The organism is Rhodococcus sp. IEGM 1241 (genome assembly GCF_033142365.1).
GTDB classification, from domain to species: domain Bacteria; phylum Actinomycetota; class Actinomycetes; order Mycobacteriales; family Mycobacteriaceae; genus Rhodococcus_F; species Rhodococcus_F erythropolis.
In genome coordinates this window covers 479,227-535,878 of sequence record NZ_JAWLSE010000003.1, presented here as the reverse complement: position 1 = coordinate 535,878, position 56,652 = coordinate 479,227, and the positions used below count along the sequence as shown (strand labels likewise).

Below are 56,652 nucleotides of genomic sequence, written 5' to 3'. Positions count from 1 at the left end.
CGACGTGGATGACCGTGCTGGTGTCGCTTGCTTTGGCGACTTTGATCGCGTCGGCGAACTCGGCGGCGGTGTTGGCGCGGATGACGTCGACACCGAGGCTGGCGGCGTTCGCGGCCAGATCGACCGGGAGAACACCTCCGTCGAGACGTCCGTCATTCGAGCGGTAGCGGTACTGCGTGCCGAAGCGCTGGGAACCCAGCGACTCGGATAGCGAACCGATGGAGGCAAATCCGTGATTCTGCACCAGGACGACGATGACCTTGAGGCGTTCCTGTACGGCGGTGACCAATTCGGTGGCCATCATCAGATAGGAACCGTCGCCGACCATCACGAACACGTCGCGATCGGGGCACGCCATGCGGACGCCTAGACCGCCGGCAACTTCGTATCCCATGCACGAGTACCCGTATTCGACGTGATACCCCTTGGGATCACGGGTTCGCCACAGCTTGTGGAGGTCACCCGGCATGGACCCGGCAGCGCACACGACGACGTCACGTGGATCGGACAGAGTGTTGACCAGGCCGATCACCTGATTCTGATTCAGTGACCCGTCGGCAGCGGGTTCGGCTGGGTTGTAGACGGATTCGACGATCGCATCCCAATCGCGAGCGAGTTCACCGATCCTGGACGCGTATTCGTCGTCCACCCGGTAGTCGTTCAGTGCGATCGCCAGCGCGTCGAGTGCCTCACGTGCGTCGGCGACAACACTGACTCCGCCCTGCTTCACGGAGTCCAGTGAAGCGACGTTGATGTTGACGAAGCGAACGTCGGGATTGGTGAATGCGGTGCGGGACGCGCTCGTGAAATCGCTGTACCGCGTGCCGATTCCGATGACGACGTCCGCCTCGGTGGCCAGTGCGTTTGCAGCCGTAGTGCCGGTGGACCCCACCGCCCCGACGGATTGTGGATGGTCGTAGACCAATGAACCCTTGCCGGCCTGGCTCTGCCCCACGGGGATTCCGGTCTGCGCGCAGAACGCTGCCAGAGAGTCGGTGGCCTGGCTGTAGATCACGCCGCCGCCGGCGACAATCAGTGGCTTGCGAGCCGAGCGGATGATCGCGGCGGCGCGTTCGATCACCGATCGCTCGGGGAGCGGGCGGGCCACGTGCCACACCCGTTCGGCGAAGAAGGACTCGGGCCAGTCGAAAGCCTCGGCCTGCACGTCCTGCGGGATGGCGATGGTGACTGCGCCGGTCTCGACGGGATCAGTGAGAACGCGCATGCCGGCGAGCAGAGCGCTCGGCAACTGCTCCGGGCGCCATACCCGATCGAAGTATCGTGAGACCGGCTTGAAAGCGTCGTTGACTGTGACGTCGCCGCTCGACGGGAGTTCGAGTTCCTGTAAGACGGGGGCACTGGCGCGGGTCGCGAAAGTGTCTGCGGGAAGGAGTAATACAGGTAGACGGTTGATGGTGGCCAGTGCCGCGCCGGTGATCATATTGGTGGCACCGGGGCCGACGCTGGACGAGACTGCCCACGTCTGCAGGCGGTCCTTCATGCGGGCGTGCGCGACAGCCGAGTGCACCATCGCCTGTTCATTGCGGCCGAGCACGTAGGGGAGTGTCGGCTCACGGCCGGCATCGAGATCCTGGATCTCGGCCTGCAAGAGTGCCTGCCCCAGTCCGGCGACGTTGCCGTGCCCGAAGATTCCGAAGCAGCCGGCGAACAGCTTGGTGCGCTGGCCGTCGCGTTCGGTGTACTGGTTGGCGAGGAAGCGGACGACAGCTTGAGAAACGGTGAGGTGTACGGTCGGCTCGTCGCGAGGTAGACGATTGCCGGTTGCGTTGTTGGTGGGTGCCACAGCTTTCACTTCCGTCAGTTGTGGGACTGCAACGGCAGTCGAGGGTCGATGTCCTGGTGATCCCAGCTTCCACGCAGCCAGGTGTGTTGCGGATCGTCACAGATGTTCCACGCCCGGATCTCGCCCGAACCTGCCATGACATTGAGGTAGTACATGTGGTGGCCCGGCGCTGCGATGGACGGGCCGTGATAGCCGTGCGGCACGAGGACGACGTCGCCGGAGCGGACTTCCTCGAGCACCTCGATAGGTCTCTCGGCGGTTCCGTACACGCGGTGGTAGCCGAACCCTTCGGTCCCGGTGGGGCTTCGGTCGATCTCGAAGTAGTAGATCTCTTCCAGGGCCGATTCGATGTCGCTGTTCTCGTCGTGCTTGTGGCTGGGATACGACGACCAGTTCCCGCCGGGGGTGATGACTTCACACGCGATGATGGAGTCGGCCTCGAAGGTGTCGGCGGTGGCGAAGTTGTGAACCTGTCGGCTGCAGTTACCGGCACCGCGGAGTTCGACGGCAACTCCCGACACCGGGCCGTAGCGATGGGGCAGCTTGGCTCCGGCGCGCGCTCCGCACAGGGCGAAGCGGCCTCCACCTGCGCTGGCCACTGTGTAGTCGGAATCGCGTCCTACGTAGGCGAAGTCGCTCGGTCCGTCGAAGACCGACGCGCGGCCGGTCAGGGCGATCTCCGTCCCCTCGGCAACGATCACGGCCGAACCCGACAGTGGAACGACGACTATCTCGTTCTCGCCGGACTGCAAGCGGACGCTCGCGCCAGGGGCGAGTTCGAGTGTCCACAAGCTGGATTCGGTCCAACCCGCGGACTCCGGCGTGACCACTGTCGTGAAATCACTGTCGGCGGACGATCCGGCGGGGACGTAGTACTTGCTGAACATCTTGCTCCTGCCAGGTCGGTTCTAGTGGACGAGCTTGACTGCGGTGTCGACGGCCGCGGTCACGTCGCCGTCCGGTGGGTAGAGCAGCGCGCGCCCGACGATCAGTCCGCGCACGGACGGCAGCTGAAGGGCAGCGCCCCACTTCGCGTACGTTTCTTCCGGCGCGATCTGCGGATCGCCGCCCAGGAGCAGCGTCGGGAGGGTGGTCGCATCCATGACGCGTTCCATCTCGTCGACGACCGGCAGTTTCATCCACGTATACGCCGAGGTGGAGCCGAGACCTTGGGAGATGTGGATGGACTTGATGACGGCGTCGGGGCTGAGATCGTTGACCACCTTGCCGTTGACGCGACTGGAGAGGAACGGCTCGAGCATCGCGATCAGTCCGGCCGCGGCCAGTTCGTCAACGGCCTCGGCACATGCCGTCATGGTGGGCAGGGTGCCCGCGTCGTCGAGGGCGATGCGCAGCAGCATCTTTCCGCCGTTCATTCCGAACTTCGCGGTGCCCGCCGCGGTATATCCGGTCATGCGGTCGTCGAGTTCGAAGCTCGCGCCCGCCAGGCCGCCGCGGTTCATCGACGAGAAGACGACCTTGTCCTCGAGGGCCCCGAGGAGGAGCAGATCGTCGAGAATGTCCGCGGTACCGAGAACGCCGTCGACTCCGGGATTGTCGAGCGCCGTGCGTAATCTGTCGAGCAGATCGGTACGACTGTTCATCGCTGTCGGCTTGCCGCCGACAGACAATGCCCCACGCGCTGGATGATCGGCAGCGACGATCATCAGTCGTCCGTTGCCTCGAACGGTGGCACGAGGAGTTCGTGCTGCCCAGGCCTTTTCGATGATCTGCGGATCGCTCGCACGCAGTTCCGTCACGTCGGCGTAGGTGGTGGCGAGGGGGCGGGCGGCGAGCTTGTCAGACATTGACTGCCTCCGTGGCTGTGGCTTCGGCGAGATCGTGGACTTCTTCAGCGGTTGGCATCGCAGTGGAGCATTCGAGCCGAGATGCGACTATCGCACCGGCCGCGTTGGCATAGCGCAGTACCTTCTCCAGTGGCCACCCGGCCAACAGTCCGTGGCACAGTGATCCGCCGAAGCTGTCGCCAGCACCCAGCCCGTTGACCACGTCGACGGCATTGGGCGGCACGGTGATCGATTGCTTTCGTGTTTTGCCGAGAACACCCTTCGGGCCCTGCTTCACGATCGCCAGTTCGACTCCGAGGTCGAGAAGCGCGTCAGCGGCCTTGTTCGGATTGGTCTCACCGACCGCGATCTCGCACTCTTCGCGGTTTCCGACGGCTACCGTCACGTGCGCGAGAGCGCGCTGCACCTGAGTGGTCGCTTCTTGGGGTGTCGACCAGAACATCGGGCGGTAGTCCAGATCGAGGACCGTCAGCGGGCGTCGTTCGCGGGCTTCCCAAGCAGCGAAGTGTGCACTGCGACTCGGTTCTTCGGACAGCCCTGTCACAGTCGACCAGTAGAGGGACGCTGTTCGAACGGCGTCGAGGTCGATATCGTCCGGGGTGATCCGAAGATCGGGCGCATGCGGCTTGCGGTAGAAGTACAGCGGGAAGTCGTCAGGGGGGAAGATCTCGCAGAACGTCACCGGTGTCGGGTACTCGGAATTGGTGACGACAAACCTGTTGTCGACGCCCAGACGTGCCAACTCGCGTGTGACGAACTTTCCGAAGGGATCGCTGCCTACGCCGGAGATCAGTGCTGCTCGCCGGCCGAGGCGTGCAGCCGCCACCGAGACGTTTGCTGCGCTGCCGCCGAGAAACTTGCCGAAGGTCTCGACGTCTTCGAGTCCGACACCGGTTTGAAGTGGGTAGATGTCCACCCCCGATCGGCCGATGGCAAGCACGTCGAATGGTGCGTCAGGGATGTGTGACCCGCTCTGGTGAGTGTTGATGCTTGTCAAGACTGACTCCCGAGAGTTCGTGGTGGGCTGCCCGCGCAGGGCACCGTTGTATGACTGAAACTGTGCGCCGCGACACAGCGATTGTCAATAGTTTGTCTGGACATTATGACTTGCGGTCAAGTGAATGTTAGTGTTCGCATACACTGCCGAGAGAAGTAGCGTCGATACGGCGCCTTCCCAAGACAGATCGGAGTTGACCGTGGTCGCAGCACTCGCCGTCGAGTTGGACCGCTCGAGCCCGGTGCCGCTGTATTTTCAGCTGGCCCAGGCAATCGAGGGCGCTATTCTCGGTGGCGAACTTGCCCCAGGTGATCGCTTCGAGAACGAACTGGCGTTGGCCAAACGGCTCAATCTCTCACGTCCGACCACTCGACGTGCGATCCAGGAACTGGTGGACAAGGGCCTACTTGTTCGTAAGCGGGGAGTCGGAACTCAGGTGGTGCAAAGTCCGGTGCACCGCCCGGTCGAGCTCACCAGCCTGTTCGACGACCTTGCGAGGGCCGGCCAGGCGCCGACGACCAAGCTGCTCGAGTTCACGGTGGGAGTTCCCGCCGAGGACGTTGCCGCGGAACTCAACCTCGAACCTGACGCCGAAGTGGCCACCATCAGGCGTCTGCGAAGCACCAACGGCGAACCGCTGGCAGTGATGACCAACTACATTCCGGTGGACATCGCACCCGATCCCGAGGAGTTGGAGACGCAAGGGCTGTACCAAACCTTGCGAACTCGCGGAGTTCACATCCGTGTGGCGCGGCAGCGAATCGGCGCTCGGGCGGCGACTCGCGAAGAAGCAGGATTGCTCGACGAGAAAGTGGGTGCTGCCCTCTTGACCATGAGCCGCACTGCATTTGACGATTCAGGTAGTGCCGTCGAGTACGGCAGCCACTGCTACCGAGCGTCGCGTTACTACTTCGACACCACCGTGGTCGACCGCTAGATCTCGATCCCGGTGACACGAGTACCCGCCTGACCGAGTCAGTGGGGGTGATTTGTGATCCCAGCATTTTGCGATCCTTCGATCATTTGACCCGAACGGAGCCTCATGACAGGCATTTCAGTAGCAGTTGCCGGATTCGGATGGATGGGCCGCGTACACACGCAGGCGTATCTGCGTCTGCGGCAGCACTATCCCCAGCTTCCCGTGATCCGCCTGGCCGCCGTCGCCGACGAGGTGCCGGGCCGAGGGGAGGAAGCGGCGGACCAATTCGGTTTCGAAGCTTTCACCCAGGACTGGCGCGATATCGCAGCCGATCCGGCCATCGACGCGGTGAGCATCACGGCCCCGAACTTCTTGCACCGTGAAATCGGCGTCGCAATGGCAGAAGCCGGCAAACACATCTGGATCGAGAAGCCCGTCGGCTTGTCCACGGAAGACGCCAAAGCTGTTGCCGCAGCGGTCTCGAAGGCCGGTGTGCAGTCGACCGTCGGCTTCAACTACCGAAACGCGCCGGCTGTAGCCCTGGCAAAGAGCCTGATCGACTCAGGGGAGTTGGGCACGATCACGCACTCGAGGTTTCGTTTCCTCAGCGACTATGCGGCCCACCCTGAAGGCGCTTTGAGTTGGCGATACGAGCGTGAGCGCGGCGGCGCCGGCGTCCTGGGCGACTTGGCTTCGCACGGCATCGATCTGATTCGTCATCTTCTCGGTGACGTCGACGCTCTCGTTGCTGATACTGCGATCTTCATCCCGGAGCGTGCGCGTCCGTCCGCCGCTACCAGTGGACATGCCCGAGCCAGCGGCGGGGAGATGGGAGCTGTCGAGAACGAAGACTTCGTCAGCGCACTGCTGCGGCTCGGCTCGGGCGGCCGCTGCACCCTCGAAGCGTGCCGAGTCGCCGTGGGAGAGCAGAACAACTACGGATTCGAGATTCACGGTACGAAGGGTGCCGTGTTCTGGGATTACCGCCGGATGGGTGAACTGGGCACCAGCCTCGGCTCGAAGTATCAGGACCAATCCGTCACGACGGTTTTGGTCGGCCCCGAGTCGGGAGAGTTCGGCCGCTTCCAACCCGGCGCGGCCAACGCCATGGGTTATGACGACCTGAAGGTCATCGAGGCTCGCAATTTCGTCTCCTCGATCGTGGACGGAGCGCCGCAGGGCGCGACCATCGCTGATGCTGTCGCGTCGGCGCAGGCTCTGGACGCGATGGTTGCCTCGGTCTCCTCCGGTGGCTGGATTTCTCTCGGCTGATCGAGAATCGCTCCGAAAGGCTCTGGTGCAGTGACATTTCCCCGCGGACTGGCGTTGCTGGTGGCAGCAGCACTGTTCATGGAGATGCTCGATGCGACGATTCTCGCAACCGCACTGCCGTCGATCGCCCAATCCTTCGGAGTTGACGCCGTCGACGTCAATGTCGCCGTTTCTTCGTATCTCCTGGTGTTGGCCGTCCTGATCCCGGCGAGCGGATGGATGGCCGACAGGTTCGGAACGCGACGTGTCTTCATCTCTGCCATAGCCGTTTTCACGGTGGCGTCGGTGGGATGTGCACTGAGCACGTCCCTCCCGATGCTGGTGGGAATGCGCGCACTACAAGGGGTAGGCGGCGCCATGATGGTGCCGGTAGGGCGGCTCGCAGTATTGCGGGTGACGTCGAAGGCGGAACTCGTACGGGCTATCGCTTACTTGACGTGGCCGGCGCTCACAGCGCCGGTTCTTGCGCCCGCTGTGGGTGGAGCCATCGTGTCGATCGCTTCGTGGCGCTGGATCTTTCTGATCAACGTTCCGATCGGGATCGTCGGGTTTCTGCTGGCATTGCGCATGGTGCCCGACATTCGGCAAACGCAGAAACCGAGCCTTGACTGGCTGGGATTGGTGGTGATCGGAGCAGGCGTCGCAGTGCTTGTCGTGGCGCTCGACAGCGTGCACAGTGCCGGAACCGACTGGCTACGAGTGGGCCTCGGGATCATTGCGGCTCTGATCTTGTTGAGCTTGGCCGTCATTCACCTCGTCCGGTCGGATCATCCGCTCATCGCGCTCGGCGTCCTCCGACTTCGATCGTTTCGGCTCGTCGCGTCGAGCGGCTCGCTGTACCGGCTCGTGATCATGGGCGTGCCGTTTGTGCTGCCGTTGTTGTTCCAAGTGGGATTCGGAATGTCGGCGTTCAAGGCCGGTCTGCTGGTGATGGCTCTGTTCGCGGGGAATATCGCGATCAAACCGCTCACCACTCCGCTCATGCGTAGATTCGGGATCAGACGAGTTCTGGTGGGAAACGGAGTTCTCTCGGTGGTGTGCTTCGGTGCGCTGGTACTGATCTCGTCGACGACACCGGACGTCGTTATCGCTGTTGCACTGTTTGTCAGTGGCGCGTTGCGATCCATCGGGTTCACCGCGTACAACAGCTTGGCGTTCGCCGACGTCGACTCGGGTGAGCTGACCGATGCAAATACTCTGCATGCAACGCTGCAAGAGTTGGCATCCGGTCTGGGTATTGCACTGTCCGCGTTGGTGATCACGCTCTGCACACCGTTGGCGGAGTCGGAGGATCTGAGCGGCGGAGTGCCGTTTTCTCTGACGCTGGGTGTTCTCGGGGCCATGCTGGTGCCGACGGTGATCGAGAGTTGGCGGCTCCCGCGCGATACGGGTGCTGTGGTGTTGGTGCGCCGATGATGAAGCGTCTTCCGCCACCTTCATCATAACGCGGGACCCGGGGCTTGCGGCAAGGCCCCGGTGATGGTGCACACTCGTCTGCTGCGAGCAAGCAAAAGCCTTGCCCGAAGGAGGGGATCGCATGAGTGACGTCATCATTGTCGGTGCTGGACCAACTGGATTGATGCTGGCAGGTGAGCTCCGGCTACAGGGCGTCGATGTCGTCGTCGTGGACAAGGACGAGGAGCCGACTCAGTTCGTCCGTGCCCTCGGCATCCATGTGCGCAGCATCGAAATCATGGAGCAGCGCGGGTTGCTGGACAAGTTCCTCGCGCACGGCCGCAAGTATCCGCTCGGTGGATTCTTCGCGGGGATCAGCAAGCCGGCACCCGCGCACCTTGATACTGCGCACGGGTACGTACTGGGAATACCTCAGCCCGAGATCGACAGGATTCTTGCCGAACATGCCACCGAAGTCGGCGCGGAAATTCAGCGAGGGAAGCGTGTCGCCGCAATCCGTCAAGACGCCGACAACGTCGCAGCGGAATTGTCGGACGGCACAACACTTCACGCGCGGTACCTCGTGGGCTGCGACGGCGGCCGCAGCACTGTTCGGAAGCTGATCGACGTCGGGTTTCCCGGCGAGCCGTCGAGCGCCGACACGTTGATCGGCGAAATGGACGTGACCATGCCGGCTGATGAACTGGCCGCCGTTGTCGCCGAAATCCGGGAAACGCACAAACGATTCGGAGTCGGTCCCGCCGGCAACGGTGCTTTTCGTGTCGTGGTCCCTGCGGCCGAAGTTGCCGACGGTCGCGCAACACCGACCACCCTCGACGACATCAAACAACAGCTACTGGCCATTGCCGGTACCGACTTCGGTGTGCACTCGCCGCGGTGGCTCTCGCGCTTCGGCGACGCCACTCGTCTGGCGGAGCACTACCGGCGCGACCGGGTGTTTCTCGCCGGCGACGCCGCACACATCCACCCACCGATGGGCGGTCAAGGTCTCAATCTCGGTGTGCAGGACGCCTTCAACCTCGGCTGGAAGCTCGCCGCCGAGATCAACGGCTGGGCACCGGAGGGTCTGCTCGACACGTACGAATCGGAACGGCGTCCGGTGGCTGCCGACGTGCTGGACAACACGCGCGCCCAGGCCGAGTTGATCTCCACCGCTGCCGGACCACAAGCGGTGCGGCGCTTGATCTCCGAGCTGATGGAATTCGAAGACGTCAAGCGCTATCTGACCGAGAAGATCACTGCGATCTCGATTCGCTACGATTTCGGCGAAGGCGACGACCTACTCGGTCGGCGGCTGCGGAACATCGCGTTGACGCGCGGCAACCTGTACGACCTGATGCGATCCGGCCGCGGACTTCTGCTCGACCAGGGTGGCCAACTGTCCGTCGACGGTTGGAGCGATCGCGCCGACCATATCGTCGACACAAGCACTGAATTGGAAGCTCCGGCCGTCCTGCTTCGGCCGGACGGTCATGTGGCATGGGTCGGAGATACACAGGCGGAGTTGGATACTCAGATGTCCGCGTGGTTCGGCCGGCCAACGGCGTAGGGCTATCTGGTTCCACCTCTAAGCCGACTGGCCGCTTAACACGCCGGCCAATGGGCTGTGTATTGATCCGATACTTCGACGTGGTCGCGATAGAGCTGTTTGCGTTTGCGCGTTGGAAGTCGGTCGCCGAAGACAATGCCGTTGATGTGGTCGGTCTCGTGTTGGAAGCAGCGCCCGAGGGTGCCACCTGCAGTGATTTCGATCGGGTTGCCGTATTGATCGTTTCCGCGACAGGTCGAGAAGTCGGGTCGCGCGAGGTCTGTGTAGGCACCGGGTAGGGACAGACAGCCTTCGCAGTAGTCGACTAGCTGCCGGTCGACTCCTTCAGGAAGGTCAACGACCGGATTGCAGACGACGCCGGTGCGTTGCGTCCCTACCTCGTCGGTGCAGTCGTAGATGAACACCGCGAGGTCGACGCCGATCTGTTGAGCTGCGAGTCCTGCGCCGTTTGCGGCGGTGTTGGTAGCGAACATGTCTGCCAGCAGATCTTGGAGATCGCTGCCGAATTCAGCCACTGGCCGAGCTGGCGTATGAAGGACAGGGGTGCCCCAGCGAATGATCGGTTGCGCGGTACCTAGGCGGAGAAGTTCGGAGACAGGCATGAGGTTCATGTTCCGCTCTGCTCCTGCCCAACGCAACGAGAGTGTTCGCGTTCGACCGCTACGTTCCTCACCGCCGTGCAGCGCCGGTTTACTCTCCCGCGTCGCGCGGACCGCTGTCTGAACATTGGATCTGGTGCAACTTTCAGTCAGCGTGCTTGGCGGTCCCTTCGCCTCCACGCTGTCGAGCCCTACCGGGATTGATGTGGAGCCGAACACCCTCATAGGTGACTGTGTACGGCACATCGTCATCGTTGTCCGGGTCGCCGGAGTCCGCAGGATCCGGCAGTTCCGCGATCTGTTCGATGACCGTCTGTGCTCGCGCCGCACCAGGATCGAACATTTCCTGAAACGGCCCGACGAAGGAGCCACCGAGTCCGCGACGCTTCGCCCGAACAGCCGCCCACCCGAACACCGCCAACGGGCCGATCATGGCGAACAGCACTAACAAGTCCCACCCCATGCTTCGAGCGTACCGACCGATCGGCATTAAGCGGCCCAAGTCTCTTCAGTGCTGCCGTCCCTCAGCTCATTCGTCTCTCGGACTGTGCCTTCAGTAGATCGGCCAGTCGACCAGGTGAGATCCGCTCGCGAACCGCCTCCGTCACGAGTTCGGCCTGCGTCTGAGGCGCGAGGCCGTCGATCGGTTGGTCTCGGTCCAGATTGGTCGGGAAGGCGTAGCCCTCGGCCGAGGCGGCGACGGCACACCGAACTGCCTCGTCGGATCCCGCCTCGCTGAGAGCGAGCAGTGCCGGATAGATCGCGTTGACGAGTGCCTCCCTGTCGATGGTTCCGAGGGCTCGACCGAAAGCCGACGACACCTGTAGGAGATTTGCCATACGCAGGACGTCGGCGGACTTGTTGTGGCCTGCCGCGTGGAACAGTGCTGGGTTGAAGAAGACGGCATCTCCCTTCTTCAAAGGTAATTGGACGTAGTTGGCTTCGAAGAACTCCTTGAACTCGGGACGCTCGAACGCGAGGTATCCGGCTTCGAATTGCTGCGAGTACGGCAGATACTTCGTCGGCCCCGTCTCGGCCGGCATATCCACGTGGGCGACTGCACCTTGCAAGGTGAGGGCAGGGGTCAAGCGGTGAACATGCGCCCGAAACTTCGCGGCTACGTCGCTCGACATGAAACCGAGGTGGTAGTCGCGATGTGGATTCTGTGCGGCGCCACCGGGATTGACGACGTTGACGTCCGACGTCACCTGATACATGGGGCCGAGCCACGCTTCCGAAGCCAAAGCGACAATGCTGTTTGCGTAGTAGTCGACGTAGGTCTTCGGATCTTCGAGCGCTAACTTCAGTTGTGCGCCCCAGATTCGGTCATTGGCACCAGGTTTGGCGAAGTGATCTCCGGACGCTGCACCGGATTCGTGTTGGCGTGCAATGAGTTCACGGAAGACCGCGCTGGCGCGATCCAGTATCTCCGCGTCGAACGCGCCTTGAAAGACTGTGATGCCGGGGCCGGTGAGTAACGCCCGGGCGATCTCGTCTTGGATCTCGGCCCGGGTTTCAGGATTCGACGATTGCTCTACCAATGCTTCGGAGCGGTACAGAAGAACCCCGTCGGCCACTGAATCGGCGTACGGGTAATCGGCAAGGGCGGTGTCGTGCGCGACCAAAGCGGCGAAGTCGTCGATGTTGCAGTCTTCTCGGTGCAACCTACCTGCGGACGGCACGGTGTGGTCGGTCAGTGATGGAGTCATTCGGGGCCTTTCCTGCGGTGTTCAAGATGCGCTGTACCTCAAAGACTGCCAAGGAGAACCCATCGAAACTACCCCTGAAATCCATCAAAAAGACATCAGAAACTTTCCCCCACGGGCTCGACCGAGACAGTTGCCCCCGCGGAGTGCATCGACTTGATCACGGCAGCTGCCACGAGATTTGCCCGCAGGCCTTCCGCGGCTGTGGCCAACGTCGACGGTCTTCCGGTGCTCAATGCGTCGATCCACTCTTGAAGTTGGCGCCGATACGACTCGGCAAAACGCGGAATCCAATCCGCCGCATAGCCGTACGAGTGGGATCGATCCGCGTCGGTGTGGATGACCACCGGTTCGGCGAGACGAGCGGCGCCGATTTCGCCCACGACCTCGCACCGAGTGTCGTAGCCGTACCGCGCGTTGAGAAAGACCTCGACCGTGGTGAGAACGCCGTCGGCGGTGCGCAGCATGATTATCTGCGGATCCTGGCGATCGGTCACCAGCGAACTCGAGCGCCCGCAGTGCCAGCTGGCTGCGACGACGGGAGAGTTCAAGATCCACGGCACGATGTCGAGTTCGTGAATCGCGGAGTTGGTCACCGTGGATTCCGAGCTGCCACCCGGGTAGGCGCTGACAGTGCGACTCGAGCAGTGCACGATCAGTGGGTCACCGATACGACCGGAATGTGTTTCGGCCTTCAGCGCCACGTATCCCGGATCGAAGCGGCGCATGAATCCGACGCTCACAAGGGGGCTTTCGGGGTTCTCGGCCGCAGCGACGAGTCGGCAGTCCTCTGCTGTCACTGCGAGGGGCTTTTCACACAGAACCGGTTTTCCGGCTTCGACAGCAGCAAGCGTGAGGTCGGCATGCGTTGAATCATGGGAAGCGATGACTACGGCGTCCACACCGGCGTCGTTGATCAGTTTCAACGGATCGGTCACCCACCGTGCGCCGACTGCGGACGCTACGGACTTTGCTCGCTCTTGATCGAGGTCTGCAACCACAGAGACCGTTGCCCCGGAGACCGTGGAGTGGAGATTGCGGACGTGGTCGGCGCCCATGACGCCGGTTCCGATCACACCGACCCGAATCGACATGAGGTTCCTACTTCCAGAGGATTGAAACGGACAACCTAATGTCCTTACATATTTCGAGATTCGACTCTACAGTTCGAGGCATGACTTCTTCTACAGTTCTGGAACTCCCTCGCACCCGGGTCCCCGATCCGGTCGACGCTCCGACTTTGCGCTGGGGGATCCTCGGGCCTGGCTGGATTGCACAACGCTTCGTGGAGTCACTGCAGAGAAATACAGCGCAGGAAGTCACGGCCGTCGCTTCGCGCGGACTCACCCGCGCTCAGGCCTTCGCGGACAATTGGGGGATCGGACGCGCTCACGGTAGCTACGACGCTTTGCTTGCCTCCGAGGATGTGGACGTCGTCTATGTCGCAACACCGCACACTGCCCATTTCGATTGCGCGATGGCGGCATTGGATCACGGCAAGCATGTCGTGATCGAAAAGCCGCTGGCTTTGAACGCAGCGCAGGGACGGGCGATTCAGGAGCGGGCGGCTGCGCTCGGACTGTTTTGCATGGAGGCGATGTGGACGTCGTTTCTGCCCAAGTTCGACGTGATCGACCAGATCCTCGAGGCGGGGCTGCTGGGAACCATACGTACGGTTCTGGCCGATCACGGCGAACGGTTCGAGACCGATCATCGTATCTACGATCCAGCGCTTGCGGGTGGGCCACTTCTCGACCTCGGGACCTATCCGGTCAGTCTCGCGTATCGGGTATTGGGTGTTCCTACTGCGGTTGCTGCCCTGGGCGAGCCGGCGAATGACATGGTGAACGGCCAGATCTCAGCGGTTCTGTCCTGGGCAGGCATTGCTCAGGCCAGTCTGAACACCACGATCCTTGCTGACACGCCCAACACGGCCTCGATCTGCGGCGACAAGGGGATGATCGTTCTGGACTCGACGTTCTACCGGCCCGGGGCCTTCACTGTCCGGCTAGGTGACGGAAGATCTGCGCGCTACGACGATCCGGTCGACGGATACGTCGGAGGTCTCGCGTTCGAGGCGGCCGAGGCGGCGCGGCGGATCACCGCCGGGGATATCGAGTCGCCGGTCCATCCGCTCGACGCGGCCATTGCGACGCTCGACATCCTCGACGAGATCCGCCGTCAGGTGGGGATCACGTTCCCGGGTGAGGGCTAGAGCGTAAAGGCCTTCCGGAAAGCAGTGAGTGCGGTGTCACTGTCGCCGGATGCCCAGCCCTCCAAACCGATCGTGCCGGTGTAACCCTGGTCGGCGAGCACGCGTGCGATGGCGGGGTAGTTGATCTCGCCGGTTCCGGGTTCGCATCGGCCGGGTACGTCGGCCACCTGAATCTCGCCGATGTTGTCACCACAACGCCGCACGAGTTCGATGAGGTTTCCTTCGCCGATCTGTGCGTGGTAGAGGTCGAGCATCATCTTGAGGTTGGGGTGTGAGACGGATTCCACCAGTGCCAGAGTGTCTTTGGCGCGGGCCATCGGTACGCCGGGGTGATCGACGATCGTATTGAGATTCTCGAGGCAGAAGACGACTCCGGCTTCTTCGCCCAGTCTCGCGATCTTCTCGAGCGCGCGTTGGGCGGTCAGCCACATCGCTCCCGTAGTTCGATACTGCGGGCGCGCAGCCTGTCCGTCGATGAGCTCGCCGGTATGGAAGTTCAGCCGGGGAACGCCGAGTTTCGCTGCCGGAGCGAGGCATAGCGCCGCTGTGCGTACCAGTTCGGCGCTGCCGGCTTCGTCGAACAAATCGCCGTGGAGATAGCCGGTCATCGAGGAGAACCGAGCTCCGGTGGCGACCAGAGCATCGAGGTCCTTGTCTTGCCAACTCCAGATCTCAGCTGCGAACCCCGCCTCCGAGATCCGCCGAACACGCTCGACGACAGGGAGTTCGGTGAACGTCATCTCGGCAGAGACCGCCAAATCGAAGGGGCTCACTGCGGCACCGCCAGCAATGATACGGGCAGTCCGGTTTCCACGGATTCCTTTGCGGCCAATGCAATTTCCAGCGCATTGCGGGCATCCAGACCGTCGACCGACGGCGCGCTGCCGGAGCGGATGCAGTCTGCGAAGTGCGCCAGTTGGGCGACATAGGCGTCGTGAAACAGTTCGATGTTCACCCGAGGTGTGTCGGCCAGAACGCCCGGTGAGCTGTAATGACGCATCGCGGTCCGCGTGACCTCGCCTGCACTCACCATTCCACCGGAACCGAAAACTTCGCCGCGCACGTCGTAACCGTAGGTGGCTTGGAAGTTGGCCTCGGCCGACGCGAGGGCGCCGTTGTCGAAGCGCAACTGAACCATCGACGTGTCGAGGTACCCCTGCTCCTTGTACTGCGGATGGATGAGAGCATCGGCCTGCGCGAACACCTCGACGACGCGTGCCCCGGGGTTGAGCCAGAGCAGAGCGTCGAAGTCGTGAATCAGCGTCTCGTTGAAGATGGTCCACGGCTTGACTCGGGAGGCGACGTCGGCGGTGATTCCTGGGTCGCGGGTCAGAGAACGAAGTAGCTGTGGGGTTCCGATCCCGCCGGCTGTGATCACGTCGTGGGTCGCGGTGAAGTCGGCGGCGAAGCGCCGGTTGAAACCGACTTGCAGCGCAACGTTGTTCGCGGCACATGCGCCGATCGCGCGATCGGCGTCCTCGAGTGTCAAGGCCATCGGCTTTTCGCAGAAGACATGTTTGCCGGCCTCCGCGGCGGCCACCACGAGATCGGTGTGAGTTGATGCGGGCGTGCTGATGAGCACCGCTTCGACAGTCGGATCGGCAATCAGCTCAAGGGCGTCGGTGTACGCGCGGGAGTCGGGACTGACACGTTCGATCAACGACGCCGCAGCGCCGGGCGCAGGATCGGCGACGGCGACGAAACGGGTGCCGGGGATACGCAGCGCGACGGACTCGCCGTGGAAGCGGCCGATCCATCCGGCGCCGATGAGACCGACTGCAACAGAGGCAGACATGGGGGCTCCGTTCGGAGTGAGAATGAGGAACTAGATCGTTCTAGTCCATGCCAGTAAAGCGCCGGATGCGGCGCGCGTCAATGCTTCGGTGCTAATTCGCTGGAACGATCTAGTCTGTGGAGGTGAACAGTCGACGCCCCACCTTGCAAGACGTAGCAGACCTGGCCGGTGTGTCACGCGCTCTGGTGTCCATCGTCATTCGTGATGTCCCAGGTGCCAGCGATGCGACGCGGGTACGGGTCAAGGCGGCCGCGGACGAACTCGGCTATCGACCCGACAACGCGGCGCGACTGCTGCGCCAACATCGCAGCCGCCTGATCGGTATCAGTTACGTTGCGGCGCAAACATTTCACGCGGAGCTGCTCGACGAAATCTATGTGGCCGCCGAACGGTCGCGCTACGACGTCGTCCTCAGTGCGGTCTCGGAGCGACGGCCGGATTCTCGTGCAACGCGGACCCTGCTCGACGACCGGTGTGAGGCGATCTTGCTGTTGGGTTCACAGGCGCCGGAAGCAGAGATCGTCGACCTGGCCGACAAGGTTCCCGTTGTCGTAATCGCGCGGAAGATGTCGTCAGTGCACGTGGATGTTGTCCGAACAGATGACGAGGCGGGCGCGGTGATGGCCGTGAATCACCTTGTCGAACTCGGGCACCGCTCGATCGCCCACGTCGACGGCGGGCGAGGCCCGGGCGCCCAGGAACGGTGTCAGGGCTACCGCAAGGCCATGCGAGCGGCAGGTCTGGAGCCGAGAATTCTTCCTGGCGGTCTCACGGAGGAGTTCGGCGCAGCTGCCGCCAGGTCGATGGTCGAGGGTGGGTTACCCGGGGCGGTCTTCGCTTTCAACGATCGCTGCGCGCTCGGAGTTCTCGACGTCTTCCTGCGTGCCGGGATCTCAGTGCCTGGCGACGTTTCCGTGATCGGATTCGACAACAGTGCATTGGCAGGTTTGGCGCACATCGATCTGACCAGTGTCGGGCAGGACACGGCGTTTCTGGGCGGCGCCGCGGTGGAGCGGATCTCCGAACGCCTCGACGGCGGAAGTGGGCCATTGGGCAAGGACATTGTCGCGCAGCCACAACTGGTGGTTCGAGGTTCAACTGGACCCGCAGGGCATTGACCTGCAGTTTCGACTTCAACCAGTTTGTTCGGTCTTTGATAAGCAGTCCTAATGTCAGAACAAACTATTGACATTCGACTGTGACGGGTATTACATCTTTCACATACAACCGAGCACCATCCGTTCGCGGGCCGTTGGTTGATGTCGAGAGGGAGTTCACATGTCGTTTCTCACGGGACGCAAGAGCGTTGCCGTACTGGCCGGAGCCTCAGTCGTGGTCTTGGGTCTGGCCGCCTGTTCAAGCACCGGCGGAAAGCCGGATTCTTCCGGATCCGGAATGGGCGCGGGTACGGCGGACACGCCCCGCGCCACCATTGCGATGATCACTCACGAAGTTCCCGGTGACACGTTCTGGGATCTGGTGCGCAAGGGAGCCGAAACCGCAGCGGCCAAGGACAACATCGAGCTTCGGTACTCCGCCGATCCCGAGGCGCCGAATCAGGCCAACTTGGTTCAGAGTGCGATCGACAGCAAGGTCGACGGGATTGCCGTGACCCTCGCGAAGCCCGACGCCATGGTTGCCGCGGTCCAAAGTGCCACCGCCGCGGGCATTCCGGTGGTCGCCCTCAACTCGGGCCTCGAGACCTGGAAGGACATGGGTGTCAAGGAGTACTTCGGTCAGGACGAGTCGATTGCCGGTGAAGCTGCCGGCGAGCGACTCAACACCGAAGGTGCCACCAAGGTGTTGTGCGTCATTCAGGAGCAGGGCAACGTGAGCCTCGAATCACGTTGTGCCGGAGTGAAGAAGTCGTTCAAGGGAACGACGGAGATTCTCAACGTCAACGGCAAGGACATGCCGTCGGTGGAATCGACCATCACCGCGAAACTTCAACAGGACCCGGCAATCGATCGAGTTCTCGCACTCGGTGCTCCGTTTGCCTTGACGTCCGTGACGTCGGTCGGCAATGCGGGCAGCAAGGCGAAGGTCGTCACTTTCGACACCAACGCGGCGCTCGTCGACGCCATCAAATCCGGTGACGTGCAGTGGGCAGTGGACCAGCAACCCTTCCTGCAGGGCTACCTCGCCATCGATTCGCTGTGGCTTTACCTCAACAACGGCAACGTGATCGGTGGCGGCTTGCCGACCCTGACCGGACCCGCGTTCATCGACAACACCAACATCGACTCGGTCGCCGAGTACGCCAAGAACGGAACTCGCTGATCCGGGCGCACGGAGGGCTGAGAGTCCGCCCTCCGTGCGCCTGTCCAGCACGGAAGGGAAATCATGTCCACTCAGGCAGATCTCGACCTTGCCGCCCACAAAGTCGTGACCGATGAACGGGTGAAGGAGCAAAAGCGCATTCAGCGCCTACTGCTCCGCCCGGAGATGGGTTCACTTGTCGGCGCCATCGCCATCTTCATCTTCTTCTGTATCGTCGCGGCACCGTTCCGTACGCCGGAAGCGCTTGCGACAGTGCTCTACTCCAGCTCCACGATCGGCATCATGGCTTGCGCGGTCGCCCTGCTCATGATCGGCGGCGAGTTCGACCTATCCGCCGGCGTCGCAGTCACCACGTCCTCGCTCGCCGCGTCGATGATCGCCTACAACCTGCACCTCAATCTGTGGGTGGGTGCGATTCTGGCGCTGGTCGTCTCGCTCGCAGTCGGATTCTTCAACGGCTACCTCGTCATGAAGACGAAGATTCCCAGCTTCCTCATCACCCTGAGCTCGTTCCTGATGTTGACCGGAATCAACCTGGCCGTCACCAAGCTCGTGAGTGGTCAGGTTGCCACACCCAGCGTCTCCGACATGGCCGGATTCGATTCCGCGAAAAAGGTATTCGCGTCGTCGTTCTCGGTCTTCGGGGTGTCCGTCAAGATCACGGTCGTGTGGTGGCTGCTGTTCACCGCGATTGCAACATTTGTTTTGTTCAAGACCAAGATCGGCAACTGGATCTTCGCGGTCGGCGGCAATCAGGACAGTGCCCGCGCGATCGGTGTGCCGGTGACCGCAGTCAAGATCGGTTTGTTCATGACCGTCGGCTTTGCTGCCTGGTTCGTGGGCATGCATCTGCTGTTCTCGTTCAATACCGTTCAGTCCGGTCAGGGTGTCGGTAACGAGTTCCTGTACATCATCGCCGCAGTCATCGGCGGTTGTTTGCTCACCGGTGGTTACGGAACCGCGATCGGCGCTGCGATCGGCGCATTCATCTTCGGTATGACCAACCAGGGCATCGTCTACGCAGGCTGGAACCCGGACTGGTTCAAGTTCTTCCTCGGCGCCATGCTGCTGTTCGCGGTCATCGCCAACAACGCATTCCGCAACTACGCTGCGAAAAGGTGACACATGAGTACCACAGCTGAAGTTCCCGCTCTCTCGAACTCGGGCGGCAACGTGCCACTGATCGAGCTCAAGGACGTCGGTAAGCAATACGGAAACATCATCGCGCTCAAGGGAATCAACCTGCGCGTCGGTGCGGGTGAAGTGACCGGTGTGCTCGGTGACAACGGTGCAGGCAAGTCCACGCTGATCAAGATCATCGCCGGTCTGCACCAGCAGAGCGAAGGTGAACTACTCGTCGACGGCGAACCGACAACGTTCCACTCGCCTAAAGAAGCGCTTGGCAAAGGCATCGCCACGGTCTATCAGGACCTCGCCGTTGTTGCGTTGATGCCGGTGTGGCGCAACTTCTTCCTCGGGCAGGAACTGCGCAAGGGTGGTCTGATCAAGTCGCTCGACGCCAACGCCATGCGCGCGACGACTCTTTCGGAACTGTCGAAGATGGGCATCGAACTGCCTGACGTCGACGCACCGATTGGTAGTCTCTCGGGCGGTCAGCGTCAGTGTGTTGCCATCGCCCGCGCCATCTTCTTCGGTGCCCGCGTGCTGATTCTCGACGAGCCGACAGCAGCGCTCGGCGTCAAGCAGTCGGGAATGGTGTTGCGCTACATCACCGCTGCCAAGGAACAGGGATTCGGCGTCATCTTCATCACGCACAATCCGCACCACGCGTACATGGTCGGCGATCACTTCGTGCTCCTCAACCGAGGCAGGCAGAAGCTCGACGCCAAGTACGACGACATCTCACTCGAAGAACTGACCAAGGAGATGGCGGGCGGTGACGAGCTCGAGACACTGACCCACGAGCTTCGCCGTTAGATCAAAACCTCGCGACTACAGCCTCGGTTCGAATCGAACCGAGGCTGTAGTCGTTTCGTCAGAGGATGGTCGTCGGCCGAACCCCGAGGCCGGAATGCATGTACGCCTCGTCGATCATCGTCATGTTGGCTACCGCGTCGCCCGGTCCGATCGGCAGCGCCGAGACCCCGGACAGATGATCGGCGAACGCTTCGAGTTGCCAGGTGTACGACGACTTCGTGCCCAGATGCTCGATACTCGTGCGCCCATCGACAGTGACGGAGACACGGTCGTCGACGTCCGGCTGGAGGAAGTTGTGCACCAGGACGTCTCCGTTGGTTCCGAAGACCCGGAAGGTGAAGTGGTACTGCTCGTCCAACATCGTTGTCACAACGGATGCCCGCGCTCCGCCGGGATACTCGAGTTCGATGTCGAACCACGAATCGACCCCCGGAGCGTATTCCTCGTGGCGGGTCTCGGTCACCACCGGCGCACCACCACAGACGTCACTCAGCATCCGGGAAGCATGTAACCCGTAGCAGCCCAGGTCCATCAGTGACCCGCCTGCCAAGGCGAGCTCCCACCGCGGGTCGTTCTCGGATGGTTTGGGCATCCGCAGTACGGTTTCCACCCGAGTGACCGCGCCGACTGTGCCGCTCCGAACCACATCCAGCAGGCGCCGGTTCACCGGATGAAAGAGGTAGTGGAACCCCTCGAGAAGCGTCACTCCGCTCACGCGTGCTGCTTCGGCTACAGCACGCGCTTCCACCGCGTTGCTCGAAAACGGTTTCTCCGTCAGCACGTGCTTGCCGGCCTGAACGGCGGCGAGATTCCACGGTCCGTGCAGGCTGTTGGGCAGCGCGTTGTAGACGACGTCCACCTCCGGATCCGAGATCAGCTCGGCGTACGAACCGACCACCCGTTCGACCCCATGCTGGGCCGCATAGGCTCTGGCCCGCTCGGGGCTGCGTGCGGCAACGGCCACCAGGCGGTGCCCGGTGGCCGTTGCAGGTTTGATCATCGCGTTCTCGGCGATGCGTGAGGCTCCCAGAATGCCTATCCGCAGCGGGGTAGGTGTCACAGAACCGACCGCAGATACTCGACGCTCGCTCGCACATCACGCACCGGTCCCTCGTCGGACGGAGCCTCGGTCAGAATGGTGTCCTGCTCGAGCACGTACCATCCGTCGAAACCGTGGCGCTGCAATATGGCTGTGACACCGGCGATGTCGACGTCGCCGCCACCGAGCGGACGGTACATTCCCGCCTTCACGCCGTCGGTGTAGGTGAGCTCACCACTGCGAACGCGTGATGCGAGGGCATCGTCGACGTCCTTGAGATGCACGTGGGTGATGCGCTCGGGAGCTTGACGCGCCAGGTCGACCGGATCGGTGCCGCCGATCAACAGGTGGCCGGTGTCCAGGCACAGTGGGATGGCCGAGCCGTCGAGCACTCGCAGGACCTCGTCGCGCTGCTCGATCATCGTTCCGACGTGAGGGTGGACAACTGCCCTGATTCCACGCTCGGCCGCGGCGTCGGTGAGGCGATCGAGATTGTGTAGCAGGGTTTTCCAACTCTGCTCGTCCAGTTCTGGGCGTGAATCGTAGCCGTCGGAACCCGTCGCGGCGGCCAGAACCAAAACCTCGGCACCTGAGGCGACAAAACCGTCGAGGATGGGGGAGATGCCGGGTACCGGATCATGATCGTCATCGTGCAGCAGTACTGGTGCAAACCCGCCGACTGCGCTCAGGTCGTGATCCGCGAGCACCTTGGCCATCTCGGCAGGTGCTGTCGGCAGAAAGCCCTCCGGTCCGATTTCCGTTGCCGCCAGACCGACTTCGCGCATTTCCCGGAGGACTTGTGCAGGGTCGAGTTGGTAGCCCCAGCCCGGGACTTCGCACACGCCCCAGGAGATCGGTGCGCCGGCGATGCGAGGAGTGCTCATGTGTGTGCCTCATTCTTGTCATGAAGGAACAGATCTTTGACTTCGGTGATCGTGACGGGCCGACCCTCGCGCAGAGAGTGCGTTGCAGCTTCGGAGATCCAGGCCGACTCGACCGCATCTGTGGGCGTACACGGTGATTCCCGACGCCCGGCGACAACGCCGAGGAATGCTTCGAGTTCCGCACGGTAGGCGGACGTGAAGCGGTCCATGAAGAACGTGTACGGCTCCTGCGAGGGGAACGATGTTCCGGGGTCGAGCGAGCGGAGTGGCAAGCGGTCGTCCAGCCCGGCAACGACGGAGTCCGCCGAGCCGAGTACCTCGAGTCGGCAGTCGTAGCCGCGGCCGTTGTAGCGGGTATTTGACACGACCGCGATGGTTCCGCCTTCGAAAGTGAGAACCGTTGCGGCGGTGTCGACGTCACCGGCATCGGCGATCCCGCGATCACCCTGATTCGAGCCGGTGGCAAAAACCGTGGTGACTTCGCGGCCGCTGACCCACCTGACGATGTCGAAATCGTGGATCGAGCAGTCGCGGAAGATGCCGCCGGAGTGTTCGATGTACGAGATCGGCGGGGGAGCGGGGTCGAGGGTGGTCGATCGGAGAGTGTGGATCCAACCGAGTTCTCCGGATCGAACTGCGTTGTACGCCGCCACAAATGACGGGTCGAATCGGCGCTGAAATCCGATCTGGACTGGTACCGACGTCTGCTCGGCAGTCGCGAGGACACGAACCGAGGATTCGATCGAGTCGGCTACCGGCTTTTCGCAGAACGTCGGGATGTCTCGGCGGACAGCGGCTTCGATCAGGTCGGCGTGCGAACTCGACGACGCGGCGATCAGAACGCCGTCGATGCCTGACGCTAAAAGCGCGTCGGGATCGGCAGCGGACTCCACGTCGAGTTCGCTTGCCACGTCCGAGGTTCGACGTGCGTCGACGTCGGTGACAACCAGTGCGTCGACGCCGTCCGTCGTCAGCAGGTTTCGGGCGTGGTAGCTGCCGATTCGTCCGAGGCCGATGATTCCGATACGAGCGCCCATCAGTCCAGCCCTCCGAAGACGTTCTGGTCCCAGTCGATGATCGAGCCTGTCACGACTCCGCTGCGATCGGAGAGCAGGAAGACGACGAAGTCGGCGATTTCGTCGACCTGTCCGAGCTTGCCCATGGGGAGGGTGCTGCCCGCACGTTCCTGCCAGTCGTCACCAGCGTCGTGAAAAGCTCTCTGCGTGAGGTCTTCTCCCTCGGTCTGTGTCCACCCGATGTCGAGACCGTTGATCCGGATACGATCCCAGCGATGCGCATGGGCGGCGTTGCGGGTCAGCCCCGCCAGCCCGGCCTTCGCTGCGACGTACGGCGCGAGATACGGTTGCCCGCCGAGTTCGGACGTGGAGATGATGTTGACGATGGACCCGGGGACCGCACGCTCGCGCATGTCCTTGACGGCTGCCTGCATCGTGAAGAACGGACCGCGAAGGTTCACCGCGATGTGCTGGTCGAAGAGTTCCTCGGTGGTGTCGAGCAGCGTGCCGCGCGAGGTGAGTCCGGCAGAATTGACGAGGGCATCCACGCGGCCGAAATGTGAGATCGTCTCGGCCACGCTGGCGAGCGCGGAATTGGTCTGCGCCACATCGGCTTCGATGAAGTGTGTTCCCGGAAGTTCTGCCTCGAGAGCCTTTCCGACGTCCGGGCGTCGGCCGGTGAAAGCCACCTGAGCGCCCTCACGGACTGCGGCGCGTACGACGCCGGCGCCGACGCCTTGCGAGCCGCCACTGACCAGTACGACGGTGTCGGCTAGGAGTGCGGGCCTGGTTACGCCCGGCGGAGAAGTCATGGGTTTAGTCTGGCTGTGCGGAAGACCTCGAGCAACAGCGAAAAACCATCAAATTTCCATCATCGTGAGGTAGTTGTGGCGCATCGATTCAAAGTGCGGGAGATTGCCCAGCAGTCTGGCTTGAGTGAGGCCACCGTCGACCGGGTGCTCAACGACCGTCCTGGAGTTCGGGAGGGCACACGATCGGAGGTTCGCCAAGCGATCACGGACCTGGAACGTCAACGCTCGCAACTGAAACTGGTCGGTCGCACGTTCATCGTCGACGTCGTGTTACAAACCCCCGCAAGGTTTTCCGACGCCGTCCGTGACGCGCTCGAGGCCGAACTGCCGACCCTTGCGCCTGCTGTTGTTCGTTCTCGGTTCCACTTTCGTGAAACCGGTTCGGTCGAAGCGATGACGTCGACGCTCGACAAGATTCGCCGACGCGGATCCCACGGAGTCATCGTCAAGGCTCCCGACACTCCGGAAGTCGTGGCGGCGATCGACCAGTTGGTGGCGGCCAAGATTCCGGTCGTCACGTTGGTGACCGATGTTCCCGGTAGCAGGCGAGCCGCCTACATCGGCATCGACAACCGAGCCGCCGGAGCCACCGCCGCGTACTTGATCGATCAGTGGCTGGGGAATCGGGACGGCAACGTGCTGGTCAGCATGAGTAGCGGCTTCTTCCGTGGGGAGGAAGAACGGGAGATGGGATTTCGCTCCGCTATGCGCGTCTCGGCTCCGCATCGCCGTTTGATCGACATTCCGAACAGTGACGGTCTGGATCAGACGAGTAGGAAATTGGTGCGAGCGGCACTCGAATCCGATCCGCAGATCCGTGCCGTGTATTCGATCGGTGGTGGCAACCTGGCCACGGTCGACGCGTTCGAAGAACTGAACCGGGAGTGCAGTGTCTTCATCGCTCACGATCTCGACGGTGACAATCGAAAGTTGCTGGGGGAGAGGCGAATATCAGCGGTGCTCCACCACGATCTGCGGGCGGATGTTCGCACTGCTTGTCAGGTGGTCATGAAAGAACACGGCGCCATGGGCGCTCACTTCGGCTTTACGACGTCACCGGTTCAAGTCGTGACACCGCTCAACATGCCCCCGACATAGCTGTGCGCGGTTAAGGAGTCCGGAGACTCCCTAACCGCGCACAGGGCCGAAGGCCTGACTATCGAGCGAAGAGCAGCGCTCGCTTGACTTCCTGAATTGCCTTTGTCACCTGGATGCCGCGGGGGCATGCGTCGGTGCAGTTGAACGTGGTGCGGCAACGCCACACGCCGTCCTTGTCGTTCAGGATGTCGAGACGCTCGGAAGCGGCCTCGTCACGGCTGTCGAAGATGAACCGGTGTGCGTTGACGATGGCAGCGGGACCGAAGTAGCTGCCGTCGCTCCAGTACACGGGGCACGACGTGGTGCAGCATGCGCAGAGAATGCACTTGGTGGTGTCGTCGAAACGAGCACGGTCGTGCTGGCTCTGGATGCGCTCACGAGTGGGCTCGTTGCCACTGGTGATGAGGAACGGCTTCACGGCGCGGAATGCGTCGAAGAAGGGTTCCATGTCGACAACCAGGTCCTTCTCGACGGGCAGGCCCTTGATGGGCTCGACCGTGATGGTGACCGGCTTGCCGTCCTTGGGCAGCATGTCCTTCATCAGCAGCTTGCAGGCCAGACGGTTCACACCGTTGATCCGCATGGCGTCCGATCCACAGACACCGTGTGCGCAGCTGCGACGGAACGTGAGGGTGCCGTCGAGGTAACCCTTCACGTACAGCAGCAGGTTGAGCAGACGGTCGGTGGGCAGTGCCGGGACCTGGAAACTGTCCCAGTGCTGGCCCTCGCCCGATTCGGGGTTCATCCGCGCGATCTTGAGAGTGACCATGACGGCCCCCTCGGGAACAGCGGGGAGTTTGGGTGCATCTACAGCAGGCGCAGACATCAGTACTTACGCTCCATCGGCTCGTAGCGGGTCTGGATCACCGGCTTGTAGTCCAGACGGATGTCGGAGAGCAGGCCGTCACCCTCCTTGTACGCCATCGTGTGCTTCATGTACTCGGCGTCGTTGCGATCCGGGAAGTCCTCACGAGCGTGGCCGCCGCGCGATTCCTTGCGGTTGAGGGCGCCGACGACGGTGACCTCTGCCATTTCGAGGAGGAAGCCCAGCTCGATGGCCTCGAGCAGGTCGCTGTTGTAGCGCTTGCCCTTGTCCTGGACCGTGATGTGGTTGTAGCGCTCCTTGAGAGCACGCACATCCTTGAGTGCCTGGGTGAGGCGCTCTTCGGTGCGGAAGACGGAGGCGTTGTTGTCCATCGACTGCTGCAGCTCGGTGCGGATGTCCGCAACGCGCTCGTGGCCGTGATCGGACAGGATGACGCCGACCCAGTCTTCGACCATCGCAGCCGGGGTTTCCGGCAGGTCGACGAACTCGGTGGAGTTCGCGTACTCGGCGGCAGCGATGCCGGCGCGGCGGCCGAACACGTTGATGTCGAGGAGCGAGTTGGTGCCGAGGCGGTTTGCACCGTGCACGGAAACGCAGGCACATTCGCCGGCGGCGTACAGGCCCTTGACGACCTCGTCGTTGTTGCGCAGAACCTCACCGTTGATCTTGGTGGGGATACCGCCCATGACGTAGTGGCACGTCGGGTAGACGGGCACGGGCTCCTTGACGGGGTCCACGCCGAGGTAGGTGCGCGAGAACTCCATGATGTCGGGGAGCTTCTCGTCGAGAACTTCCTCGGGGATGTGCGTCACGTCGATGTAGACGTAGTCCTTGTTCGGGCCGGCGCCGCGGCCTTCCAGAACCTCGAGGACCATCGAACGGGCCACGATGTCACGCGGAGCGAGGTCCTTGATGGTGGGGGCGTAGCGCTCCATGAAGCGCTCGCCGTCGGCATTACGGAGAATGCCACCTTCACCACGGACGGCTTCCGAGATCAGGATGCCGAGACCGGCGAGTCCTGTCGGGTGGAACTGGTGGAACTCCATGTCCTCGAGGGGCAGGCCCTTGCGGAAGATGATGCCCATGCCGTCACCGGTGAGGGTGTGCGCGTTGGACGTCGTCTTGTACATACGTCCCGAGCCGCCGGTCGCGAAGATGATCGACTTGGCGTGGAAGATGTGCAGCTCGCCGGTCGAGAGCTCGTAGCAGATGACACCGGTGGCAACCGGGCCGTCCTCGGTCTCGGTGATGGCGATGTCGAGCGCGTAGAACTCGTTGAAGAACTCGACGTCGTGCTTGACGCAGTTCTGGTACAGCGTCTGCAGGATCATGTGACCGGTGCGGTCGGCTGCGTAACACGCACGGCGGACGGGTGCCTTGCCGTGGTCACGCGTGTGGCCACCGAATCGACGCTGGTCGATCTTGCCTTCGGGCGTGCGGTTGAACGGCAGACCCATCTTCTCGAGGTCGAGCACCGCGTCGATGGCCTCTTTGGCCATGATCTCGACGGCGTCCTGGTCGGCGAGGTAGTCGCCGCCCTTGACGGTGTCGAAGGTGTGCCACTCCCAGTTGTCTTCCTCCACGTTCGCCAGTGCGGCACACATGCCGCCCTGGGCCGCGCCGGTGTGGCTGCGGGTGGGGTAGAGCTTGGTCAGTACGGCCGTGCGGGCACGGGGGCCAGCTTCGATTGCCGCACGCATGCCTGCGCCGCCGGCGCCGACGATGACCACGTCATAACGATGTTCCTGCATGAAGTCTGTGCTCCCCTAGCTCGCCGAGATATTGGGGTCGAAGGTGAAGATGACGTACGTGCCCAGGCCCATGATCAGGATCATCGAGAGAACGAGGATCGTGGTCAGCCAGAAGCGCGTGGAGTCCTTGCGGGAGTAGTCCGCGATGACCGTGCGCAAGCCGTTACCGCCGTGCAGCTGTGCCAGCCACAACATCGTCAGATCCCAGAACTGCCAGAACGGGCTGGACCAGCGACCTGCGACGAATGCGAAGTTCAGACGGTGAACGCCACCGTCGAGCATCAGCATGATGAACATGTGGCCCAGGACCAGAACGATCAGGGCGACGCCGGAGAAGCGCATGAACAGCCATGCGTACAACTCGAAGTTGTTCCGAGCCTTCGCGCGCGGGGACCGCGGGTTGTCCAGGCTTGCGGGACGGTCGTATGAGGTGCCCAGGCTCTTGGCTTCGGGTCCGTGAGTAGTCGCCATGTCAGTGCTCCGCAAACATGTTGATGAGGATGCGTCCGGCGCCTGGGATCATCACCAGGAACCAGATCGTCAGAATGGTCCAGAGCATGACGCGCTGGTACTTCGGGCCCTTCGACCAGAAGTCCACCAACATCACGCGCACGCCGTTGAGGGCGTGGTAGAGGACTACGCCGACGAGGCCGATCTCCATGAGGCCGACGAGGGGGTTCTTGTACGTGTCGATGACGGCGTCGTACGTATCGGGATTGACCCGAACGAGTGCCGTATCGAGAACGTGTACGAATAGGAAGAAGAAAGTAGCGACGCCTGTGATCCGGTGTAGAACCCAGGACCACATTCCGGGGTCGCCCCGGTAAAGCGACCTCGTGCGCTCCTTCTGAGGAGCGGCTTCAGTCGTAGTACTCATCGAGTGCTGTGCCTCCAACGTCATTGGTGGACGCGTCGAGCCTGCAGAGAGCTTCGATGTACCTCAGCCCGGGCTCGACGGGATCCTGAACCGACTTGACTCAGACTCTAAACCTATGTGAAACCGGGAACTAATCAGATGCGGGATTCGTACGCGTACCAAACTCTTTGTAAGGTTTGCCTTTCCAATCTCACCTAGCCGGTTTCGGCGTGGTTTCTGCATCCATTCAGTCGGCGTGATTGGATAACGAACCATGGGTGACATCGACTGGAAGTTGTTGCGGCACAACGCGCAAGTGGTCATGCGGCAGGCTTATGCACCGTACTCGGGCTATGCAGTGGGTGCAGCTGCCCTGGTAGACGATGGTCGGATCGTCTCAGGATGCAATGTGGAAAATGTCTCATACGGTTTGAGCCTGTGTGCCGAATGCGGACTCGTCGGTAACTTAGCCGCCACCGGGGGCGGGCGGCTGGTTGCCTTCACATGCTGCGACGCGAAGGGCTCGATTTTGATGCCATGCGGCAGGTGCAGACAGCTTCTTCTCGAGCACGGCGGGGGTGAGATGCTTGTCGACACGAGCAGTGGGTTCAAGCCGCTGAGCGAGCTGTTGCCTGATGCTTTCGGGCCGGAACAAGCAGAGGGGCTCCGCCATGTTTGACGCAGTTTCCATCATCGGCGCCAAGCGTGACGGCCGCGAGTTGTCGGGAACCGAGATCGACTGGATAGTTCAGGCGTTCACTGAGGGGGTCGTCGGTGACGAGCAGATGTCGGCGCTCGCGATGGCGATCTATTTCCGAGGAATGTCACGAGCAGAGACCGGCCGATGGACCGAGGCAATGATCGAATCCGGCGGGAGGATGGACTTTTCGGACTTGCCGCTGCCCACCGTCGACAAGCATTCCACCGGTGGCGTGGGGGACAAGATCACCCTTCCGCTCGCGCCCCTCGTCGCGGCATGTGGTCTTGCAGTCCCGCAGTTGTCGGGACGCGGACTCGGCCACACCGGTGGAACTCTCGACAAGCTCGAGGCCATTCCAGGTTGGCGAGCCGAGCTCACGGCGACGGAGATGGTCGACATTCTCGCGGACCCGAAAATCGGCGCGGTGATCTGCGCTGCCGGAGCGAACCTGGCCCCCGCCGACAAGAAGCTCTACGCGCTGCGCGACGTGACGGGAACGGTGGAATCCATTCCGCTGATCGCAAGTTCGATCATGAGCAAGAAGATTGCCGAGGGAACCGGCGCCCTGGTGCTCGACGTCAAAGTCGGTTCCGGAGCGTTCATGAAGGACCTCGGCGACGCGCGAGAGTTGGCACGCACGATGGTCGAGTTGGGCAACGACGCCGGCGTGCGTACAAGTGCTCTCATCACCGGGATGGACACCCCGCTGGGATTGACGGCTGGCAACGCTCTCGAGGTGCGTGAATCCGTCGAGGTACTGGCAGGCGGCGGGCCGTCCGACGTCGTCGAGCTGACCCTGGTCCTGGCTCGGGAGATGCTGTCCGCGGCTGGGATCGACGGTATCGACCCCGCAGACAAACTGGCCGACGGCACAGCCCTGGACCGGTGGCGCGCGATGATCGCCGCACAAGGTGGGGACCCACACGCGACGCTGCCGGTGGCCCGGCACAGCGACGTCGTCACCGCGGACCGAGACGGCGTACTGACCCGACTCGACGCCATGGCGGTGGGCGTCGCGGCCTGGAAGCTCGGAGCCGGACGCGAACGACAGGGCGAAGCCGTTCAGGCCGGTGCCGGCATCGAGATGCACGCGAAGCCCGGCGACGTGGTCCGCGCCGGACAGAAGCTGATGACACTGCACACCGACACTCCCGAGAGATTTGATGCCGCGCGGCGGAGCCTCGGCGGAGGCTGGTCGATCGGGGCCGATTCCGACACCATTTCGCGACCGTTGCTCATCGAGCGAATTGTGGGTGATTCGCGTTAGCGTTGGCGAATGAACGCACCGGAGTTGACCACGATCCGCAGCGCACCCAAAGTTCTTCTCCACGATCATCTCGACGGAGGACTCAGGCCCGAGACCGTCCTCGACCTCGCCGAGCAGTGTGGCTACACCGAGCTGCCGGCGAATACGGCATCCGAACTGGCGCAATGGTTCCGAACTGCCGCTGACAGTGGATCGCTCGAGCTCTACCTTGAAACGTTCGCGCACACGGTCGCCGTGATGCAGACTCCCGAAGGGCTCGCGCGGGTCGCGCGCGAGTGCGCCGAGGATCTGGCCGACGACAACGTCGTCTATGCCGAAATCCGTTTTGCGCCCGAGCAGCACCTGGAACAAGGCCTGACTTTGGACGAGGTCGTCGAGCACGTTCTCGAAGGTTTCCGGGCCGGCGAATCCGCTGCCAGGGTCGCGGGACGGGAGATCCGAATCGGGTGTCTTCTCACGGCGATGAGGCATGCCGCCCGGTCACGGGAGATCGCCGAGCTGGCTGTGCGATTCCGGGACCGCGGCGTCGTCGGTTTCGACATCGCCGGTGCCGAGGCCGGTAACCCGCCGAGCCGGCACCTCGACGCCTTCGAATACATGCGTGATGCGAACGCCCACTTCACGATTCACGCGGGTGAGGCGTTCGGGTTGCCGTCGATCCACGAAGCCATCGCCTTCTGCGGAGCGGATCGGTTGGGCCACGGCGTGCGGATCGTGGACGACATCGACGTAGCCGGCCAAGGTGGGGCAGAGCTGGGTCGACTCGCGAACTACGTCCGTGACATGCGCATTCCCCTGGAACTGTGCCCGAGTTCGAACGTGCAGACCGGAGCCGTAGCGGCCCTGGCGGACCATCCGTTCGGACTGTTGGCGGACTTGCGCTTCCGCGTGACCGTCAACACTGACAACAGACTGATGAGCGACACCAGCATGAGCCGGGAAATGGCCGCGTTGGTCGAGACCTTCGGTTACGGCTGGACCGATCTGGAACGCTTCACCATCAACGCGATGAAGTCGGCCTTCATCCCGTTCGACGAGCGCCTCGCGTTGATCGACGACGTCATCAAGCCGGGTTACGCCGTGCTCATCGGCTAGCTGACGTGCACCCGACTACTCAGATCGCAGCCGGGCCTCGAACTCACGCTCGAGTTCGCGCCAGGCCTCGGATTCCTTGGTGAACGGCGCACTCGGAGCCATCCGCGACGGATCGGGGTTGAGGAGGTACGAGACGTACCAACCCAGCTCGTTCGACGCGGACAGAGCCTCCTCGGTGGAGTCGTCGTCGGCGAAATCCGCTGCATCGGTGAACAATTCGACGGCAAGTTCCAGTTGCTCGGCGTCGACGACGTCCGGGCCCTGGGCGAGGTCGTCGGCGATGCCGGGCAGAACGTAGACGTTCTCGTCCGTGACCTCGATTTCGAGTGAACCGTCGACGGCAGCATTCTGAATTTCGCCGTACGTGCTGACCTGCGAGAGATCGTGTTCGTGGTTGTCGGCGAGGTAGCGAGCGAGTGCGCGCTCGCTACGGAAAACGGTGATCAGTCCGTCCTTGCCGAGGAAGATCGCCTGATCGCCCATGTAGCAACGCAGAGTGTAGAACGTCTCGGCTGAGGTGATGATGCGGATCGGGTCGACACCGACCTCGCCCCAGAAGGTCTCGACTTCGTCTTCCTCCTCGTCGAGGTCGTCTTCGTCGAATTCCTCGTCCTCGCCCTCCTCAGCGACATCGTCGGCGTCGACGGTGTTCTCGGCGGCAGCGAGCAGTTCAGCTTCGGCGACCGCGACGGCAGCTGCATCGACCTTCGGGGAGGTGACCACCTTGTCGATGGCGTCGAGAACGGCGTCCCAGTCCTTGACGATCGCAGCGCCGACCTGGTCCCACAGCTCCAGGCCTTCGCGACCTTCGAAGGTGCCGGCGCCGGTCGCAAGCGCGCCGAGTACCGGATGGCCGCTGAAGAAGCGGATGACCGCGTCCAGTTCGCACACCTCGCCGATGTTGCGAGCCATGTTCAAGGTGTCTTCGAGTTCCGAGACCGCCAGTGCCTCAGGGTCACCTGCGGCCAGTTCCGGCACGCCGACGAAGTCGAAGGTGAAGTTCTCTTCCGGTTCGAGCTCGGCTGCCGACAGTCCGGAGACGACGGCCCACGCCGGATGCTCGACCAGGTCGTTGTCGGAGTCCGTTCGGATGAAGGCCGCGAGTTCTGCGACGGAGGAGAACCCGTACAGGTCTTCCTCATGGCCGAGGAACGCTTCCCACTCGTCGTCGCCTTCGCGCCAGCGGGGTGCCCACAAAGTGACGAGGTCTCCGTCGGTGAGTCCGATTTCGATAGGGACGATGTCTCCAGCCATGGGCGGAAGCCTATCCACCGCAGAGCGAAAGGCATAGCGGGGGTTCGTCACGTTTGTTTCAGTGCCACTCGGAGCTCACTGACCAGTCGCTCTCGTTCGTCGTTGGACTGTCGAACTGCCTGGTGAATTGTTGCCACCGTCAATGCGGCCACAGTGCGAGAATTCATCGTGGTGATTGCGTCGGTAATCCGTAGATCGACCAGAGCGCCCAGCCCGTCGACAGTCGCCGTGACTATCCCACCCTCGCTCGAGACGACTGCCCGCAGAGCGCCGACCCCGTCGACGGCGTCCTGCAAGAGTCCGGTCCGGTGTTTCGCCAGCTCCATGATTCGATCAATCTCGCTCATATCGAACGCATCCAGCTCGACGGAAGGATCTGGCCCTCGGCGGCGTCGACATCGGCCAGTTCGTCTCGGGTCGCGAGACCGAGCCGATCGAGGATCGCTGCCGGGACTCCGGTCTCCTCGAGCTCCACACGATGGCGGGCGCCGGCCTCGATCGCTGCTTTCGAGCACAGTGTGAGTATCTGTTGCGCCAACCGTTCCCCGCCGTACCGCAGTTCCTCCTGGCTGATCCGCAGGTCCACGGGAATGGCGTGTTCCGTGGCGCGGACCGCGATGGTTTCGGCGCGGTTGACGGCGACGGCTGTGATGATCGGCGGTGATTCCCGCATGTTCTCGTTCATGTTTCCTGTCATTCTGTCGGACGGTAGAAACCGTGAAAGCCCATGCCGCTGTTCGTGGTTCGGATGGCACTGATTTCGACAGGGTCGCCGGCTTCGACCATCTGACCGTTACCGATCACCATGGCGACGTGTCCGTCCCAGACCGCGAGGTCACCCGGCATCAGGTTGTTCTGATCGACCTTGTTCCCGATTCCCTGTTCCTGAGCCAACCTCGGAATATCGACTCCGGCCTGGCCGTATGCCCATTGCGTCAGACCACTGCAGTCCAGACCGACTCCGGGTGTCGTGCCTCCCCAGGCGTACGGGACACCCTGTTGAGAAAGCGCGTTGCGTACGGCAGCAGCGGCCTCGGCGTTCGGTGCGGTGGCTGTGGAGCCGTCGGGAAGTTCGACCTCTACTCCACCGACGGAACCAGAACCACCGACGGAACCGGAACCACCGACGGAACCGGAACCACCCACCGAACCGGAGACTCCAGGTGCGGGATCGGGTATCGGGACGGACGGGACGAGTGCGGACATCTTGTCGGTCGACCCCGCCAGCTCACCGCGTACCCGCTCGATAACCGATACCGCGCGTCCGAGGTGCTCCAACGCGGCCGACAACAACATCAATTGGCCCGTCGGTGTCATGAGCGTCGGCCCGGCCTTGATCGCGAGTGTCAGAAACGACTGGAGAATCTCACCGAGTTCGGTCATTCCCGCGTACACGGACGTTGTTGCTTCGTCCACGACGCCGGCGATGTCGTTTCCACGATCGGCGAGGTTTCGCGTCGACGTCTGCGTCTGCTCGGTTTTGGTCACCGCAGCGGTGAGTGCCGTGGACGAGCTCTGAGAGGACGCCAGTTCGCTCAGAGCAGCGCTTCCCAATTGGTATGCGATCTCGAGGGCGTCCGTAGCGATTCGGATGCCGACGTCGGGTCCACTTGCGCTGGGGACGCCAGTCCCGACAATGTCGACCAGATCGATGATCGGTCGTGCGAGTGCGTCGACGTCGATCATGAGCGTGCGGCTTCAGCGAGAGTCGTTCGTACCGATTCCTCGGAGTCGAGATAGACGGCGTGAGCGTCGCGGGTGGCTGACTGGACGCTGGAGATCACAGCGGACAGTCGATCGATGTCGTCGATGTGCGCTTGCTGTGCTCGGCTCGCGACATCGACGAAGTCGCCGCCGATCAGCCCCAGCACAGTGGACAGAGCCAAGTGATCGCCACCCGCCGCGTCCTGTCGCGCTTGCGCGACGTTGTCGGCAACAGTGCCCAACCGCGCGGCGAACTCCGCGATGCTTTCAGTGTCCAGATCCAGATTTGTCAACTTGTCTTCCCCCCGTTGCGCTTACTCCTTCTTGGACGCCGCGCGGGGTGCTCCGGTTCCCGAGGAACTATTCTGATGGTCATGCAGACGCACGTAGTCGACCATCCGCTCGCGGCGGCCCTCTTGACGACAATGCGTGATGCACGCAGTGAGAACGCAACTTTTCGTTCCGCACTTCGCAGGCTCACGCACATGCTGGTCTACGAGGCCATGCGTGACGCGGAGGTCGAGGAGTTTCCGGTCGACACCCCGGTAGCAGCGACGACGGGCATCCGGCTCGCGAAGCCGCCGTTGTTGGTACCCGTGCTGCGGGCCGGTCTGGGCATGGTCGAACAGGCGAGTGCGCTGATTCCGTCGGCCGGCGTCGGCTTTGTCGGAATGGCACGTGACGAAGAGACTCATCAGCCGGTTCCGTACCTCGAATCCCTGCCTGCGGATCTGTCCGGTATCCCGGTGTTCGTGCTCGATCCGATGCTCGCCACCGGTGGCTCGATGGTGCACACCATCGACTTGCTGGTTGCGCGTGGCGCGACGGATGTCACGGCAGTGTGCGTCGTGGCCGCTCCGGCCGGCGTCGACGCGCTGGCAGCGTCCGGCCACCCGGTTCGTCTGGTCATCGCGAGCATCGACGACGGACTCGACGAGAACGCTTTCATCGTCCCCGGTCTCGGTGACGCCGGCGATCGGCAGTTCGGACCCCGCTAGAGCGAAAGGGCGAAGGTTCGGAGTTCGGCCAGCCGGGCCTTCGCCTGCTCTAGTGCCTTCGCGAGGTCGTCGCGGTTCGCCACCGGGACGACAACTTCGAGATAACACTTGAGCTTGGGCTCGGTTCCGGACGGCCGGACAACCACGCGGATCGACGGCCCGTCGAATATCACTGCGTCGGTGCGCATACCGCCGCGAACCAGGGACAAGTCCTCGGTCGTGACCGGCTCACCCGCGAGTTGGCCAGGCGGATCGGCGCGTAGCCGTTTCATCATTTCCGCGATGTCGCTCGAATTTTCGACGCGGCGGGACACTTGGTCCCCACGATGCAGTCCGAATTCGACGGCATAGTCGCCTAGAACGTCCAACAGGGTTCTGTTGCTGCCCGCGAGGGTGGCAGCCAAGTCGGCCACCAGGACGGCAGCTGAGATTCCGTCCTTGTCCCGCACCACATCCGGATCGACGCAGTGCCCGATCGCTTCCTCGTAGGCGTAGACGAGTCCGTCGCCGGCGCGCGTGAGCCACTTGAATCCGGTGAGTGTCTGCGCAAACCTGGCTCCGCGAGCTTTCGCCAACTTCGAGAGCAGAGTCGAGGAGACGATCGTCGTCGCCACCAACGAATCTTCGGGCGCCGAGTGCAGTACGTGGTCGGCCAAGAGCACCCCGGTTTCGTCGCCGCGCAACATGCGCCACTGATCACCGTCGCGAACTCCGACGGCGCAGCGGTCGGCATCCGGGTCGAGTGCGATCGCCAGGTCAGCGTCGACACTTCGGGCAAGGGCGAGCAGGCGGTCTGCGGCGCCAGGCTCTTCGGGATTGGGGAACTCGACGGTCGGAAACGTGGGGTCGGGATCGAACTGCTCCGCCACGACGTGCACGTCCTCGAATCCTGCTGCTCGCAGAGCCGCGGTCGCAGTCTCCCCGCCGACGCCGTGCATTGCCGTGAGCGCAATCCGGATCGAGCGGGCGTCGCCGTGCGGGAGGGTCGCGATGCGGGCGATGTACTCCTCGACCAGAGAATCGTCGGCCGGAATCACCGATGCTCGCGCGACGTCGGCGGCACTACCGATGCGGGCGATCTCGCTCTCGATTTCACGATCGGCGGGGGAGACGAGTTGCGCTCCGCCCGAGAGATACACCTTGTAACCGTTGTCGGCGGCAGGATTGTGGGAGGCGGTGATCTGGATACCTGCCGCTGCCCCGAGCCTGCGCACCGCGAACGCCACCAGCGGTGTCGGCAGTGGGCGGGGGAGCAGGGTCACCTCGAACCCGGCCGCTGCCATGACCTCGGCGGCGGCGAGAGCAAATGCCTCTGAACCGAGCCGGGCGTCGCGGCCGACCACAACGCGGGACCCGCCCTGGCAGCGAGCTGTCAGCCAGGCCGCCAGACCGGCCGTGGTCCGGATGACGACCGCGAGGTTCATGCCGTTGGGTCCGCCGCGCACCGGCCCGCGAAGCCCAGCAGTGCCGAACGTCAGTGGTGCGGAAAAGCGTTCGGCCAGTTCATGTTCGGAAAGGGCGGCTAATTCTGTGCGGGTAACTGGGTCCGGATCGGCGTCGATCCACTCGGTGACGTTCAGTGGTGTCACAGCTGCTCGACCAGTTGACGCAGCAGCACTCCCATCCGGGCGGCCGATGCTTTGCCTGCCGCCAGCACTTCCTGATGGTCGAGCGGGGCGCCCGTGATTCCGGCGGCCAGATTGGTGACCATGGAGATGCCGAGAACGCGGGCGCCGAGCGCGCGGGCCGCGATGGTCTCGTGAACCGTCGACATGCCGACCAGATCGGCGCCGAGTGTACGAAGCATTCGAATCTCGGCCGGAGTCTCGTAGTGCGGACCGGGAAGCCCGGCGTAAACACCCTCGGCAAGGTCTGGGTCGATCGAGCGAGCCAGCGCACGCAGTTCCGGCGAATAGGCGTCGACCAGGTCGACGAACTCTGCGCCGACGAGGGGAGAGCGGGCCGTCAGGTTCAGGTGGTCACTGATCAGCACCGGTTGACCGACTGTGTAGTTTTCGCGGATACCGCCGGCCGCATTGGTGAGGATGACCGTGTCGGCGCCGGCAGCAATGGCTGTCCGGACCGGGTGGACGACGGTACCGAGATCGTGGCCCTCGTATGCGTGCGCACGCCCGAGCAGCAGCAGGACTTCGGTGTTTCCGACGCGCACCGAACGAATGGTGCCCGCGTGACCGAGCGCGGACGGTGGGGCGAAGCCAGGAAGATCCGCCATCGAGACTTCGGCTGTCACGTCCGCACCGGCGTCGCCGAACACGTCTGCGGCATCGGTCCACCCCGACCCGAGCACGATGGCGACTGACGGTGACGAAGAGCCAGTCATGGCGGACAGAGCAGCGGCGGCGGCCTCGGCGATCGTTCCCATGTGAGCAACCCTACTGAGGAGTCGGGTCGGTTCGCCGGGTGAGTTGGCGGGCGTTACTCTCCCATCCATGCCTTATCTCGAACGCGACGGCGACGTATTCATCCTGTACCTCGGCAACGAGGGCGAAACGGACAACGAGAACCGCTTCGGCCCTGAGTGGATCGACGCTGTTCACAGCAAGTTGGACGAAGTCGAAGCGCACGAGGGACCCGCAGCCCTGGTGACGACGGCGACGGGCAAGTTCTACACGAACGGCCTGGACACGACGTGGATCTTCGGCAATCTCGACGGTCTGCCCGGCTACCTGGACAAGGTCCACACCATCTACAGCCGTTTGTTGACCTTCCCGATGGCCACGGTCGCGGCCGTGCAGGGGCACGCGTTCGGCGCCGGCGCCATGCTCGCGTCCTCACACGATTTCCAGATCATGCGCGCGGACCGCGGCTTCTACTGCCTCCCCGAGGTCGGACTGAACATGCCGTTCACTGTCGGCATGTCAGCACTGTTGAACAGTCGTCTGCCCAAGCAGACGGCAGTCGACGCGATGACGACGGGGCGTCGATTCGGCGGCGCCGACGCGCTTGCTGCCGGCATCGTGCAGGAAACGGTCGACGGCGACGGAGTACTCGCCGCAGCAGTGACCAAGGCGTCGGCACTGACGTCGACTCACGGCAAGAACTTGGCGGGAATCAAGGCAGGCATCCACCGCGATGCTCTTGCGGACCTCGCTCAGGTGACTGACAAGAGCAACTTCTCCTTCGGGTGAGACAATGATCGCGTGAACCAGAATGTCGACAGCGCAGTCAGGTCCGTAGAGGCCGATCTGATTGCGCTGTCGCATTCGATTCACAGCGATCCGGAACTTGCCTTCGAGGAGTTCCGCAGCGCTGCCAAAGTGTCGGACCTGCTGGCGCAGCACGGTTTCGCGGTCACTCACGGGATCGTCGATCTGCCGACGGCCTTCGATGCCACCTACGGCAGTGGAGAGTTGGTCATCGCGATCTGCGCCGAGTACGACGCGCTGCCCGAGATCGGTCATGCCTGTGGGCACAACATCATTGCCGCCGCCGCGGTCGGGGCCGGCATCGCGTTGGCTACCGTGGCCGACGAACTGGGGATCACAGTCCGAGTGATCGGTACTCCCGCGGAGGAAACCGGTGGCGGCAAAGTTCTGATGCTCGAGCGTGGTGCATTCGACGGCGTCGGCGCGGCCATGATGGTTCATCCAGGACCGATCGACATCATCGGTGCCACCTCGCTGGCCCTGGCGGACATCGCCGTCAGCTATCACGGTCGCGAAGCGCACGCCTCTGCTGCGCCGGAATTCGGTCGCAATGCCGCTGATGCAGCGACGCTCGCGCAGGTGGCGGTCGGATTGTTGCGCCAGCACCTCCAGCCAGGGCAACAGATTCACGGAATCGTCAGTGATGGCGGCACTGCTCCCAACATCGTTCCGGCTCGGTCCGAACTGCTGTACTACCTGCGTGCCGAGACGGCCGCATCGTTGGCCAATCTGTCCGAGCGTGCCGACGCCTGCTTCGCCTCGGGCGCACTCGGCACCGGATGCACCCACGAAATCCGCACGGTATCGCCCACTTACACCGAGTTGACCCCCGATCCGTGGCTGGCGGCGGCGTACCGTGAACAGATCGTCGACCTCGGGCGGGTGCCACTGGCAGCGGAATGGGAGCGCTCCCGTCCACTGGGTAGTACGGATATGGGTAATGTGACCAATGTGATTCCGGGAATTCACCCGGTCGTAGGCTTGGATTCATCGGGGGCAGTGACACATCAGCCGGAGTTCGCGGCCGCGTGTATCACCACCTCCGCAGATCGAGCGGTAGTCGACGGTGCAATTGCGTTGGCCCGCACTGCTGTCCGGGTAGCGTCCGATCCAGAACAACGCACCCGTCTGTTGGAAGGGGTAGATCGCCGGTGAACGCGGCAATCGACACGTGGATTCACGCGCACACCGACGACCTCGTCGCGTGGCGTCGACACATCCATGCCAACCCGGAGTTGGCTCGCCGCGAATACGCGACCACCGAATTCGTCGCGACCCGCCTCACCGCCGCTGGGCTGTCGCCGAAGATCCTTCCCGGTGGCACCGGGCTCACGTGCGACATCGGACCTGAGGGGCCGCGAATCGCACTTCGCGCCGACATGGACGCTTTGCCGATGCAGGAGGCGACCGGGGCGACGTATTCGTCCACGGTCCCCGGTGTGTCTCATGCATGCGGGCACGACGCCCACACCACCATCCTGCTCGGCGCCGGATTGGCTCTGGCCACGCTGCCCGAACTTCCCGTCGGGGTTCGGCTGATCTTCCAGCCCGCCGAGGAAGTCATGCCTGGTGGTGCACTCGACGTCATCGCTGCCGGCGCGCTCGACGGCGTGTCCAGAATCTTTGCTCTGCACTGCGATCCGCGACTCGAGGCGGGCCAGGTCGGAATGCGTCTTGGCGCGATCACCTCTGCTGCAGACACGATCGAGGTCGTTCTCGACTCTCCGGGTGGGCACACGTCGAGGCCGCACCTGACCACGGACCTCATCTACGCACTCGGCACAGTCGTGACCGGGCTGCCGGGAATGCTCAGCCGTCGTATCGATCCGCGTACCGGCACCGTGATGGTGTGGGGTGCGGTCAGTGCAGGTCAGGCGCCCAACGCGATTCCGCAGACCGGCATGATGACGGGCACGGTACGTACCGGCGATCACGACACGTGGGAGTTGCTCGAACCGCTCGTGGAAGAAATCGTCCACGGACTGCTCGCGCCCACCGGAGTTCGCTACCAACTCAACTATCGTCGCGGAGTGCCACCGGTCGTCAACGACGAGGTGTCCACTCGGATGTTCGAGGACGCCATCGCGACCGTCGGACAAGATGCTTTGGCGGACACCCCGCAATCCGGTGGTGGCGAAGACTTTTCGTGGTACCTCGAAACCGTGCCGGGTGCCATGGCGCGGCTCGGCGTGTGGTCGGGTGAAGGCGATCAGCTCGACATCCACCAACCCACTTTCGATCTCGACGAGCGTGCACTCGGCGTCGGTGTGAAGGTTCTGACGAGCCTGGTTCTGGGATAGTTCCGGTTCCCGTCGGGGGTACCGTTTTTCGTGTCGTTCGAGTGAAGGTACGGGCATGTCCATAGGTGTGGGAGTGCGAATCGGCACATTGGTGTCGACGGCTGTAGTTGCGTCCAACGATCCGGGTTCGGCCGATCCGGTGGTGTTGGTCAGGGACACGATTCTCAATCAACGCAAGGACGGAACGACCGTGCTCGGCGGTACCGAGCAATTGGGCGCCGGCCGTGAATTCTCGGAATCATGGTCAGGTTTTGTCGGCCGTGTGGGGGACCCGAGTGGCGTCTCCGGAACGGCCGATACCCGTTACCGCGCCGAGGATTTGGTGGCGACGTCGATTCGCTGCCTATTGCAGGAATGCGAGCCGCTGCCCGATCGTGGTGGTCGAAGTGGGGGAGCGCCCGACATCGTCGCGACTTACCCGTCGCGCTGGGACTCGTCCACAGCGGCCCTCATGCAGGATTCTCTGGTCTATGCAGGCCTCGAGCGGGTCACTCTCGTCTCGGACGCCGAGGCGGTCTCGGCGTGGTTCGAGTCGGAAATCGCGGCACTCGCCGGCACGCTCATCGGCATCTATCACGTCGACGACACCGGGGCCGCGGTCACGCTGGTGCGTTCGGGCGTCGCCGCCGGCCGCGCATTCGGCTTCGCCGGCGACGGGAGTTCACCGAGTTCACGCCTCGCGACGGCCCTGGGTGCGTTCGGTTGGATGCCGGAGAACCTGGACGCCGTAGTCGTCACCGGTGACGGAGAACCGGCGACAGACAAAGCAGCCATGATGTCCATAGCGGCCGGAATCGCCGAAAAGCTCGGTGTCAGATGTGAACTCGGGCCCGGACCGGAGCAGTCGGCCGCGTTGGGAGCCGCAATTCTGGCTGCCGGTTTCACCTCGACGTCGCACACGATCGTTCCGATCGGTTTGCCGCCTTCACACGACGTGACGGAGGTGTTCGACACTCTCGGACGTGAGAAGGTGGCGGCTGAAACTGCAACCGGGGTGGCAACAGTCGAGCCGGAAACTGCAGTTGCCGCAGGCGAATCGGAGTCACGCGGTTCCAAGCGTGTGCTCATCGGCCTGACGATTGTGGTGGTACTCGCAGCACTTGCAGTGCTCGCGTATTTCCTGCTGCTTTGAGCAGGACAGCTATCTAATCGGTAACACCGTTACCGGGACCCACGTTGCGGCTGTTTCTCGTCCGCAACTCTCGCACGTACTCGGCCGGCGCTCCGGCAATCTCGGCGGCGTCGGCCATCACGCCGATGTAGCGGGCCGACGGCAGTCCGCCTTCGTACGCATCCATGACGTAGAGCCAAGCGAGCACCGCATCGCCTGCGGTGTCGACCCGCACGCGGATCTTGCGGTGCAGACCAAGTTCGGCACCTTCCCAGCGGTCCAGACTCACTTCGTCCTCTTCCGGGACGTCGTAGAGGACCACGAAAACACTGGAATCGGGGTCTTCGACCACGGTGGCGAGAGCCCCCTCCCAGCCGAGGTCCTCGCCGCTGAAGGTCAGGCGCCAGCCTCGCAGCCACCCTGTCCCGGACATGGGCGAGTGTGGGCAGCGCAACAACATCTGCTCGGGATGCATGTTGGAACCGTAGGCGGCATAAATCGACACGGGCGCAAGCCTAAACCGTGGTCCGAGGGTGTGGCGAAGCGGACCACCGGACGCAAGTAATCTGGTACAAGCACTGCGCGACACGTGGTGCTCGAATAGCGTGACACTGGTCGACGGGAGACCCCTGCCGGCCACGCGAGGACTTGGAGGACACATGACCCGGATCGTGATCATCGGTGGCGGACCCGCCGGCTACGAGGCGGCACTGGTAGCCGCGCAGCACGGGGCCACGGTCACCCTGGTCGATTCGGACGGCGTCGGCGGCGCGTGTGTGCTGTTCGACTGTGTCCCGTCGAAGACGTTCATCGCGTCCACCGGAATCCGCACCGACATGCGTCGTGCATCCGACCTCGGCATCACTCTGGATCCGGAGCAGGCTTCGGTGTCACTGCCGAAGATCCACTCCCGAGTCAAGAGTCTCGCGTTGTCCCAGTCTTCGGACATTCGCGCACGGTTGCAGACGGTTGGCGTCGAGGTTCTCTCCGGCACCGCCGAACTGACCGATCCGCTCCTCGGTATGGCAGCACACCAGGTTCGCGCGACGCTCGGAAGCGGCGAGCAGAAGACCATCGACGCAGACGTCGTGTTGATCGCCACCGGCGCCAGCCCCCGCATCATCCCGGGAGCCGAGCCCGACGGTGAGCGAATCATGACGTGGCGTCAGCTCTACGACTTGGACGAGCTGCCCGAGCACCTGGTCGTGGTCGGTTCCGGTGTCACCGGTGCCGAGTTCGTCTCCGCGTACACCGAGATGGGCGTCAAGGTCACACTCGTGTCCAGTCGTGACCGTGTTCTGCCCGGCGAGGATGCCGATGCGGCGCTCGTGCTCGAGGACGCCCTCGCCGAGCGCGGTGTCACCCTCGTCAAGCACGCCCGCGCAGACGCCGTCGAGCGCACCGAGAAGGGCATCATCGTCAAGCTCTCCGACGGCCGCACGGTCGAAGGAAGTCACGCTTTGATGACCGTCGGTTCCGTCCCCAACACCAACGGTCTCGGCCTGGAGCGCGTCGGCATCGAGTTGGACAAGGGTGGATACCTGCGTGTCGACCGGGTCTCGCGCACCACGGTTTCCGGTATCTACGCCGCCGGTGACTGCACCGGACTGCTCCCGCTCGCGTCGGTGGCTGCGATGCAGGGACGTATCGCGATGTACCACGCACTCGGTGAAGGCGTCAGCCCGATCAAGTTGAAGACCGTCGCATCGGCCGTCTTCACACGCCCCGAAATTGCAACGGTGGGTGTTTCGCAGGCCGCGATCGACAACGGAGAGGTGCCTGCTCGCACCGTCATGTTGCCGCTCAACACCAACCCGCGCGCCAAGATGTCCGGTTTGCGCCGCGGCTTCGTGAAAATCTTCTGCCGCCCGGCTACCGGCGTGGTCATCGGCGGTGTTGTGGTCGCGCCCACCGCTTCGGAACTCATCCTGCCGATTGCGATCGCCGTGCAGAACAACCTGACGGTCAACGACCTGGCTCAGACGTTCTCGGTGTACCCGTCGCTGACCGGATCGATCACCGAGGCAGCTCGTCAGCTCATGCGTCACGACGACCTGGACTGAGAACGGACCAGAGTCTTCTTACAATGTGAGAAGTCTGTTTCACATACTGAAGTATTGGTGAGATAGTCGAGATACCGACCGAATCAAGGGTCGGTATCTCGGCGCTCTCCCGCCCCGTTGACCCAGGACGGCTCAGGGTGTTTTCCTCTGACCTTCATTCTGCGTGCCTGGGAGCTTCACATGACACACGCCGCGCTGTCCGCTCGTATGGACGGACTCCGTAGTTCTGCAATTCGCGATCTGCTCACCTTGACTGCCCGACCCGACGTCATCAGCTTGGCCGGCGGACTACCCGATCCTGATTTCATTCCGCGGGAACGAATCTCGAAGGCAGCCCACGACGCACTCGGTGACCCCTCGTCCGTTCAATACGGCGAGACGTCAGGCCTGCGGCGCCTCCGTGAGGTGATTGCCGAGCGCGAATCCTCCAAGATCGGGCGGGCACTCGACGTGTCCGAAGTTGTGATCACACACGGTTCTCAGCAAGGTTTGAGCCTGCTCGCGCAGGTCCTCCTCGACGCCGGTGACGTTGTGGTCGTGGAGGAACCGGCATATACCGGTGCGCTGCAGGTCTTTCGGACGGCGCAGGCTCGTCTCGTTCCCGTCCAGTTGGACGAGGACGGAATGGACACCGACGCGCTCGAGGCGAAACTCGCCGCCGGTCTTCGGCCCAAAGTTGTGCACACCGTGAGCAATTTCCACAACCCGCGGGGCGCGGTGCTTTCGGCGCAGCGGCGAGCGCACTTGGCGGCGCTGGCGGACCGATACGGGTTCTGGGTTCTCGAGGACGACCCGTACGGCGAACTGTACTTCGGCGAGAAACCGCCCGCACCGCTGGCGGCGTTGTCGGACAGGGTGATTCGGCTGTCCAGTGCTTCCAAAGTGTTGGCACCGGCGCTGCGCGTCGGCTGGCTGCACGGCGACCGAAAGGTCTGCGAGGCGGTCGAACTGATCAAGCAAGGCGCTGACCTGTGCGGGTCTTCGCTCACCCAGCAGATCGCCGCAGACCTCTTCTCCGACGTCGAATGGTTCGAAACGCACCTCGACAAGCTCCGGGAGGGTTACGGCGCCAGAGCGAAGGCGTTGGTCACGGCCGCCGAGACGGAATTGAGTGGGCGTGCACGCTTTTCCGAGGTCCGCGGCGGGATGTTCTGTTGGATGGATTTCGTGGACGACGTCGACACCACCGAACTCCTGGGTGCCGCGCTCGAGCATGGCGTGGCATTTGTCCCAGGTTCGGCCTTCGCGGTCGAAGCTGACCTCGGTCGAAGCGCTCGATTGTGTTTCGCGACGTATCCCGAAGCCGTGCTGGTCGATGCCGTCGGCAGGCTCCGGAAGAGTGTTACCGCAGGTACAGCCTGACCTTGTCGATAGTGTTGCGGAGCAGATCGATCTCCGTGCTCGATGGTGGGGTGGTGATGGTGACGTGCTCGGCGACGGCGAGGTCCCATCCCGTCGACTCTCGGACTTGATCGACGGAGATTCCCTCGTGGACGCTGGTCAACTCCAATTCGCCGCCGGGGCCCTGGTGTGTCAGGACGCCGAGGTTGGTGAATACCTTTGTCACTCCTGCACCTGCCGGCATGATGCCCTTACCGCTGGCGTGGGCGCGGGCGGGGCTGGGTGAGGTGCAGAAGTCGAGCTCGGCCGGAAAGGAACTGAGATCGTGGCGACGCATCACGACGAAGATCTCGGCGGCGTTCGCGATGATCTCGACGGCCCCGCCCGCTCCGGGCAGTCTGACCGTCGGGTTCTTCCAGTCACCGATGAAACTTGTGTTCAGACTGCCCGTTCGATCGATTTGGGCGGCCCCGAGAAATCCGACGTCGACGTTGCCACCTTGCAGGACGTAACCGAAGAGCGCGGCCATGCTCAGCACGGATTCGGCACCGGAGACAACCACGGAGTCCGCGATACCCTCGGCCATTGCCGACGGATGTGCACCGCACACTCCGGATTCGTAGATCAGCTCGACGTCCGGATTCGACGTGTGCCGCGCGAGATCGACTGCGAGCGTGGGTAGTCCAACTCCGGCGAAGACCCGGCGCTTACCCGCCAATTCGCGTGCCGCGACGGCGACGATCGTTTCGGTGGAGGTGGTGCTACCGGTGTCGATCGTGGTGGTCATAGTCTGCTCCCGTAGTCGACTGGTGTGGAGAGGTTTGGTCCGACCTCGAGATCCGACCAGTAGTCGGCTCCGAGTTTGGCGAGATACTCGCCGTGACTGTCGAGTGCGTACACCCATTCGTCGAGCCAATTTCTCAGCCGTGAAGGGTCTTTGGAGATTTCAGTCCAGCGTCGGTAGAAGCCGCAATCGCGGTCGTAGTATCCCTGCGCGTACGACGGGTGTGCGCCGCGCGGGCAGACGACAACCGCGTCGACTGCATGCGAGGGAATCAGAGTTCGGCTCGGGTCTGACCTGATGACCTCGTCGTCGACCAGTTCTTCGACAACGACGATTGCCTTCTTCGCGGCGTACACGGCCTCTTGCTGCACCCCGGCGATGCCCCAGATCTGCGCGTTCCCGGACGTGTCCGCTCGCTGTGCGCCGATGATCGTGACATCCGGATTCAATGGCGGCACAACGTAGACGCTCCCGCCGCCGTACGGGTCCTCGACGAGTCTCAGTTGTGGGTTGAGTGCGGGTAGATCACTACCGGCGTACGACCGTAGCGGGAAGAAGGGAAGCCTGGCGGCTCCCGCCTGATACCGGCACACCATGCCGTAATGGCTGTATTCCTCGACTTCGAGGGGGAGCGGGTCCTGGTTCTCGATGCGTCTGCGTAACTCGTACAGAGAACCTGCGGAGCCGCTGGCGAAGAACGAAGCGACCAGCTTTCGGACGCAGCCGGCGGCGACGAGTTGATCGGAAACGATGTCCGGCGTCATCCGGCACAGCGTGAGGTCCTTCCTGCCCTGCCGGATGATCTCGTGTGCCGCGGCAAATGGAATGAGATGCGAAAAGCCCTCCAACGCAACAGTCATTCCGTCGCCGACGTATCGACCGATAGCCTCTTTCATCGAGAGCGTCTTGTCCACGTGTGTACCTCTTCTTACGTTCTCGCGCACTTGGTCGGTTTCGGAAACTTGACATGGTCGGCCGGTGTGGCGCAACAATGTCGGGTGGAAATTCATCAGATCAACGCATTTCTCGCGGTGGCTGAGGAGCTACATTTCGGCCGTGCGGCTCAGCGCCTTCGGATTGCGCAACCGCCGCTGAGTCGAACGATCAGGCAATTCGAGAAACAGCTCGGTTCGCCGTTGTTCGATCGAAGTACTCGAACTGTGCGGTTGACTGCTGCCGGTGAAGCACTGCTGCTTCCGGCGCGCGAAATTCTGGACGCGTGCCGGATGGCCGAGATCGCGGTATCCGCGGCAGGCCAGGGAACGACAGGTCGCGTTCGCCTGGGCTTCGCGGGAACCTCGTCGCACCTGCTCGTCGGGCGGTGGGCGAAATTGGTGAGAAAGACGAACCCCGGTATCGAATTTGTACTCGACAGTTCCGCTTTCGCGAACGAGGCGTTGTTGATGTTGCTCGATCGACGCCTCGACATCGGGATGGTCCGGTGGACCGTCCCGCCGCTCGGGATCACGTCGAGATTGATCGCCGAGGAGAACTTTCTGGTTGCCATGTCGAAAGACCATCCGATGGCGTCGAGGGAATCGGTTCGGTTGATCGAATTGGAGTCCGAGAATTGGGTGACGCTTCCGGCGGAGCCGGGTTCGATTCTGCGGGAGTCTCTGCTCACTGCGTCGAAGAACGCAGGGTTCCTGGCTCGAATCGTGCAGACGGCACCGGATTCGATGTCGTTGATCGCGCTGGTGTCCGCGGAAATCGGATGCTCGTTGACTATTTCGTCGGTGGCGCAAAGCATCGTGAACCCTGATGTTGTCTTTGTTCCCGTCATGGATCCACCTCCTCCCCTTCAACTGCGTATCGCCTGGCGAGATGGAGACGACAGACCTGCTCTTCTCGAAGTGTTGAAATTGTCCGAGCAGGCGCTGCCGTCCCTGGCTTAGACGGTTGCCCGACCGGTAGGAATTTCACCCGCTTCGGACTTCGGCGAGTTTGCAGTATCGGCAAGAGCGTTCTCGAGTTCGAGCTCGTCGTAATCCGCTTGCTCGGCCGTCGAGAGTTCGCTTGCGTTGTAGCCGGTACGTCGGAGCAGGAGAAGGGTGCAGATCAGCGAGACAAGTGCGTACAGTCCGGACACGATCGCGACCCCGACGATGTTGCCTGACGTGTTGAGCATCCACTGCGCCAGTACCGGAGTTCCGCCGCCGACGACAAGGGAACACAGTTGATACGCCGTCGACAGACCCGTGTAACGGATGTTCGCAGGGAAGGCGCGAGCGAGAACGCCGGCGATGGCGCCGTAGAACATCGAGTGCGGGATCGTGGCGAGACACATCGCAACGACTGCGATGGTGAAGTTCCCGGTTCTGATGGCAAAGAACATCGCGGGCATGAGAACGAACTCCGGTATCACCATCAGGCACATGGCCTTCCGCATGTCTATCTTGGAAACCAGAACGGCCCCGAACGGTTGGACGATGAACTGCACGACAAGTGCGATCGCGATAGCGGCGAGGAATGTGCCGCGGTCGTATCCGAGTTCTTTTGTAGCCCAGGACAATGCGAAGGTGTTCTTGAAATAGGTGACCTGGGCGAGGGGGAGTGCGCCGGCGCCGAGGAGAACCAGCACCCAATGCTTGCGCAATACTTCGGCGAGCGGAAGTTTGACGACCTTCTTGCGGGCGAGAACGGCCTTCATCTCGTCGGACTCTTCGAGTTTCAGGCGAATGATCATGCCGAGGATGACCAGGCCTGCCGAAACGAGAAAAGGGATTCGCCAGCCGTAGAGAAGGAATGACGGCGTCGGCATCGAGGACAGCAGGAAGAATGCGATGGTTGCCAACAGATTTCCCGCGGGGGAGCCCTGCTGAGCGAACGCGGAGTAGAGGATGCTCTTGCCCTTCGGCGCGTTCTCGCTGGCGATGAGTACCGCGCCACCCCACTCACCACCGACCGCAATTCCTTGGATCACGCGAAGGGTGACCAGACCGATCGGGGCCCACATGCCGACCTGCGCGTAGGTGGGGAGGAGTCCGATCCCGACAGTGGCGACGCCCATCATCATCAAGGTGATGACCAGAGTGTTCTTGCGCCCGATCCGGTCTCCGAGATGACCGAAGATGATCCCGCCGATCGGCCTGGCGAGGAACCCTGCCCACAGGGTGATGAAGGCGAGGAGCGTGCCGACTCCGTTCGGCAGTGTGTCGGAGAAGAAGATCTCGCCGAATACCAGGGCAGCCGCGGTGCCGTAGATATAGAAGTCGTACCACTCGATGGTGGTTCCGATGAATGAAGCGATACCGGCTCTTCGTGCCTTGGCGTTGATCTCCTCGGAACTGCGAGTGGGTGAACTCATGCGTGGCGACCTTTCTCTGCAACATTCGCGGCGCCGAAACGTGGCGCGCCTGAATGAGATTCGCAGAGTGGTGTAGGTCACGTCCAATACCAACTTGGTCGCCTATTGATACCTCAGGAGTATCAATAGGCGACCATGATCAGCTCTTCCGGTATGGAAGGATCGGGGTGATTACTCGGACCAGTTGTACGTCCGCTCGACGGCCTTGTTCCACTCCGCGTACAGCCGTGACCTTTCGGACTCGTCCATCGCCGGTTCCCAGGTTTGGCCGACGGCCCAGTTGTTGCGGATGTCTTCGGTGTCGGCCCAATAACCGATGGCGAGGCCCGCTGCATACGCAGCGCCGAGTGCTGTCGTTTCGTTGACCACCGGACGGATGACGGGAACTCCGAGGATGTCCGACTGGAACTGCATCAGGGTTTCGTTGACCACCATGCCGCCGTCGACCTTCAGCGCGGACAGTTCGACTCCCGAATCCGCACGCATGGCGTCGATGACCTCACGGGTTTGGTATGCCGTCGCCTCGAGCGCCGCGCGAGCCAGGTGTCCCTTGTTGACGAACCGCGTCAGGCCGACGATCACGCCGCGTGCATCCGGTCGCCACCGGGGTGCGAACAGTCCGGAGAACGCGGGTACGAAGTAGGCGCCGCCGTTGTCGTCGACACTTGCGGCGAGTGGCTCGATGTCCTTGGCGTTCTGAATGATTCCGAGATTGTCCCGAAGCCACTGTACCAAGGAGCCGGTCACCGCGACGGAACCTTCGAGTGCGTATACGGCAGGGGCTTCGCCGAGTTTGTAGCAGACGGTCGTCAGCAGTCCGTGCTTGCTGTGCACCGGCTTCGTTCCGGTGTTGAGAAGCATGAAATTGCCGGTGCCGTAGGTGTTCTTGGCTTCACCCTCGGAGAGGCAGGCCTGGCCGAATGTGGCTGCCTGCTGGTCACCGAGGATTCCGGCGACCGGCACACCGGCGAGATTGCCGCGAGGACGGCCGGTGCCGTAGACCTCGGACGAACTCCGGATTTCCGGGAGCATCGACATCGGGATTCCGAAGTCCGCGCAGATCGATTCGTCCCACTGAAGGGTCTCGAGATCCATCAGCATCGTGCGTGACGCATTGGTGACATCTGTCACGTGAACACCGTCGGTCAGGTTCCATACGATCCACGTGTCGACGGTGCCGAAGCACAATTCTCCGGCCTCCGCTTTGGCTCTCGCGCCGTCCACGTTGTCGAGAATCCACCGGATCTTCGGCCCGGCGAAGTAGGTCGAGAGCGGCAGTCCGGTCTTGTCTCGGTACTTGTCCGGACCCTCGTCGCCGCCCAGTTCGACACACAGTTGATCCGTGCGCGTGTCCTGCCACACGATCGCGTTGTAGATCGGCTTGCCCGTCGAACGCTCCCAAACGACGGTCGTCTCACGCTGATTCGTGATTCCGACGGCCGCGATGTCGGCCCGCGTGAGGTCGACCTTCGCGAGAGCGCCGGCCACCACCTCCCGGGTGTTGATCCACAGCGCAACCGGGTCGTGCTCGACCCAACCGGCACGCGGGAAAATCTGCTCGTGTTCTTTCTGCGCAACGCTCACCACGGCGCCGTCGTGATCGAAGATCATGCAGCGGCTCGACGTCGTGCCTTGGTCGATGGCGGCGATGTATTGATTCACTGTGCTCCTATGTTCGGGCGCGTTCGCAGTTATCCGTGCGCTGTCGCAGTATGTGGATCAAGCTACTAGCCTGTAAACGGATTCGTCGTCGACTTACAGGAGACCGGGTTGAGTAAGCAGCAAGGTGCGCAGTTTCTCGGCCCGCAGCAGCGTGAAGCTGCTTGGGAACAGCTTCAGACCGAGCAATTCGACGTCGTCGTTGTCGGCGGCGGTGTTGTCGGTGTCGGGGCTGCGCTCGATGCGGCCACCCGCGGACTCAAGGTTGCGTTGGTCGAGGCCCGTGACTACGCATCCGGCACGTCCAGTCGCTCGTCGAAGATGTTCCACGGCGGTCTCCGCTATCTAGAGCAACTCGAATTCGGCCTCGTTCGTGAAGCATTGCGTGAGCGCGAACTCTCGCTGACCACGCTCGCTCCGCACCTGGTCAAGCCGCTGAAGTTCCTGTTCCCTCTGGCTCACCGAGTGTGGGAGCGCCCGTACATGGCGGCGGGAATCTTCCTCTACGACCGAATGGGCGGCGCAAAGTCGGTCCCCTCCCAGAAGCACTTGACGCGGGCGGGCGCACTACGCATGTCGCCGAGCCTCAAGCGCAGTTCGCTGACCGGTGGCATCCAGTACTACGACACCGTCGTCGACGACGCTCGGCACACCATGACCGTCGCACGGACCGCTGCACACTACGGCGCGGTCGTCCGAACGTCGACGCAGGTCGTCGGCTTTCTGCGGGAAGCGGATCGGGTCTCGGGAGTTCGTGTTCGGGACTGCGAAGACGGCCGTACCGCCGAGGTCAAGGGTCACGTCGTCATCAATGCGACCGGTGTCTGGACGGACGAGATCCAAGCGCTCTCACGTCAGCGCGGACGGTTCCGGGTGCGAGCGTCGAAGGGCGTACACATCGTCGTCCCGCGCGATCGCATCGTCAGTGAAGCCGCCATCATCCTGCGTACCGAGAAGTCGGTGCTGTTCGTCATTCCGTGGGGCAGTCACTGGATCATCGGCACCACTGATACCGACTGGAACCTGGATCTCGCACATCCGGCGGCAACCAAAGCAGATATCGACTACATCCTCGGCCACGTGAACTCCGTCCTGGTCACGCCGTTGACGCACGCCGACATCGACGGTGTGTACGCCGGTCTGCGTCCGCTGCTTGCCGGTGAAAGCGACGAGACGTCGAAGCTCTCGCGCGAGCACGCCGTTGCCCGTGTGGCTCCAGGTCTGGTCGCCATCGCCGGCGGAAAGTACACGACGTATCGGGTCATGGCGGAAGACGCCGTCGACGTCGCAGCAGAAGACATTCCGGCGCGGGTTGCGTCGTCGATCACGGAGAAGGTACCGCTCGTCGGCGCCGACGGATACTTCGCGTTGATCAACCAGACCGTGCAACTGGGCGAGCAGTACGGCTTGCATCCGTATCGCGTCAAGCACCTGCTCGACCGCTACGGTTCGCTCATCACCGAGGTCCTCGAACTCGGCCGGCAGACACCGGAGTTGTTGCAGCCCATCACGGACGCGCCCGATTACCTTCAGGTCGAAGCTGTGTACGCCGCCGCGGCCGAGGGGGCACTGCACCTCGACGACATTCTGGCCCGCCGTACGCGTATCGCAATCGAATATCCGCATCGTGGTGTCAACTGCGCACAGCAGGTCGCCGGATTGGTTGCCCCGATTCTCGGTTGGGATGCCGCCACCGTCGAACGCGAAGTCGACACGTACCGAGCGCGTGTCGAAGCCGAAATCGAGTCTCAGACCCAGCCGGACGACGAGTCGGCGGACGCATTGCGCGCCGCAGCGCCGGAGTCGCGGGCCGAGATCCTCGAGCCCGTCGTCGTGGTGCCGGATCGGGTCTGAGTCGCCTGTCGTTTGTTCTCGGTCTGTCGCGGGTAGGCGGATGGCGAATCACCACCCGTGTCAGCACAGACCGGTCGAGCGTCACCCAGGAGGATCTCAATGTTCGGTAATCGGTCGCGATCTGCTGAGGAACACATAGCTACCGGCTATCTGGTCACTCACCTGTGCGGGGCGATGGTGGGGCTGCAACTCTCGCGGTCACTCGCGGACTCGTACGGCGTCTGGGCCGACGGTGAGCTGGACTCGTTGCCGGGTGAGCTCGAGTACGAGATCGAGCAGCTGCTGCAACTGATCGAGGACACCCAGGGCATATCTCTGCCGCGGTACTCCAAGATCGACGCGACGGTCAATCGGATCAGACGCCTCGTTCACGTCGACGCAATCTGGCGCAACCGTCTCGTGAAGTTGGCAACTCTCGAGATCATGCGGACCGCTCTGTGCGGCAAGAGTGCGATGTGGGAGGTCCTGCGAGACATTCCGGCCGGGGAGACCGAGGAGCAGTACCGCGAACTCAACGACCTGGTGTCCAAGCAGATCACCACGGTCACGGCGCTGCATCACCGCGCAGCTACGGAGGCTTTCCAGGGGACGGACGGGCGGGAATCGGCGAGCGGCGGCGACCCCATCAGGTCGAGTAAGTAAGGTTTGTACCGTTCGATGAAGAATTCGATGAACGGTAGACCCCGAGGTGTATGGAGATGGCTGAGCGCGACCAAGCACTGACAGAACCCAAGGCAGTGTTCGCGGCGTTGGCGGAGATCCTCTACTCCGCGGCAGACAGCGCCGAGGTGTACTCCGCGATCTGTTCGGCGGCTGTCGAGTTGATTCCCGGTTGCGACCACGCAAGTCTGATGCTGCGACGTGGAAACACCAACGTCACCGTAGCGGCGAGCGACGAGATCGCCGATTATGCAGACGATCTCGAGCGTGCCACCGGTGAGGGGCCGTGCATCGACGCCCTCGATACGGAGGCGCCGCAACTCGAGTCGGACCTTCGCACCCCGAATCAGTGGCCCGAGTTCGCTCGGAAAGTAGTGGCAGAGACACCCATTCGCGGATCGATGGGGTTCCGGCTGATGGTAGATCGTCAGAAGTTCGGTGCCCTCAACCTCTTCTCGGACACTCCGGGGGCTTTCACCGAAACCGTTGCCGACCACGCGATCATGTTGGCGTCATTTGCATCCGTGGCTGTCACTGCGCTGACGCGAGGTGAGGACGCCGACTCGTTGCGACGTGGTCTGGCAAGCAGCCGCGAAATCGGTCAGGCCGTCGGTCTGCTGATGGCACTGCATCGTGTGTCCGACGACGAGGCCTTCGACATTCTGGTGCGAACCTCACAAAACATGAACGTCAAGATCGCCGAATTGGCGCGCAAGGTCATCGTCCAGCATCGTTCGACTCTGGACTGAGCGCTTCGTTCGTTCCGGGAGAACCGAGGAGTTGAGATCGCTTGCGATCCACCGTCTCTCGAAGAGCTGTCACCACCGCTGCGACCTCCGGGCGTCGCAAGGATTCCGAACGGGCCACCAACCAATAGGAAAGTCTCACCTCGATGTGAGCCGGTAGAACGCGAATCAAATCGTCGTGCTGCTCGGCCATGAAACAGGGGAGAAGGCCGATGCCGGCACCCGCGCGCGTTGCCTCGATGTGTACGAACACGTTGGTGGACGTGACGGCCTCGCGCATGGAAACCGTGAGCTTGCGAGCCAGATCGAGTTCGTCGACCTGCAGCATCGAGTCGATGAAGTACACGAGCGAGTGATCGGCCAGATCTGCGGCACTCTCGGGAACAGCATTCTGACGTAGATAGTCTCGGGACGCGTACAAACCCAGCGCGTAGTCGGCCAGATGGACTGCTTCGGCGCGGTGAACGTGAGGCTTGCCGACCACAACCTCGATGTCGAGACCCGAGCGTATCTGCGACGCCTTTCTGGTTGCGACAACAATCTCGACGCTGACGCGGGGATGGCGTCTGCGAACCGCGGCGCCGGCGGGCGCCGCGATGTATGCGCTGAATCCGTCGGTCGCCGAGACTCGCACGACGCCGTCGAGTTGCTGCTGACCGGTGGAGTCGAGCGCCAGTTCGTTCACCGCGGCCTCGATGCGCTCGGCCGCGCTGAGGGCTTGTCTGCCCAGGTCGGTCAGCTCCCAGCCGCCGGACGAGCGGACCAGGACACGGCCGCCGAGACACTTCTCGAGCGAGGAAATGCGGCGCGAGATGGTGGTGTGATTGAGGCCGAGGTCGTCGGCGGCGGTGTTGAAGCGACCGGTGCGACCGACCGCGAGAAGCACCAGTAGGTCGTCCGGGCTCAGTCCGAGAGTCATATCTGCATTTTTGCACCTATATGGTGCGAGATTTGTCATTGTCGTGCCATCAATCTGCACTGATACTCATCGAGTCACAAAAAATGTGCGAGCGGTCACATTCCTGATCGTGAAGAGCAGGCGAATCGCGAACTGAAGACGAGGGAGTCCACGATGAGCGTCGACAACATGCCGAAACCTGAGAGCCAAGCCCCACCATCGGGGCTGAAGAAGGTGGTCGGCGCCTCGATGGCGGGCACCGTGGTCGAGTGGTACGAGTTCTTTCTGTACGGCACGGCGGCCACGCTGGTCTTCAGCAAGGTCTTCTTCCCCGGCGGCGGCAACGAGCTGGATGCGATCATCGCGGCTTTCATCACCTACGCCGTCGGATTCGCCGCCCGGCCACTCGGCGGAATCGTCTTCGGATACTTCGGAGACAAATTCGGCCGAAAGCAGTTGCTGCAGTTCAGTTTGCTGTTGGTCGGCGCCGCAACGTTCTTGATGGGCTGCCTGCCTACCTACGGTCAGATCGGCTACTGGGCGCCGGCAATGCTGGTCACGCTGCGCTTCATCCAAGGATTCGCGGTCGGCGGCGAATGGGGTGGGGCGGTACTCCTGGTCGCCGAGCACAGCCCGAATCGATCGCGCGGATTCTGGTCGTCGTGGCCTCAGGCCGGCGTGCCGATGGGCAACCTGGTGGCGACGGTCGTGCTGTTGATCCTGACGTCGACGCTCTCGGACGAATCCTTCATGAGTTGGGGCTGGCGCGTTGCCTTCTGGCTCTCCGCGGTGATCGTTCTGGTCGGGTACTACGTTCGGACCAAGGTCACCGATGCTCCCATTTTCATTGCGGCGCAGAAGGAAGCAGAACTGGTCAAGGCAACCTCGTACAGCGTTTTCGAGGTCGTCAAGCGTTACCCGCGCGGAGTGTTGACCGCGATGGGGCTGCGTTTCGCCGAAAACGTCATGTACTACCTCGTGGTGACCTTCTCGATCACTTACCTCAAGGTCGTCGTTCATGCGGACACGGCGCACATCCTCTGGTGGATGCTGATGGCACATGCCGTGCACTTCGCAGTGATTCCGTTGGTAGGCAAACTGTCCGACACGATCGGTCGACGCCCGGTGTACATGATCGGCGCCGTCACCGCCGGAACGTGGGGA

General features: G+C 62.8%; 56 protein-coding genes (2 of these 56 cut by a window edge). 25 read left to right on the top strand and 31 right to left on the bottom strand.

All coding sequences use genetic code 11. The features are described from left to right. The 4 genes in view from iolD to iolC are tightly spaced (at most 21 nt apart) and all read right to left on the bottom strand, a layout consistent with a single transcriptional unit that may run on beyond the window. Positions 1-1,804: the 5' portion of a 3D-(3,5/4)-trihydroxycyclohexane-1,2-dione acylhydrolase (decyclizing) gene (gene iolD, locus R4P70_RS17500; RefSeq protein ID WP_317831037.1), read on the bottom strand. It extends 152 nt beyond the left edge of the window; 1,804 of the gene's 1,956 nt are visible here — the first part of the coding sequence; its start codon is at positions 1,802-1,804; its stop codon lies off the left edge, out of view. A gap of 14 nt (positions 1,805-1,818) precedes the next feature. Next, the gene (gene iolB, locus R4P70_RS17495; RefSeq protein WP_317831036.1) at positions 1,819-2,691 is read right to left on the bottom strand and encodes a 5-deoxy-glucuronate isomerase; all 873 of its coding nucleotides are present in this window, start codon (positions 2,689-2,691) and stop codon (positions 1,819-1,821) included. A 21-nt stretch (positions 2,692-2,712) separates the two neighbouring features. Further along, positions 2,713-3,612: a hypothetical protein gene (locus R4P70_RS17490; RefSeq protein WP_020907000.1), complete on the bottom strand. Its 900-nt coding sequence runs from the start codon at positions 3,610-3,612 to the stop codon at positions 2,713-2,715. After that, positions 3,605-4,609: a 5-dehydro-2-deoxygluconokinase gene (iolC, locus tag R4P70_RS17485; protein ID WP_174531769.1), complete on the bottom strand. Its 1,005-nt coding sequence runs from the start codon at positions 4,607-4,609 to the stop codon at positions 3,605-3,607. Before iolC ends, R4P70_RS17490 begins: the two co-directional genes overlap by 8 nt. A 199-nt stretch (positions 4,610-4,808) precedes the next feature. On the opposite strand from iolC, the gene R4P70_RS17480 reads away from it, so the two are divergent. The 4 genes from R4P70_RS17480 to iri all read left to right on the top strand — a co-directional run bounded on the left by R4P70_RS17480 (position 4,809) and on the right by iri (position 9,765). Next, a complete protein-coding gene (locus tag R4P70_RS17480) occupies positions 4,809-5,546 on the top strand; it encodes a GntR family transcriptional regulator (RefSeq protein WP_003941006.1) in 738 nt (245 codons plus the stop codon). Between the two features lie 105 nt (positions 5,547-5,651). Next, positions 5,652-6,800: a Gfo/Idh/MocA family protein gene (locus R4P70_RS17475; RefSeq protein WP_046378299.1), complete on the top strand. Its 1,149-nt coding sequence runs from the start codon at positions 5,652-5,654 to the stop codon at positions 6,798-6,800. Between the two features lie 30 nt (positions 6,801-6,830). Further along, positions 6,831-8,216: an MFS transporter gene (locus R4P70_RS17470; protein ID WP_019747677.1), complete on the top strand. Its 1,386-nt coding sequence runs from the start codon at positions 6,831-6,833 to the stop codon at positions 8,214-8,216. A gap of 121 nt (positions 8,217-8,337) precedes the next feature. Further along, positions 8,338-9,765 carry a rifampin monooxygenase Iri gene (iri, locus tag R4P70_RS17465; protein ID WP_317831035.1) on the top strand — a complete coding sequence of 476 codons (1,428 nt, stop codon included), beginning with the start codon at positions 8,338-8,340 and terminating at the stop codon, positions 9,763-9,765. A 35-nt stretch (positions 9,766-9,800) separates the two neighbouring features. Here the strand turns inward: iri and def are convergent, their stop codons facing one another. The 4 genes from def to R4P70_RS17445 all read right to left on the bottom strand — a co-directional run bounded on the left by def (position 9,801) and on the right by R4P70_RS17445 (position 13,164). After that, positions 9,801-10,376, bottom strand: coding sequence for a peptide deformylase (gene def, locus R4P70_RS17460; RefSeq protein WP_242459941.1), 576 nt, complete (start codon positions 10,374-10,376; stop codon positions 9,801-9,803). A gap of 133 nt (positions 10,377-10,509) precedes the next feature. Next, positions 10,510-10,827, bottom strand: a complete 318-nt coding sequence (locus R4P70_RS17455; protein ID WP_229756809.1) for a hypothetical protein — start codon at positions 10,825-10,827, stop codon at positions 10,510-10,512. Between the two features lie 61 nt (positions 10,828-10,888). Continuing rightward, positions 10,889-12,073, bottom strand: a complete 1,185-nt coding sequence (locus R4P70_RS17450; protein WP_021332512.1) for a phytanoyl-CoA dioxygenase family protein — start codon at positions 12,071-12,073, stop codon at positions 10,889-10,891. Between the two features lie 95 nt (positions 12,074-12,168). Continuing rightward, positions 12,169-13,164 (bottom strand): Gfo/Idh/MocA family oxidoreductase, encoded by a 996-nt coding sequence (locus tag R4P70_RS17445; protein WP_317831034.1) that lies wholly within the window; start codon positions 13,162-13,164, stop codon positions 12,169-12,171. An 80-nt stretch (positions 13,165-13,244) separates the two neighbouring features. Between R4P70_RS17445 and R4P70_RS17440 the strand changes: the two genes are divergently transcribed. Continuing rightward, entirely contained in the window at positions 13,245-14,285 is a 1,041-nt protein-coding gene (locus R4P70_RS17440; RefSeq protein WP_070796150.1) for a Gfo/Idh/MocA family protein, read from the top strand. On the opposite strand, the gene R4P70_RS17435 is transcribed toward R4P70_RS17440, so the two are convergent. Together R4P70_RS17435 and R4P70_RS17430 are read right to left on the bottom strand one after the other, a co-directional pair. Next, positions 14,282-15,058 (bottom strand): TIM barrel protein, encoded by a 777-nt coding sequence (locus R4P70_RS17435; RefSeq protein ID WP_081098366.1) that lies wholly within the window; start codon positions 15,056-15,058, stop codon positions 14,282-14,284. The two genes, R4P70_RS17440 and R4P70_RS17435, sit on opposite strands and share 4 nt — an antisense overlap. Next, complete coding sequence (locus tag R4P70_RS17430; RefSeq protein WP_317831033.1) at positions 15,055-16,080, bottom strand: Gfo/Idh/MocA family oxidoreductase; 1,026 nt, start codon at positions 16,078-16,080, stop codon at positions 15,055-15,057. Before R4P70_RS17430 ends, R4P70_RS17435 begins: the two co-directional genes overlap by 4 nt. Positions 16,081-16,196: 116 nt before the next feature. Here R4P70_RS17430 and R4P70_RS17425 point away from each other — a divergent pair, with 116 nt between their 5' ends. From R4P70_RS17425 to R4P70_RS17410, 4 genes are all read left to right on the top strand, one after another. Next, on the top strand, positions 16,197-17,198 hold the full coding sequence (locus R4P70_RS17425) for a LacI family DNA-binding transcriptional regulator (RefSeq protein ID WP_317831032.1): 1,002 nt from the start codon (positions 16,197-16,199) through the stop codon (positions 17,196-17,198). A 160-nt stretch (positions 17,199-17,358) separates the two neighbouring features. Continuing rightward, on the top strand, positions 17,359-18,360 hold the full coding sequence (locus tag R4P70_RS17420; protein ID WP_007727338.1) for a substrate-binding domain-containing protein: 1,002 nt from the start codon (positions 17,359-17,361) through the stop codon (positions 18,358-18,360). A 63-nt stretch (positions 18,361-18,423) separates the two neighbouring features. Further along, positions 18,424-19,482 (top strand): ABC transporter permease, encoded by a 1,059-nt coding sequence (locus R4P70_RS17415; protein WP_003940759.1) that lies wholly within the window; start codon positions 18,424-18,426, stop codon positions 19,480-19,482. A gap of 3 nt (positions 19,483-19,485) precedes the next feature. Next, on the top strand, positions 19,486-20,298 hold the full coding sequence (locus R4P70_RS17410) for an ATP-binding cassette domain-containing protein (RefSeq protein ID WP_007727336.1): 813 nt from the start codon (positions 19,486-19,488) through the stop codon (positions 20,296-20,298). A gap of 58 nt (positions 20,299-20,356) precedes the next feature. On the opposite strand, the gene R4P70_RS17405 is transcribed toward R4P70_RS17410, so the two are convergent. The 4 genes from R4P70_RS17405 to R4P70_RS17390 are packed head-to-tail and all read right to left on the bottom strand — an operon-like array spanning position 20,357 to position 24,049. Further along, positions 20,357-21,358, bottom strand: coding sequence for a Gfo/Idh/MocA family protein (locus tag R4P70_RS17405; protein ID WP_081341509.1), 1,002 nt, complete (start codon positions 21,356-21,358; stop codon positions 20,357-20,359). Further along, positions 21,355-22,221 carry a TIM barrel protein gene (locus tag R4P70_RS17400; RefSeq protein ID WP_029254998.1) on the bottom strand — a complete coding sequence of 289 codons (867 nt, stop codon included), beginning with the start codon at positions 22,219-22,221 and terminating at the stop codon, positions 21,355-21,357. Before R4P70_RS17400 ends, R4P70_RS17405 begins: the two co-directional genes overlap by 4 nt. After that, positions 22,218-23,258, bottom strand: a complete 1,041-nt coding sequence (locus R4P70_RS17395; protein ID WP_279163734.1) for a Gfo/Idh/MocA family oxidoreductase — start codon at positions 23,256-23,258, stop codon at positions 22,218-22,220. Before R4P70_RS17395 ends, R4P70_RS17400 begins: the two co-directional genes overlap by 4 nt. Beyond that, a complete protein-coding gene (locus R4P70_RS17390; RefSeq protein WP_020969153.1) occupies positions 23,258-24,049 on the bottom strand; it encodes an SDR family oxidoreductase in 792 nt (263 codons plus the stop codon). The genes R4P70_RS17395 and R4P70_RS17390 overlap by 1 nt, the downstream gene beginning before the upstream one ends. A 75-nt stretch (positions 24,050-24,124) precedes the next feature. Between R4P70_RS17390 and R4P70_RS17385 the strand changes: the two genes are divergently transcribed. After that, the gene (locus R4P70_RS17385; RefSeq protein ID WP_317831030.1) at positions 24,125-25,147 is read left to right on the top strand and encodes a LacI family DNA-binding transcriptional regulator; all 1,023 of its coding nucleotides are present in this window, start codon (positions 24,125-24,127) and stop codon (positions 25,145-25,147) included. Positions 25,148-25,205: 58 nt separating this feature from the next. Here the strand turns inward: R4P70_RS17385 and R4P70_RS17380 are convergent, their stop codons facing one another. Genes R4P70_RS17380 through sdhC form a run of 4 tightly spaced genes read right to left on the bottom strand, consistent with a single transcriptional unit; the run spans position 25,206 to position 28,601 of the window. Further along, on the bottom strand, positions 25,206-25,973 hold the full coding sequence (locus R4P70_RS17380) for a succinate dehydrogenase iron-sulfur subunit (protein ID WP_003940925.1): 768 nt from the start codon (positions 25,971-25,973) through the stop codon (positions 25,206-25,208). Then, the gene (sdhA, locus tag R4P70_RS17375) at positions 25,973-27,724 is read right to left on the bottom strand and encodes a succinate dehydrogenase flavoprotein subunit (protein WP_019747692.1); all 1,752 of its coding nucleotides are present in this window, start codon (positions 27,722-27,724) and stop codon (positions 25,973-25,975) included. Before sdhA ends, R4P70_RS17380 begins: the two co-directional genes overlap by 1 nt. 15 nt (positions 27,725-27,739) lie before the next feature. Further along, complete coding sequence (locus R4P70_RS17370) at positions 27,740-28,195, bottom strand: succinate dehydrogenase hydrophobic membrane anchor subunit (protein ID WP_003940699.1); 456 nt, start codon at positions 28,193-28,195, stop codon at positions 27,740-27,742. Position 28,196: 1 nt separating this feature from the next. Then, a complete protein-coding gene (sdhC, locus tag R4P70_RS17365; RefSeq protein ID WP_020969155.1) occupies positions 28,197-28,601 on the bottom strand; it encodes a succinate dehydrogenase, cytochrome b556 subunit in 405 nt (134 codons plus the stop codon). Positions 28,602-28,854: 253 nt separating this feature from the next. Between sdhC and R4P70_RS17360 the strand changes: the two genes are divergently transcribed. From R4P70_RS17360 to R4P70_RS17350, 3 genes are read left to right on the top strand one after another with little or no spacing between them, the layout of a single operon-like run. Then, complete coding sequence (locus R4P70_RS17360) at positions 28,855-29,259, top strand: cytidine deaminase (RefSeq protein WP_019747693.1); 405 nt, start codon at positions 28,855-28,857, stop codon at positions 29,257-29,259. Beyond that, on the top strand, positions 29,252-30,547 hold the full coding sequence (locus R4P70_RS17355) for a thymidine phosphorylase (protein WP_317831029.1): 1,296 nt from the start codon (positions 29,252-29,254) through the stop codon (positions 30,545-30,547). Before R4P70_RS17360 ends, R4P70_RS17355 begins: the two co-directional genes overlap by 8 nt. A gap of 9 nt (positions 30,548-30,556) precedes the next feature. Then, the gene (locus tag R4P70_RS17350; RefSeq protein ID WP_113683033.1) at positions 30,557-31,642 is read left to right on the top strand and encodes an adenosine deaminase; all 1,086 of its coding nucleotides are present in this window, start codon (positions 30,557-30,559) and stop codon (positions 31,640-31,642) included. A gap of 15 nt (positions 31,643-31,657) precedes the next feature. Here the strand turns inward: R4P70_RS17350 and R4P70_RS17345 are convergent, their stop codons facing one another. Genes R4P70_RS17345 through R4P70_RS17325 form a run of 5 tightly spaced genes read right to left on the bottom strand, consistent with a single transcriptional unit; the run spans position 31,658 to position 34,893 of the window. After that, complete coding sequence (locus tag R4P70_RS17345; protein WP_020969158.1) at positions 31,658-32,896, bottom strand: hypothetical protein; 1,239 nt, start codon at positions 32,894-32,896, stop codon at positions 31,658-31,660. 47 nt (positions 32,897-32,943) lie between these two features. Further along, on the bottom strand, positions 32,944-33,243 hold the full coding sequence (locus R4P70_RS17340; protein ID WP_021332523.1) for a YbaB/EbfC family nucleoid-associated protein: 300 nt from the start codon (positions 33,241-33,243) through the stop codon (positions 32,944-32,946). Then, positions 33,240-33,581, bottom strand: coding sequence for a hypothetical protein (locus R4P70_RS17335; protein ID WP_069146066.1), 342 nt, complete (start codon positions 33,579-33,581; stop codon positions 33,240-33,242). The genes R4P70_RS17340 and R4P70_RS17335 overlap by 4 nt, the downstream gene beginning before the upstream one ends. An 8-nt stretch (positions 33,582-33,589) precedes the next feature. Then, positions 33,590-34,582, bottom strand: coding sequence for a C40 family peptidase (locus R4P70_RS17330; RefSeq protein WP_317831028.1), 993 nt, complete (start codon positions 34,580-34,582; stop codon positions 33,590-33,592). Then, positions 34,579-34,893 (bottom strand): type VII secretion target, encoded by a 315-nt coding sequence (locus R4P70_RS17325; RefSeq protein ID WP_195791101.1) that lies wholly within the window; start codon positions 34,891-34,893, stop codon positions 34,579-34,581. Before R4P70_RS17325 ends, R4P70_RS17330 begins: the two co-directional genes overlap by 4 nt. An 81-nt stretch (positions 34,894-34,974) precedes the next feature. Here R4P70_RS17325 and upp point away from each other — a divergent pair, with 81 nt between their 5' ends. Then, complete coding sequence (gene upp / locus R4P70_RS17320; protein WP_007727319.1) at positions 34,975-35,598, top strand: uracil phosphoribosyltransferase; 624 nt, start codon at positions 34,975-34,977, stop codon at positions 35,596-35,598. On the opposite strand, the gene R4P70_RS17315 is transcribed toward upp, so the two are convergent. Continuing rightward, a complete protein-coding gene (locus tag R4P70_RS17315; protein ID WP_317831027.1) occupies positions 35,595-37,187 on the bottom strand; it encodes a phospho-sugar mutase in 1,593 nt (530 codons plus the stop codon). The two genes, upp and R4P70_RS17315, sit on opposite strands and share 4 nt — an antisense overlap. After that, the gene (locus tag R4P70_RS17310; protein ID WP_020907041.1) at positions 37,184-37,981 is read right to left on the bottom strand and encodes a purine-nucleoside phosphorylase; all 798 of its coding nucleotides are present in this window, start codon (positions 37,979-37,981) and stop codon (positions 37,184-37,186) included. The genes R4P70_RS17315 and R4P70_RS17310 overlap by 4 nt, the downstream gene beginning before the upstream one ends. Positions 37,982-38,048: 67 nt before the next feature. Here R4P70_RS17310 and R4P70_RS17305 point away from each other — a divergent pair, with 67 nt between their 5' ends. Genes R4P70_RS17305 through R4P70_RS17290 form a run of 4 tightly spaced genes read left to right on the top strand, consistent with a single transcriptional unit; the run spans position 38,049 to position 42,197 of the window. Further along, positions 38,049-38,747, top strand: coding sequence for an enoyl-CoA hydratase-related protein (locus R4P70_RS17305; protein ID WP_019747702.1), 699 nt, complete (start codon positions 38,049-38,051; stop codon positions 38,745-38,747). A 12-nt stretch (positions 38,748-38,759) separates the two neighbouring features. Next, positions 38,760-39,920 (top strand): M20 family metallopeptidase, encoded by a 1,161-nt coding sequence (locus R4P70_RS17300; RefSeq protein WP_317831026.1) that lies wholly within the window; start codon positions 38,760-38,762, stop codon positions 39,918-39,920. Next, on the top strand, positions 39,917-41,065 hold the full coding sequence (locus tag R4P70_RS17295) for a M20 family metallopeptidase (RefSeq protein WP_003940741.1): 1,149 nt from the start codon (positions 39,917-39,919) through the stop codon (positions 41,063-41,065). Before R4P70_RS17300 ends, R4P70_RS17295 begins: the two co-directional genes overlap by 4 nt. Before the next feature lie 55 nt (positions 41,066-41,120). Further along, entirely contained in the window at positions 41,121-42,197 is a 1,077-nt protein-coding gene (locus tag R4P70_RS17290) for a hypothetical protein (RefSeq protein ID WP_020907043.1), read from the top strand. A gap of 13 nt (positions 42,198-42,210) precedes the next feature. Here R4P70_RS17290 and R4P70_RS17285 read toward each other — a convergent pair whose 3' ends face one another. After that, entirely contained in the window at positions 42,211-42,681 is a 471-nt protein-coding gene (locus R4P70_RS17285; RefSeq protein WP_003940753.1) for a gamma-glutamylcyclotransferase, read from the bottom strand. A gap of 154 nt (positions 42,682-42,835) precedes the next feature. Between R4P70_RS17285 and R4P70_RS17280 the strand changes: the two genes are divergently transcribed. Beyond that, the gene (locus R4P70_RS17280; RefSeq protein ID WP_020969166.1) at positions 42,836-44,239 is read left to right on the top strand and encodes an NAD(P)H-quinone dehydrogenase; all 1,404 of its coding nucleotides are present in this window, start codon (positions 42,836-42,838) and stop codon (positions 44,237-44,239) included. Positions 44,240-44,419: 180 nt separating this feature from the next. Then, complete coding sequence (locus R4P70_RS17275; RefSeq protein WP_019747706.1) at positions 44,420-45,601, top strand: PLP-dependent aminotransferase family protein; 1,182 nt, start codon at positions 44,420-44,422, stop codon at positions 45,599-45,601. On the opposite strand, the gene R4P70_RS17270 is transcribed toward R4P70_RS17275, so the two are convergent. Together R4P70_RS17270 and R4P70_RS17265 are read right to left on the bottom strand one after the other, a co-directional pair. Further along, the gene (locus tag R4P70_RS17270) at positions 45,582-46,367 is read right to left on the bottom strand and encodes a CoA-transferase subunit beta (protein WP_020907045.1); all 786 of its coding nucleotides are present in this window, start codon (positions 46,365-46,367) and stop codon (positions 45,582-45,584) included. The genes R4P70_RS17275 and R4P70_RS17270 overlap by 20 nt on opposite strands. After that, the gene (locus R4P70_RS17265) at positions 46,364-47,278 is read right to left on the bottom strand and encodes a CoA transferase subunit A (RefSeq protein ID WP_317831025.1); all 915 of its coding nucleotides are present in this window, start codon (positions 47,276-47,278) and stop codon (positions 46,364-46,366) included. Before R4P70_RS17265 ends, R4P70_RS17270 begins: the two co-directional genes overlap by 4 nt. An 84-nt stretch (positions 47,279-47,362) precedes the next feature. Between R4P70_RS17265 and R4P70_RS17260 the strand changes: the two genes are divergently transcribed. Beyond that, a complete protein-coding gene (locus R4P70_RS17260; protein WP_029537902.1) occupies positions 47,363-48,259 on the top strand; it encodes a LysR substrate-binding domain-containing protein in 897 nt (298 codons plus the stop codon). On the opposite strand, the gene R4P70_RS17255 is transcribed toward R4P70_RS17260, so the two are convergent. Both R4P70_RS17255 and glpK read right to left on the bottom strand, forming a co-directional pair. Further along, positions 48,256-49,671, bottom strand: a complete 1,416-nt coding sequence (locus tag R4P70_RS17255; protein ID WP_019747710.1) for an MFS transporter — start codon at positions 49,669-49,671, stop codon at positions 48,256-48,258. The two genes, R4P70_RS17260 and R4P70_RS17255, sit on opposite strands and share 4 nt — an antisense overlap. A 171-nt stretch (positions 49,672-49,842) precedes the next feature. After that, complete coding sequence (glpK, locus tag R4P70_RS17250; RefSeq protein ID WP_019747711.1) at positions 49,843-51,333, bottom strand: glycerol kinase GlpK; 1,491 nt, start codon at positions 51,331-51,333, stop codon at positions 49,843-49,845. Positions 51,334-51,441: 108 nt separating this feature from the next. Here glpK and R4P70_RS17245 point away from each other — a divergent pair, with 108 nt between their 5' ends. The 3 genes from R4P70_RS17245 (at position 51,442) to R4P70_RS17235 (ending at position 54,593) form a co-directional block, all read left to right on the top strand. After that, positions 51,442-53,184: a glycerol-3-phosphate dehydrogenase/oxidase gene (locus R4P70_RS17245; RefSeq protein ID WP_047890264.1), complete on the top strand. Its 1,743-nt coding sequence runs from the start codon at positions 51,442-51,444 to the stop codon at positions 53,182-53,184. Between the two features lie 99 nt (positions 53,185-53,283). Then, the gene (locus tag R4P70_RS17240) at positions 53,284-53,826 is read left to right on the top strand and encodes a hypothetical protein (RefSeq protein WP_020969170.1); all 543 of its coding nucleotides are present in this window, start codon (positions 53,284-53,286) and stop codon (positions 53,824-53,826) included. Between the two features lie 50 nt (positions 53,827-53,876). Continuing rightward, positions 53,877-54,593: a GAF and ANTAR domain-containing protein gene (locus R4P70_RS17235; RefSeq protein ID WP_019747714.1), complete on the top strand. Its 717-nt coding sequence runs from the start codon at positions 53,877-53,879 to the stop codon at positions 54,591-54,593. Here the strand turns inward: R4P70_RS17235 and R4P70_RS17230 are convergent. Next, on the bottom strand, positions 54,562-55,509 hold the full coding sequence (locus R4P70_RS17230) for a LysR family transcriptional regulator (RefSeq protein ID WP_021332532.1): 948 nt from the start codon (positions 55,507-55,509) through the stop codon (positions 54,562-54,564). The genes R4P70_RS17235 and R4P70_RS17230 overlap by 32 nt on opposite strands. A gap of 153 nt (positions 55,510-55,662) precedes the next feature. Here R4P70_RS17230 and R4P70_RS17225 point away from each other — a divergent pair, with 153 nt between their 5' ends. After that, positions 55,663-56,652, top strand: partial view of an MFS transporter gene (locus R4P70_RS17225; protein ID WP_041815787.1) — the 5' portion only. The gene runs 387 nt beyond the window's last position; the window shows 990 of its 1,377 coding nt (coding positions 1-990); the start codon lies at positions 55,663-55,665; its stop codon lies off the right edge, out of view.

Coding starts and splice junctions, on each gene's coding strand:
- iolB (WP_317831036.1), bottom strand. CDS start 2,691: ATGTTCAGCAAGTACTACGTCCCCGCCGGATCGTCCGCCGACAGTGAT.
- R4P70_RS17490 (WP_020907000.1), bottom strand. CDS start 3,612: ATGTCTGACAAGCTCGCCGCCCGCCCCCTCGCCACCACCTACGCCGAC.
- R4P70_RS17475 (WP_046378299.1), top strand. CDS start 5,652: ATGACAGGCATTTCAGTAGCAGTTGCCGGATTCGGATGGATGGGCCGC.
- iri (WP_317831035.1), top strand. CDS start 8,338: ATGAGTGACGTCATCATTGTCGGTGCTGGACCAACTGGATTGATGCTG.
- def (WP_242459941.1), bottom strand. CDS start 10,376: ATGAACCTCATGCCTGTCTCCGAACTTCTCCGCCTAGGTACCGCGCAA.
- R4P70_RS17455 (WP_229756809.1), bottom strand. CDS start 10,827: ATGGGGTGGGACTTGTTAGTGCTGTTCGCCATGATCGGCCCGTTGGCG.
- R4P70_RS17450 (WP_021332512.1), bottom strand. CDS start 12,073: ATGACTCCATCACTGACCGACCACACCGTGCCGTCCGCAGGTAGGTTG.
- R4P70_RS17445 (WP_317831034.1), bottom strand. CDS start 13,164: ATGTCGATTCGGGTCGGTGTGATCGGAACCGGCGTCATGGGCGCCGAC.
- R4P70_RS17440 (WP_070796150.1), top strand. CDS start 13,245: ATGACTTCTTCTACAGTTCTGGAACTCCCTCGCACCCGGGTCCCCGAT.
- R4P70_RS17430 (WP_317831033.1), bottom strand. CDS start 16,080: ATGTCTGCCTCTGTTGCAGTCGGTCTCATCGGCGCCGGATGGATCGGC.
- R4P70_RS17420 (WP_007727338.1), top strand. CDS start 17,359: ATGTCGTTTCTCACGGGACGCAAGAGCGTTGCCGTACTGGCCGGAGCC.
- R4P70_RS17415 (WP_003940759.1), top strand. CDS start 18,424: ATGTCCACTCAGGCAGATCTCGACCTTGCCGCCCACAAAGTCGTGACC.
- R4P70_RS17410 (WP_007727336.1), top strand. CDS start 19,486: ATGAGTACCACAGCTGAAGTTCCCGCTCTCTCGAACTCGGGCGGCAAC.
- R4P70_RS17400 (WP_029254998.1), bottom strand. CDS start 22,221: ATGAGCACTCCTCGCATCGCCGGCGCACCGATCTCCTGGGGCGTGTGC.
- R4P70_RS17395 (WP_279163734.1), bottom strand. CDS start 23,258: ATGGGCGCTCGTATCGGAATCATCGGCCTCGGACGAATCGGCAGCTAC.
- R4P70_RS17390 (WP_020969153.1), bottom strand. CDS start 24,049: ATGACTTCTCCGCCGGGCGTAACCAGGCCCGCACTCCTAGCCGACACC.
- R4P70_RS17380 (WP_003940925.1), bottom strand. CDS start 25,973: ATGTCTGCGCCTGCTGTAGATGCACCCAAACTCCCCGCTGTTCCCGAG.
- sdhA (WP_019747692.1), bottom strand. CDS start 27,724: ATGCAGGAACATCGTTATGACGTGGTCATCGTCGGCGCCGGCGGCGCA.
- R4P70_RS17370 (WP_003940699.1), bottom strand. CDS start 28,195: ATGGCGACTACTCACGGACCCGAAGCCAAGAGCCTGGGCACCTCATAC.
- sdhC (WP_020969155.1), bottom strand. CDS start 28,601: ATGAGTACTACGACTGAAGCCGCTCCTCAGAAGGAGCGCACGAGGTCG.
- R4P70_RS17360 (WP_019747693.1), top strand. CDS start 28,855: ATGGGTGACATCGACTGGAAGTTGTTGCGGCACAACGCGCAAGTGGTC.
- R4P70_RS17355 (WP_317831029.1), top strand. CDS start 29,252: ATGTTTGACGCAGTTTCCATCATCGGCGCCAAGCGTGACGGCCGCGAG.
- R4P70_RS17350 (WP_113683033.1), top strand. CDS start 30,557: ATGAACGCACCGGAGTTGACCACGATCCGCAGCGCACCCAAAGTTCTT.
- R4P70_RS17345 (WP_020969158.1), bottom strand. CDS start 32,896: ATGGCTGGAGACATCGTCCCTATCGAAATCGGACTCACCGACGGAGAC.
- R4P70_RS17340 (WP_021332523.1), bottom strand. CDS start 33,243: ATGAGCGAGATTGATCGAATCATGGAGCTGGCGAAACACCGGACCGGA.
- R4P70_RS17335 (WP_069146066.1), bottom strand. CDS start 33,581: ATGAACGAGAACATGCGGGAATCACCGCCGATCATCACAGCCGTCGCC.
- R4P70_RS17330 (WP_317831028.1), bottom strand. CDS start 34,582: ATGATCGACGTCGACGCACTCGCACGACCGATCATCGATCTGGTCGAC.
- upp (WP_007727319.1), top strand. CDS start 34,975: ATGCAGACGCACGTAGTCGACCATCCGCTCGCGGCGGCCCTCTTGACG.
- R4P70_RS17310 (WP_020907041.1), bottom strand. CDS start 37,981: ATGGGAACGATCGCCGAGGCCGCCGCCGCTGCTCTGTCCGCCATGACT.
- R4P70_RS17305 (WP_019747702.1), top strand. CDS start 38,049: ATGCCTTATCTCGAACGCGACGGCGACGTATTCATCCTGTACCTCGGC.
- R4P70_RS17290 (WP_020907043.1), top strand. CDS start 41,121: ATGTCCATAGGTGTGGGAGTGCGAATCGGCACATTGGTGTCGACGGCT.
- R4P70_RS17280 (WP_020969166.1), top strand. CDS start 42,836: ATGACCCGGATCGTGATCATCGGTGGCGGACCCGCCGGCTACGAGGCG.
- R4P70_RS17275 (WP_019747706.1), top strand. CDS start 44,420: ATGACACACGCCGCGCTGTCCGCTCGTATGGACGGACTCCGTAGTTCT.
- R4P70_RS17270 (WP_020907045.1), bottom strand. CDS start 46,367: ATGACCACCACGATCGACACCGGTAGCACCACCTCCACCGAAACGATC.
- R4P70_RS17255 (WP_019747710.1), bottom strand. CDS start 49,671: ATGAGTTCACCCACTCGCAGTTCCGAGGAGATCAACGCCAAGGCACGA.
- R4P70_RS17240 (WP_020969170.1), top strand. CDS start 53,284: ATGTTCGGTAATCGGTCGCGATCTGCTGAGGAACACATAGCTACCGGC.
- R4P70_RS17235 (WP_019747714.1), top strand. CDS start 53,877: ATGGAGATGGCTGAGCGCGACCAAGCACTGACAGAACCCAAGGCAGTG.
- R4P70_RS17230 (WP_021332532.1), bottom strand. CDS start 55,509: ATGACTCTCGGACTGAGCCCGGACGACCTACTGGTGCTTCTCGCGGTC.